Here is a 57671-nt window from a genome sequence, read left to right as displayed (position 1 = left end):
AACGGCGATCGGAAACCGCTCGCCATAGCCGGTCTCCGATTGCCGTTATTCATATCCTTCCACTACGCCCGGACGTGCACGATTCCATTCGAGTTATCGCTTGACCGCCACGACCGTTTCGAGCTTCCGAGGCGCGAACCGCATCCGGTACACCAACAAGATGAGGATATGCAGTCCCGCCAAGACGAGATACAGATTGCTGAACGTGGCGCTGGACGGGAACGCGTTAAGCGGATTCCACGTAATGGACGTGCCCGATATGGCAAGTACGCCATAGACGCCCGCCGCTATGCCTTGCGAGATGAAGTTGATCATGGAGAACAAACCCATGCCCACCCCCGCCTGATCCTTCGGCAGCGTACGCGAGACGGCGTTCGACATCGCGATTTGGACGAAGGACTGCCCCACGTTCCCGAAGATAAGGAAAACCGAGATCCATGGCGCCGCGACGCCGGCGAAGATCGACAGCAGCAGGAAACATACGATTAATAGGCAGGAAGCGATCGATAGCAAATATGCGTTGCCGCGGCGATCCGATAGCTTCCCTCCTTTCCGTCCGAGAATCGAAGATGCGATCGCGGCCGGTACCATCGCGAGTCCGATCCATCCCGCTTCGAGATGGTAGACGTTCGACAGCAGGATCGGCGTAAGGAAGTACAACGAGATCCCGAAGCAGCTGATCAGAAATGAGAGCACTAGCATGACGGTGTACTCCCTGTTACGGAACAATCGGGGCTGGACGAACGGGTCACCGGATTTGATAGTGCGAATCCGCCAGACGAACAGGATCAGAGCCGCCACCCCGGCCGCTCCGTAAACCCACGACCGCTGCGTGACTCCCAGCAAGATCGCGGCGGACGATGCTGCCAGCAGCAGCCCGCCCAGCCAGTCGAATTTCCGTATTTCCCCAAGCGGCTCATCTTTCAAATGTTTGCGGAAGAGCGGAATAAGCGCGATCATGAGCAGCGACGGAACAAACAGCCATCGCCAGCCCGCAACGCTCGCCAGCAACGCCGCGACGACCGGCCCGAGTGCACCTCCGAGCGCGATCCCGACGGCCGTCATGCTGATGGCGGAACCTCGTTTCTCCGCGGGGAAATACCGGATCGGAATCATCAAGGCCATCGCCGGAACCGCCGCGGCACCCGCGGATTGCAGGCATCGCCCGACGAGCGCCATCGCGAACGATTGAGACAAAAATCCGAGCAGAGAGCCCGCGGCGAAGAGCGTCAGGCCGAACGTCAGCAAGCTTTTTAACTGGAATCGGTCGGCCAGCTTGCCGTACGTCACGGTTCCGAAAGCGTAGATTAATGTATACGCGGTAGACAGCCAACTGACTTCGGGCAACGACAGCCGGAATTCCTCGCCGATTTGCGGCAGCACGATATTAAACATTAAGGCGCTCATCGACGAAATCATGACGGTGAACAGCATGAAGCGCATGAGGATGTTGCCTTGGCGTTCCGTGGTTTCGGAAGATGGGTTACTCATGGTCTCATTTCTCCTCGCATTTAAATTTGTTTGCAAGTACTTACTTGCATATTACTTTCAAAAAAACTAGGGCGTTAAAGCCCTAGCAAACATCCGCACGCTTTCCTCGATAAAAACGTCCAACTCCACGGTCAACAAGTTCGAGTTAAACGCTCCATGATTCATCCACATAAAAGACAGCGCCTGCACCTCCGGATTGGCTGAAGGCAGCACCTTCCCTTGACTCGCCATCCCGGCCAAATAATCCGTTAACAGCTTCTTCAGCTGCTGGGGGTGACGGGCCGCTTCCTGGTATACTTCCTCCGGCAGCTGGCTCTTCCCTCGCTGGATGATCATGAACAGCTTCCGGTTCCGGTTCATGAGCTTATGATAGGTTCGGCTGATCAGAAGCAGATCGCCATGCAGCTCGCCTTGAAGCGATTCCCGGAACAGCTTCGTCATCTCGTCGGCATAATGGAATCGGCTGAAGGCCGCCTCCACCAGCTTCTCCTTCGTGCCGAAATGGCGGAACAACGTCACTTCGTTCACGCCTGCCCCGAGCGCGATCTCTTTGGTCGTCGTTGCGGCATATCCCTTCTCCGACATCAAGTCGATCGCCGCCAGCAGCAATTTATCTTTGGTGCCGAGAGTATTCGTTTCGCTCATTTGCTCACCTTCTTTGCATGCAAGTACTCACTTACATTTGTAAGCATATGTCATTCGCCGGCTTTTGTCAACGATATCTGGTTAGAATGTGCCATTGCCCGCAACTTATTCCAATAGCCGCTCGTCAAATGAGTACACGACACGCATCATTATCGCGATGAAATGAAGGGGTTCAGAACAAACAATCGAATAAAGGAGGCAAAAGTCATGAAGAGGAAGGCTACGATTGCGGCAGTTTTGGCTCTGCTGCTATGCCTGGCGCCCTTCGCGGGCGGGGCGTTCAAGCAAGAAGTGATCGCCCAAGGCGAGATCGGAGTCACGGTGCAAGGCAAACCTCTGAAGCTGGCGACGCCGGCTTACATCAAAAGCGGATCGACGTTGATCCCGCTTAGGGAAATTGCCGAAGCGCTTGGAGCAACCGTCACCTATAACGAAACGGACGGCGGATTGAAGACGGTAACATTAGAGAGAAACGGCCGTACGGCGCTGCTAACGATCGGTTCGGCGACGATGACGGCGAACGGCAAGACGGTTAAGCTTCCGCTTGCCCCCCGCGTCGAGAACAGCATTACGATGGTTCCGCTTCGCGCGTTGTCCGAAGCGCTCGGCACGGTCGTTGCATGGGACGGAGCGGAGAGGATCGTCACGATCGACGAACCGAAGCAGCTGCCTAAGGTCGGCACGGCCAAGAAGCTGATGGAGCTTATCCAAGCAGCGGTTAAGTATCAGAATAAAGGCATCATTCACTTGACGGGCCAGGCGGAAACCGCGACGGCGGCTTCGGACGGAGGTTCGGCGCCGAGCTTGAACGAGGGCGGCGCGGTTGTGGTCGACCAGAGCGGCGGCAGGGGCGAGAGCGAAGCCGACGCCGGCGACGATCATTCCGCGACGAACGTGCAGGTCGAAGGCGTCGATGAAGCCGACTGGGCGAAGACGGACGGCGACTTCGTCTATCAGATCAGCGGCAATCGGGTCATCATTACCGACATCTCAAATCCGGCACAGCCGAAGCTTGCGGCCGTGATGGAATATACCGAGAAAGACGGCTTTTACCCGCAAGAGCTTTACGTGGATGACCGTCAGCTGCTTGTCATCGGCCAGCAAAATCTATACGAACCGGCACCGCCCGTTACGCATAATCCCGGCGCCGAAGGCGCGCCGGTCGATTCGGGCGGCGTCGCCGAGAGACCGACCGTCGACGGAGCATCCGGTTCGGGGGACGACGGTATCGCCAGCTCCGGAAGCGCAGGCGCAACCAGCCCTGGCAGCTCGGGTGCGGGCGCGACATCGGCAAGTCCCGGCTCGGCTCCATCCTCGGGAAGCGGCGGCGGCTCGCAGCCGAACCCGGGCGTCGAGACGGCTCCGGATCCCGGGATCGATCCCGACATTCTGATCGATCCGATTCCGGATGACAAGTTCATCTCCATCTACCCGCCCATGTATTCGCGGAGCACGGTGAAGACGTTCGTCTATCAGCTAAGCGAGTCCGGCAAACCCGAGCTTACCCGCGAATTGTCGCAGGAGGGCAGCTACGTGTCCTCGCGGAAGATCGGGGACGCGCTGTACGTGGTCACGAACAAGTACAACAATATTTATCCGATGTACGATACGTTGACGTCCAAGAAAAGCTCGGCGAAGGACGAAGCCATGGCGAGGGAAGAGATCGCCGCAGCGGTCGAACCCGTCTACGGCGACTCAGCGGTATCGGATAAACTTCAGACGCTCTCGCTTGACGAAGTCCGCTACTTCCCGAATCCGACCGACAACAGCATGATGCTGGTCGGCGCGGTCGATTTGAGCCAGCCGAACCAAGCGTTGCAAATGTCCGCGTACCTTGGTTCAGGCAGCACCGTCTACGCGTCCGAAAAACATCTGTATGTCGCGATCGGCAAGTACGAAATGAACGGCGATGAATACAAACAACAAACCGTGTTCCATAAGTTCCGGCTGGATCAAGGCCAAGTCGTCTATATCGGTGAAGGTTCCGTTCCTGGAAATCTGCTGAACCAGTTTTCGATGGATGAGCACGAGGGTTACTTCCGGGTCGCGCTTACGAACGGTGACATGTGGGCAAGCGGCGCGCAAGGCTCCACGAACAACGTTTATGTGCTCGACGAGAAGCTGTCGGTCGCCGGCAAGCTGGAGGGCCTCGCGCCCGGCGAGCGGATTTACTCCGTACGCTTCATGGGAGACCGCGCCTACATGGTCACCTTCCGCAACGTCGATCCGCTGTTCGTTATCGATCTGAGCCATCCGGCGAATCCTTCGGTTCTTGGCCAGCTCAAGATTCCGGGCTACAGCGACTACCTGCATCCGTACGACGAGAACCATATTATCGGCTTCGGCAAGGAGACCGTCGAGGTTCCGTCGAAGGGCATGGGTCCGGACGAGACGATGGCGTTCTATCAAGGCATGAAAATCGCGATGTTCGACGTGACCGACGTGACCCAGCCGAAGGAATTGTTCAAGGAAGTGATCGGCGACCGCGGCACCGGCTCCGAGCTGCTCTATAATCACAAGGCTCTGCTCTTCTCCAAAGCCAAAGGCCTAATGGCGTTTCCGGTCGAGCTGTACGAAATCAAAAACAAAGATTCGCTTAAGCCCGGGGAGTTCCCGGCCTACGGCGAATTCGTCTACCAAGGCGCGTACGTGTACGGCATCGATCTGCAGAACGGCTTCCAACTGAAGGGCCGCATCAGCCACCTGTCCGAGGACGATCTGAAGAAAAGCGGGCAATACGGCTACGATTACAACAAAACGGTTCGCCGCATTCTCTACTCCGGAGACACTCTCTACACGCTGTCGGATTCGATGCTCAAAGCAAACGGCCTAACCGACCTGAACGAACGCGGCACGCTCGTTTACCCTCCGCTTCCTCAGCCGCAATGGGGCGGCAAAGGCGAGATCGACATGATGCCGTTGCCGGCCGTCATCGAATAACGTAAAGGGATTGCTCCTCCAAGATAATCAATCTTGGAGGGAGCAGCCCCTTTTTTTGGAGATAAACTTACGATTCCTTCGTTCTTCTCAAGCATCCCCTCGCTACATCGTCATCTTCCGTTTCACCGCCGCCTTGCGCAGGAAGGAGTGGTTAAGCCAAATGAGCGCCGCGCATAATACGAGCAGCAGGATCAGGTTAATCGCCGTATTGGCTGCTCCGCTCGCCAACAGCTCCAAGCCCGTGATATAGTCCAACGCGAGCATGAAAGCAACGGACAGCCAGCAGACGAGCAGCCCCTTCACCCAGTGGAACCGGTAAAACCCGGATCCGATCAACCAACCCCCGCAGAAGTAACCGAAGAAAACGAGCAGGGTCGTCAATCCCTCTACCGCCAGGTCGGGGTGATCCAGCGTTCTCGCGGCGCCGCTCATGTCGACGATATATCGTTCGACGGGAAACCCGATCAGGTTGATCGCCGCGCAAATAAGCGACATTACCGCCATAAATAGTAGGCTTCCCTTGACGAAGCTTCTCCGCGTCAATCCGTTCGATACGAAGCTGCTGAACGAGCCTACCGTCAGCAAGATGCCGAGCACGAGCAGGAAGATTCTCGGCGAGATCGAAGCCCCTGCCCAAATGCTGCCCGATTCCCTGACTTCGTCGTTCGGAATTACGCACCTCATGAACAGTTCGTTGATCGTCACGTAGATTCCCGTAAAGATGATCCAATACCAAAGCAGCACATGCTTGTAAGCTGACCATAAGTGAAGGGCCACGTTCATGGCGGGGCTCCTCTTTCCTTTATTCGCGTTCATCGCTAGCCATCCCCTTCCTAGTCAAGTGGACGAACAAATCCTGCAGCGACACGGGACCGATCTCGAGGCCGTCCGCCGCCGCCCGCTTCAGCCGTTCCGCGCCCAGCTCGCCGAATACGGTAATCGATTTGGTGCCGCCCAGCTTCTGCTCGCTGAGCACCGTTAACCCTTCCGCGAATTCACTTACGAGCGCCGCGGGTCCGGTTATCGCGGCGCCGCGCGTTCGCAGCGACTCCGCCTCCTCGCGGAGCACAAGCTTCCCTTTGTCCAGGATGAGTACTTCCTCGAACAAATTGCCGACTTCCTCGATCAGATGGGTGGACAAAATAAATGTTCTCGGATGCTCCATATAATCTTTGAGCAGCTCGTGATAGAAGAAATAACGCGAAGGAGCGTCCATGCCGAGATACGCTTCGTCGAAGATCGTCACCGGGGCGCGGGAAGCGAGCCCGATCGTGACGCCGAGCGCCGACTTCATGCCGCGCGAAAGTGCCATGACCCGCTTCTTCTCCGGCAATTCGAACTGCTTGATCAGCCGGTCCGCGTACTTCGTGTCCCAATTCGGCCAGCAGCTTGCCGCAAGCTTAAGCGCGTCGCGGACGCGGAAGCCGTCTGACATGTGGCCGTTCTCTTGAATGAAACAAACTTGGTTCACGATGCGCTCGTTCTCGTAAGGAGCCTCGCCGTCAATGCGAACCTCTCCCTCGGTCTGCAGTTGGAACGACGCCAGAATCGAGAGCAAGCTGGTTTTCCCGGAGCCGTTGCGGCCCAGCAGCCCGAAAATTTTGCCGCCTTCCAGCCGGAAGGAAACGTCTTCGAGCGCCGTCGATGTTTTATCGTACTTCAGCCCAAGCCGGTTTACCTCAATGGTTAACGTCATGCCTCATCCCCTCCGTTCAGCTTCTCCAGCCTGCTCACGATATCCGCCACCGGAATGCCGATCTGCTTCGCCTCCGCCGCCATCTTATCCACCACTTCCTCGAAAAACCGTTCCCTGCGCTGCTCCAGCAGCTGCTGCCGGGCGTTCGGGCTCACGAACATGCCAATCCCTCTCTTCTTGTACAAAATGCCTTCGTCCGTCAGCAGCTGGAACCCTTTGGCCGCCGTTGCCGGATTGATGCGGTAGAATGCCGCGTATTGATTGGTCGACATCACTTGCTCTTCTTCCTTCAGCGCGCCGCTTACGATATCGTTTTTTATGCCGTCTGCTATCTGTTGGTAAATCGGACTGCGGTCATCGAACACGCCATCACCTCATTACTTATATGGTTCATTACTTATGTAACTAACCATATAACGTTGCGAAACAGAAGTCAATAGGCGGTTCTCGCCCGACGAACGAAAAAAGGCCGCCTCCGTTCCGGCAGACGCGAATGTGCTCGCTCGCTTCTGCCGGTTACGGAAACCGCCTACTTCGATTATTCTCATGCCAAGAGGTTTGCTCGCCGCAAGTGCGATGCCGCGGATTTCCCCGGCGGCGCCGGCTTATTCGTTCCCCTCGCCTAACGCGATCCAGAATCGTTTGACCTCGTGGCCGTCCGACGTCATTCGCTCGTCCTCGAGCACGCCTCCGTGCTTGCGGATCGTGCGCTCCGACGCTTCGTTCTCGCGGTCGCACACGAGCAGCACCCGCGTAAGTCCATGCTCGCGGGCAATGCGGAGCATCTCCGCTAATTGGATGGACGCATATCCCTTCCGCCGCTCGGATGGCCGGACGCCGTATCCGATATGGCCGCCGCTATCCAGCAGCTTGTCGTTCAAGCGATGCCTGAAGTTGGCCGCGCCCACGATGCCGGCTTCCTCGTCCTTCAGCCAATAGGTCGAATGCGGCACCCATTCGTCGTTGTCCAGCTTCTCTTCGCTGTCCGCCGCGTAGAGGAAATCGACGTACGCCGCGAAATCCGACGGATCGCGTTCGACCACCCAAGGCACGATCGTTTCACCGCTTTGAATCCAATCTTCAAAAAAGGCCATATAGGCTTCCCGATCGTCGACCGACGGCTTCACCAGTTTAATCCTGCCCATCCGAACGCCTCCGCTTCTTCTTCGATAATGGGCACTATTATACTTGCGGCTTTGGCCGTTTGGCAAGCCCGTATCGGCCGATCCCAGGAAACGAACCCCTTGCAGCTTTCCCTGCCTTCTAGCCGTAAACGCCGATACTCGACAGTTCCGCGTGACGAGAACCGTTTGTCGCTTCGACCGTCACGCGCAGCGCGCGCGCCTTTACCGGACGTTCCAGCGCGATCTTGTTCCTGCGCTTCCGATTGCCCCGAACGGCCGCGACTTGCCGCCACTCCTCTTCCACGAGCGCCTCGATCCGGTAATCCCGCGCCAGCTCCGGGATGACCTCGAATGCCGTGCGATGATGGTGCAAGTTAATCAGGTCCTCGTTCACGTCGTCGTTCCAAATCAGCTGAACGGATCCGATCGTCACATCCTCCTGCCAATCGAGCTGCACGTATTCGGCCTCCCCGTCGCGCATCGGCTCGGATACCCATAGATGCGGACCACCGTATGGACGGAGATAACCGTCCAGCGCCTTATGAGCTTCGTAAACGCCGTCCGCCGCGTCGCTTCGGAAGCAGAAGGGATGGCGCACGAGCCGCTTCATGCTCCAGTCCAGCACGGGCTGCCGCTCGAGTTTCTCCTCCATCTCCTGGGAGGCGTTCGGCGCCTTGCGCTTCTCAAACGCGATGACGCCCGTCATCGGTACGGCCGATTGGTGAAGGCTGATGGCGTCATTCCGCTCCACGATCATAAAAGCATTCTGCGCGCGATCCGGCACCCAGCTGAGATCCAGCGCGACCCATTGGCGCTCGCCTTTGGCCACCTTCACGGATGCGGCCGCAATCTGGCTGCCGGGCACGTAGTTCTCGGGTCGACCGGTATCCCACAGCTGGACGCGCAGCTCGGTATCCGCCGAAGCGTCCAGCAGTAGTTCAAGACGTGTCAGCTTCCGCTCGACAGGCAACAACAGCGCGGTTTCGTTCGCCAGCGGGTACGTTTCTCCGTCACTCTCGGCAAGGTCAAAGCTTCGCTGCGCCGAAGAAGCCGTCGCGACCGCCATTCCCGCGAGGTCGCCCTCGTCCGGGACGGCCAAGCCGATCACGGACGAATCCTGCCTCTGCATCGCCAGCTGGAGGTCATGCAGATGGGAGCGGTACAGCTCCCGCGGCGTGACGCCCATACGGCTGCAGAGCGAGGCCGCCGTCCCTGCCGCTTCGCCCATGACGGCGCAGGTGGCCATGACGCGGGTCGTGCCGAACGCGACATGCGTCGCGCTGATGTTGCGCCCCGCGAACAGCATATTGTTCACGTTGATCGAATAGAGCGACCGATAAGGAATATGGTAGATCCCGTCCGGATGCATATGTTTGGAGCCGCTTTCGGTGGCGTACATCCCTTGCGGCGGATGAAGATCGATGGACCATCCGCCGAACGCGACGCGATCCTCGAACTCGCGCTGGGCGATGATGTCGTTCTGCGTGAGCACGTAATCGCCGACGAAACGTCTATATTCGCGTTTCCCGGGAATGGAGCCGACCCACTCCAGCGTCATGTTATCCGCTTCGAATTGGCCGGAATTTTTGATATAATCCCATATCCCGTAGATGACCGCCCACAGCTCGTCGCGAATGCGTTCGTTCTCGTGGACCGTGTCGAGCTCGCCTCCCCATTCGATCCACCAATAATGGCAGCCGGAATCGCCGCTCCGGATCACTCGCTTCATCGGAATGGACGTCCCCGTAATATCCTTCGCGAAGCTTGGCGGGACGAATCGCACGGGATGTCCGACGTCCTTGGTATAGAACAGAATCGTGCTGCCGAGCGTAATATCGTCTGCCTGCTCCGGCGCCCACTCTTCGTTGTATTCGTGTCTCGCTTCGCGTCCGATCCGGTGCTTCGCGCCCGCCAGGAATCCTACGAGTCCGTCTCCCGTGCAGTCCAGGAACAGATCCGCCGCGAACCGGATCCGGCGCTCCGAGCCCATCATCCAGCCGGTCACCGACCGAATCGTCCGGTCGTCCTCGCCGCCGTCCGCTTCGACTTCGTGCACGTCCGTGTTCAGGAAGAGCTCCAGATTGGGCTCCGCCTTTACCGCTTCCAGCACGACGGCATCCCAGAGGTACGGGTTCCCGTCGGGATTCCGGTACTGGTTCTCCACGAACAGCTCGCCCATTATGCCCGTTTCGCGGGCGAACCGGTTCACGCCGTGGCTCGTCGCTCCGCATACCCACACGCGCACTTCGCTGCTGGAGTTGCCTCCCAGCACAGGACGGTTATTGATCAGCGCTACCTTGCTGCCGTTCCGAGCGGCCGCGATCGCGGCGCTTACGCCCGCCAGCCCTCCGCCGACGACGACGACGTCCTTCCGAATTTCTTCCGCTCTCATCACGTGATCATCCCTTCACCGCTGTATTGGAAATGCCTTGTACGATATACCGCTGTCCCAGCAAAAAAATAACGATCATCGGAATAATGCCCGCCGTCGCAGCCGCCATCATGCCGTTATAATCCACGGTGTTCTCCAGTATGAAATTTTGTAAGCCTAGCGGCACGGTGTACAAGCTGTCGTCGATTAGGAATACGAGCGCGTTCTCGTAATCATTCCAATGCCACGAGAAATCGATGATCGCCAGCGTGGCGAGCGCGGGCTTGGCCAACGGCAGCACCAGCTGGAAGAAGATCCGGAAGTGGCCCGCTCCGTCGATAAACGCCGATTCGGAAATTTCGTAGGGCACGGAAAGGAAAAACTGCCGCATCATAAACACGCCGAAGATCGTGAACAGCCCGGGCAGAATAAGCGCCAAGTGCGTATTGTAAATGCCCGCCCAATCGAACATAAGAAACTTCGGCACGAACAGAACTTGCGGCGGCACCATCATCATGGAGAGATACACCATGAACAGCGCGTTTCGCCCTTTGAACTGAATGCGGGCGAAGCCGTATGCCGCGAACGCGGACAGGAACGTGGCGCCGACCGTGCTAATGATCGAAATTTTAAGCGAGTTGATATAATAGTGGGCAAAGCTGTTCTCGCCCGTCCATACCTTCACGTGATGATCCCACTTGATGATGTCCGGAATCCACTTGATCGGATATTCGAACACCTCCGCCGGCGTCTTGAAGGAAGTGCTGATCATCCAGAGGAACGGCACGACCGTCATGATCCCGAGGAACAGCATCACCAGCGTGGCAGCGGTTTTACCTGCTTGTGCTTTCATCGTCAGTCATCCTCCTTCTAGTAATGAACCCAGCGCTTCTGTCCCCGCCACTGAATCAGCGTAATGATCAGGATCAGCGCGAACAGCGCCCACGAGATCGTAGCGGCGTAACCCATATCGTAGTATCTGAAGGCATTCTGATAGACGAATAGCGACAGAATCGTCGTGCTGTTGCCGGGACCGCCTTGCGTGATCGCCTGAATGACGCCGAACGTCTTGATCGTCATGATGAGCCCCGTTATGAGCAGCATGAACGTCGTCGGGCTGACGAGCGGCCAGATGATGTTTCGGATCGTCTGCCACCGCTTCGCGCCGTCGATCTTCGCGGCTTCCAGCAGCTCGCCCGAAATTTCCTGAAGCGCCGCCAAGTAGATAATCATGTTGTAGCCGAGCATGAACCAGATCCAAATGATGTCGATGGCGTACATGGCCGATTCCGTCGCGGACAGCCAACCCGGCGGATTATCGATGCCGATCGCCCTGAGCACGCCGTTGATCGGCCCTTGCTGCGGCTGGAACAGCAGCATCCAGACGAACGCGATCGCGACGCCGCTCGTAATGTACGGCATGAAGAACAGCGCGCGAAGCATTTTTTTGAAATAAACCGAGCCGTTCAGCACGATGGCCACCAGGAACGCGAGTCCGATGGACACCGGCACGGAAAGCAGGAACAGCACCGTGTTTCGGAGCGCCGTGTAGAACAGCTCGTCCTCGAACAACCGCTTCATATTGTCGAAGCCGACGAAATTCACCTCCGGGTTCATGAATTTGTAGTCGGTGAACATGAGATAAAACGAATAAATGGCGGGTACGATAAAAAATAAAATGACGCCCAGCATATTCGGTCCCACGAATACGTAACCAAGCAAGCTTTGGCGCCGCATCCAATTGTTGTTTTTCATCCTGTCTCCCCCTCTTGGCAGTACGCGATGCGCTTCCTGTGATACTCCCATCTTACCAGCGGGCAGGACGGCGATTAAGGAACATTTCCACCGCATTCATATCACAAAATCACGTATTTCAAAACGCGGCTATAAGGGCAGTCCGCGTAGTTTTGTTCTATTCGCGCTACCGGGCGATTCGCTTTATCGTAGCGAGAACGTTCAAGTCACGTAAAAATCTACAAATACAAAACCCCTTCCTCAATTAATAGAGGAAGGGGTTTTGCATTGCGCTTAGAGAAATAATCTCATTAGGCCCTTGGAAGTATTAGATTTCTCTACACCCATATAAATATTGCTTTCTCTTTCAGATAGTTCATAATATTCTCTCTGCTGCTCATTCATTTGATTATCGAATATGGGAGAGATGATCTTATCTCTGATCCACGGCAACCAGCGATCGACATGAAGCCCAACTATGCTAAATTCGTTTTTTATAACGATAATCATTTCATTATGATCCTCTGAACTATCAACAATTATCATATTGTCCGATAATTCAAACAGATCTGTCATAAGCCCCATGCTCCTATGATATCTTCTAATGACCGCATCGTCCTCAACATGATGGCCACCTTCTTGCACTCGTCGAGCAACCCGTCTTATATTAATTTCCGGATCGCTTGTTGTAATAAATATACTTTCAATTAGATAACCCTCTGATTTAGCCATTCGAAGAAAGTCTAATTTTCCAGGTGTGGACAAAACCGTCTCAAAACAAAATGATTTTCCTTCACTGATCAATTCATGTCGAATCGTCTCACAAAAATCCATTGCTGCTCCGTAACGTTCTCTTATATCTTCTATCTCTGCAAATGGACTCATTTTGACGGCTTCGTCAGGACTTATGTAGATCCCCGGGTAGAACGGGGATGTTATAATCTTGTTTAACGTTGAAGATTTTCCCGACCCGTTTGGCCCAGCCAAAAGCAACAATCTCTTTTCTGCCACGTCATTTTCCTCGCTTGGCTAAATGTTTGTACCGTTCAAACACGGAAGCCGATTGCTCGGACAAATTTTTGGACACGACATTAAACGGATCTATTTTCTTCTTCTCGATGATGTTTAATACGTGATTACTCCGCAATATACCTCTTTTATTTAATCTCACGGCAGGTATCATTTTTGATATCATCGTTCGTCCATGTATCGTTTTTCTGCTATCGTGAAAAACTCGCCGAATGACATCATTGCGGCTCTCTTCGATCTCAGAATTTCTTATATCACCCCTTTTTAGTACTATAGGAGTATGAATAATCGTCTTATCTTCATCTGGTCCAGATAAACAATCAGTAGGGGGTTTCGTCGTAAATTTACGCTTCATCTATTTAGCCTCCCTTTAAAACTTAACTTATTCACATTATAACATAACTTTAAATTCTTCATCCCCAGAATAAACAGAAGAGGCGCTTCAATGTTTCACATCCCCCACGCTCCGATAATATGTCCGAAGCCGCCCCAAGGAATCCCAGAGCGGCTACCGATTTTTAGGTATAAAAGATCTTCTATTTCTGCTGCTTCAAGAAATCGTTATGACGGCTTTCCATCGCGGCCAAGGTGTCATCCGCATTCTGATTGCCGAGGAAATACTTCTCGTACTCCTGCATGATGATGTCGATTACTTCCTGCGGAGAATTGCGCACGAAGGTTGGCGTCTCGTTCTCGAACAGGACGTAACGCAGCGATTCGATGTCGTAGGTGTCCGCTTTGTCCCCGAGCAGGCTGTTCAGCGCCGTCTCCTGATCGACGTCCTTCGAAGCCGGCAGACGCCCGCCCGCGGCCATCGGCGCCATGCCGCCGTCCGCGTACCACTTCAGAAATTTCCAAGCCGCTTCCTTGTTTTTGGACTTGGCGTTGATGGAGATGAAATCGCCGAGTCCGCCCGGCATCACGAATCCTTCCGCGCTGTCCGTCACGCGCGGCACCGGCGCGAACGCGATTTTGAAATCGCGGGGGAAGTCCGTCATGTTATTGGAGCTTCGGATGAGCCATTCGCCGATATTCAGCATCGCCGCTTCTCCGCCAAGGAACACGTTCTCTACCGGCATCTTGGACGTCAGCTGCTCGCCGAGCGGAGGCGTCGTCTTGTCCTCGTGCATCATGGCGTTCAGCGCTTCCAGCCATTTTTTCACTTCCGGATGATTCATGTTGGACGTTCCGTCCCCTTTGGCGTAGCCGTCTTTCATCAGGATGGAGTCCACGGAATCGGAATACGAAGCAGTATGCTGCACCAAGCCGTAGTTAAAGCCGGCCGCCTTCAGCTTCTGCGCGTATTCGCGCATTTGATCCCAGGTCCAATCCTTCGGCACCTCGAGACCCGCCTTGTCGAGCGCATCCTTGTTCAGCGCGATAAAAAACGCGTTGCGTTTCGTCGGGATGCCGTAATACTTGCCGTCGATCTTCCAAGCAGCCGCATCGACGCCCATTTTCTCGTCGATGTTGTAGTCGCCGAATTCGCCCAAATCAAGCGCTACGCCGGATGTTATCCGCTTCTGTACATTCGTGACGTTGTAGTTGACGTACAGATCGACGTCCTGGCCGGTTAGCAGCGCCGTATCCAGCTTTAGGTTGCCGTCATCGTCGTTGACGAAACGAACGTATTCGACCTGAATGTCCGGATTTTCTTTGTTCCACGCGTCGACGACCGCTTGCGGACCGGATTCCGGCGGTACCCCGCCCCACATCTTCAGCTTGATCGACTCTCCGCCGCTGCCGCCGCTATTCCCGCCATTGCCATCGTTGCCGCCGCTATTGCCGCCCGCGCAGCCCGCCAGCATGCTTACGACGATCGCCAATACGAAGGACAGTGTAAGCCATTTCATTTTCTTCGTCTTCAATGAACGAACCCCCTTGCGAGTAATGGTTGTTTGCTGCACGTTCAGAATAACAAGCCAAGGGGCCTTTCATTAAGTAACAATTCTATCTTCATGATGGAACGTTTCGACGCATTTGCGCCCGGGACGCCTTCACCCTGAATGGGGGTTTTGTTCTACGCCGGTCTTGGCATGGCGGTATTGGCTCGGGGTGACGCCCGCGTGGCGCTTGAATATTTTGATAAAATAATTGTCGTTCGCGAAGCCGACCCTGGCGCCGATTTCGTGGATGGGCAAGTCCGATTGCTTCAGCAGCCGCTTCGCTTGGCCAACCCGGACCCCGTGAAGATAATGGATGATATTATGGCCCGTCTTCTTCTTGAACAGGGAGCTGACGTAGTTCTCGCCCATCATGACGTATTGGGACAGCGACTTCACCGTGATGTCCTTCTCGTAGTTTTGTTCGATGTAGGCGATGATTTTGTTCACCTCGGGATGCGAGATCGATTGAACCTCCGGGGCAAACGCCGCGTGGGCATGTCCGTTGATCGGGGTTTGATCCCGCGATTGCGCGTCCTCACTTGCCGCCTGCAGCTCCTTGTTCACCTTCGACAGCGTGTCGCGCAAATCCTTGACGCTCATGGACAGCTTCAGAATATAGTTCGAGGCGCCGTACTCCATCGCTTGACGGACGTATTCGAATTCGCCCATGCATGTAAGCATGATGAACTTGCTGCGGATGCCGGCTTCCCGGGCTTCCTTCAAGAGCTGGATTCCGTTCATGCGCGGCATGACGATATCCGTCAGCACAAGATCGGGCGGATCGTGTTTCATGAGCTCCAGCGCTTCCGCCCCGTCGCCCGCCTCGCCGATGACCGCAAAGCCGAGCTCCTCCCAGCGGATGAGCTCCTTCACCGACTCCCGCACAAAAAATTCGTCTTCCACCAGCAGCACCTTCCACATGTCCGTCTCCCCCCTACTCTAGCGATGTTCTTTCTTGCTCGAACGGCGTCGACAGCAGGAACGGGAACGTAAGCCGGATAAGCGTTCCCTGCCGCAGCGCGACTACCTCGACGCTCGCTTCGTCCTTGAACAGCAGGCGCAGCCGCTCCCTCACGTTCGTCAATCCGATGCCGGGTCGCTTGCGAAGAGGCCGGTTCGCCGCGGACGCCTCAAGTCCGATGCCGTTATCCTCCACTTCCAGCAGCAACGCGCTCGGCTGGTCCAAACGCCGGACGCGGATTTGGATCAAGCCTCTCTCCGAAAGCCCGCTGATTCCGTGTCCGATCGCATTCTCGACGAGCGGCTGCAGGCTTAGCTTGGGCACGAGCGCGAATTGCAGGCTTTCGTCATATTCGAGCCGGATATCGAAGCTGTCGCGATGCCGCACCTTCTGAATGTAAAGGAATGCTTCGATCAGCTCCATCTCGTCCTTCAGATGAATCAAGTCGACATCCGAATTGAGGCTCGTCTCGAGCAGCTTCCCGAGCGACACGCACATTTCCGAAATATCCGTCTGGCCATTTCGCAGGGCGATCCATTTCATCGTGTTAAGCGTATTAAGCAGGAAATGCGGATTCATCTGGGCGAGCAGCATCTGGAAGTGAACCGCGTCCTTCTGGCGCTGTTCCGTCTTCAGCTTCACGATCAGCTCATCCATATCCTTCAGCATCGCGTTGAAGTTGCGCGTCAAGTCCAGCACTTCGCCGGCGTATTTCCGTTCCGGCAGCCGGATTTTGAAATTTTTTGCGATCGCGTCCTTCATCTTCAGCTGCAAGTGCGCGAGCGGTCTCGTGAATGTATGCGCAATGATGAACGCGATGCCGATGAACGCTGCCGTGAGCAGGAAGAAGGTCAAGAAAAATTGCCGCTTAAGCGCGTTCATCTCGCCGAACAGCACGTCAAGCGGGATGCGGTTCATGATGTACCAGTCCACGGACTCCATATAGCTGTAGTTGATGAGGCTGTCGGACTGCTCGTCGATGAAATAACCGTTGCCGCTCTTCGACGTGATCTGGTCCGCGATGGAATCCGTGAGCTCGGCGTCCCTCACCGAACGAGCGACGGTTTCCCCTTCTTTGGTCACGATAAAATAAGCCTGATCCATCTCCGAGCCCGATACCGCGGATTGGAACCAATACGAATAGTCGATGCTCACTCTCGCCATCCCGTAGACGCTGTTGCTCCGGTCGCGCAGCACCGCGTACAGCGACAGCAGGTAGGGACTGGTGGATAGATCTCGGAATACGTAATTTCGTTCTCCAGGCACCCAGCGGTAAGGCACCTCTTCCTTCTCCGCATCGCGAAACGACGGATTTTGCATCAGCTTCTCGTAGTTCAGCGGCTCATTCGGCTGATAGGAGGTGTAGACATGGCCCTGCAAATCCAGGAGCGTGAAATACACGGACGGATTATAAAGGAAAAAGCTGTTGTTCAAGTTTTTGAATTTTTCCTCCATCATATCCTTGTTTTCCAGCACGTTCTGATCGTCCGGCTTGCTTAATATTTTTCTGACCGCGGAGTCCTGCTCCAGAAAAATCAACGTTTTGAACGCGATGCTCATCTGGTCGAGCAGCAGCCCTTTCAAATTTTCGAGCTGATCGTGGCTTTGTTTGTTGATCTTCTCCTGCACAAGCGATTCGATCCGCTCGTAATTATAGAGATTAAGCAAGCCGAACGGCAGCAGAATAAGCAGCACGAACGCAGCGAAGATGCGGTATTTCAGCTTTCTGGGCAGTAACCATCCAATGACGTTGCTCATGGCGCGGTCTCCTTCGGCGGCGGTAGTCTGTAGTCCCACCATTATAGCACTGCGAGTTGGATCTTCGGCGGAGCACGGGCAAAATGCATCGAAATGTTAAACCAAAGGCCAGCATCGACCCGCAAAATCGTAGATTTGTTCTATTCCGTGCGCCACCCGCTGTTTACCGTGCTAGTTCACTCGTCAGTCGCAGCAAAAAAAGGCGTTCCACCCGTGCGCAGCCTCAGGCCTGCCCGTTGAAACGCCTTGACTTATTACATTTTCATCTCGCATTGCCTAATTGCCTAGCCTGATCGTGCCGTCCTCTTATTCCGCTACCGTCTCAGACACGGCTTCGCCCGCTGCTTCCTGCATTTTGGCTTGCTCTTCCGCCATTCGTTTCTCCATCTCTTTGTTCACTTCTTCTTCGGTCATCGGCTCCTGGCTAAGCAGCTCCTCGCCCTTGACCTGCAGCAGTTCAAGCGCCTCGTCGATCGTCTTCGTCCCGTCTTGAACGGCTTTGAACTCCTCGTTCATATGGTTGTAGAACATCATGTTGAACTGAGGATTCAGCTTCTCGTACTCGCGGTAATCCTGCTGGGCCCGCGTCGGCTTCAGCTTATAGAATGCCGCGAAGTTACGGCCTTCCTCGTCCTTGATATAGGCCGTGCGGATCGGGAACCCGCCCATGTTGGTCACCTTGGATTTCACGCGCGAGTAATCATCGCTGGAAATATAAGAGATGAAGTCCCAAGCCGCATCCGCGCTAGGGGAGTCCTTGGCGATCGCGAAGATGTCGCTGTACCACGTACTCGAGCTTTGATCCGGATATTGCGCGCTGACGGGCATCGTGACCATATCCCAATCGCTGATAATGGCGCCCTCTTCTTTGATGTAATTGCCGGCCTCCTCAATCTGCTGCATCAAATACGTGCTGTCGACCGTCATCGCGAGGCGTCCGGACAGGAACGGGTTGCGCATCAAATAATCTTCGTAGCTCCCGGAGCCGCCGTTCATCCCTTGGTCCATGCTTTCGAAATACAGCGCCTTCGAATTGAGGGCATCGAGGGAAGTTTGCAGAACGTTTTTCCAGCCGTCCGAATTGATGGTCATCGTTTTGCTGGCCGTGTCCACGTATTTCAGATTGTCCGCCGAAGCGAGCATGTTCGCCATCTCGTTCAAGTCGCCGCTGTAGCCGACTTTAAGGCCGTATACCCGCTCCTCCGGCTCGCCTTCGATCGGGAATTGTCTCGCGAGCTGAATGACTTCATGCCAAGACATTTGGTCGGTCGGATAAGCGATATTGTATTTATCGAATAAGGCCTTGTTATAGTAGAGCACTTGGCTGCTGAAGCTGGATGGGAAACCGTAGAGCTGACCTCCGCCGAGCTCCTTCATATAGTCGGCCATGCCGGGAACGAGTCCTTCCGTGTCGAACTTGTCCTTCGCCATATAGGCTTCGATATCGAGCAGCTTGCCGTCCTGGGCCAGCTTCTCGTACTGGTTCTGATCCAGCATCAGAATATCGGGTTTCTCTTCGTCCAGCAGCTTCTGCAGCGCTTTGTCGTAATCGAATTCCTCTCCGTCTTCCGACGGCCCCGAGTTGTTGTAAAGGCTTTGCGTCGATACGATTTCGAAGTTCACGTTCGGGTTCAGCGCGCTGTACAACATGCCGTAATTTTGGTAAAAGCCGCTTTCGTCGTAATACATGACCTTCACCGTCGTCTCCACGTCCGACGCCTTGTCGTCGCCGCTTCCGAAGCTGCAGCCCGCCAGCAACGTCGAAGCAAGTGCGACCGGCGCGGCTTTCTTCAACCAATTGTTCATCTTTCTCTTCATCTCCCCTGCATAATCTCTATCATTAGTACCAATATGTACCATATCTATTACGACTCCAACGAAAGATTAGTTGCAGTGAAAATGAGAAAAATAAAACTTTATTGTAAACGCACATGACGAGCGTCGCGTTCGTTTTGCCCGGTTTCAAGGAAACCCAATAAAAAAAGAGCCGGTCACTTGAACCAGCCCTTCTCTTTGAATCGCGTGATCGCTTCTATTCGGTTGCTGACGCCGAGCTTATCGAGAATGACGGAGATATAATTCCGCACGGTGCCCGTCGTCAGGAACAGCTCGGTGGCGATTTCCTTCGTATTTTTGCCGTCGGCGACAAGGCCAAGCACTTCCTTTTCCCGCTCCGTCAGCGGGTTATCGAGGCCTCCGCCATATGCTTCGTCCATCAGCTCCGAGGCGTAAATGCGTTTGCCCGCCATCACGTTGCGAATGGAGCTGGCGAGCTCCTCGCTCGGGCTATCCTTGAGCAGATAAGCGCTGACGCCCGCTTTCAGGGCCCGTTCGAAATAGCCGGCTCGCGCGAAGGTCGTCAGGATGATCACCTTGCAGCAGCCCTTCAATTCCTCGGCCGCTTCCAGCCCGCTCTTCGAAGGCATCTCGATATCCATGATGCAAATATCCGGCTGATGCAGCTCCACGAGCCGAATCGCTTCTTCTCCGTTACCGGCGCGGCCGACGACGGTCATGTCTTCTTCCAAATCCAGCAGGGAAGCCAAAGCCCCGAGAAGCAGCCTTTGATCTTCCGCTATGACGATTTTGATCATGGACTCAGCTCCTTCATGGGTTGCTTCACGGCGTGAGGTACGCGGAACGTTACTTGCGTTCCCGTCTCAGACGTGATATCCAGGCTGCCGTTCACGAATTCCAGTCTCTCCTTCATCCCCCGCAGGCCGTTCCCCCGGTAATACCCGGGCTTCACCGCCATGCCTACGCCGTCATCCCGAACCGATACGGCAAGCTCGGTATCCGTCGACGCGATCGTGATGCCGCAATGCGCGGCACGGCTGTGCTTCACCACGTTCGTCACCGCTTCCTTCAGGCACATGCTGAGCACGTTCTCCGCAAGCAGCGTCGTGTTCGTCAGCTTAGGGTCGCCTTGCAAGCTAAGCTCGATGCCGGCCGCGGACAGAATCTGGCCGACGCGATGCACCTCTTCGTCGAGGCGCGTGCCCCGCATCTGCGTCACCATCTCGCGCACTTCCTTGAGCGCGGTGCGCGCCGTCTGCTGTACGTCCAACATCTCCGCATGCGCTCGGTCCGGATCCTGGTGAACGAGCTTGCCGGCAAGATCGCTTTTGAGACCGATGAGCGACAGCTTCTGGCCAAGCGTATCATGCAGATCCCGCGAAATCCGCTGCCGCTCCTCCAGCTTCACGAGCTCCCCGATCCGTTTGTTGGCGTCCTCCAGCTGGCCTTCCAGCTGGCCTTGCTTTTTCTGGTTGTACGTGTTGAAGGGAAGCAGAATAACGACGATCAGACTAATGAGAATAAAAGGAAACTGGGTGAAAAAGAGCTTGTTTTGCGTGACGAGCCCGTAATTGACCGTGATGAACGTACTGATCAGATGGATAGCGTACAGGGTGAAGAAACCTGCCCTGTTCTGGATATTCCCGATAAAAAAAGCCAGGAAGATCGAAAAGTAGACGTAACTGAACAGCACCGTCATCGCGATCGAGATCAGAATTTGAACGCTCGTCCAGAAATAAACGAGCCATCCTTTGGACACAAAGGACAGCCGGTAACAGACAAAAAACAAAATGATCATGACGATGCCGGACACGACCTCCGGCGTCGACGACGAGCGGAATATAAAGTAGAACGGCAGGATGCAGAAGACGACCCAAACGTACGGGCTAAGCCCGGTGCTGCGACTGAAAATTTGATGCCATTTGTTCATTCGGCCGTCCGTCCTTTTGCTTGTAATACCTATATTCTAGTCATTGCGTCCCGCTCGTGCAATCTCTCCCGCTAACCGGCCCGCTTCGTGCTCCGAGCCGACGAAGTCCGCGCACGGCGATTGCCGATCCGATCCTTCACGTCCCTGAAGCTGACGAACCGTTTGTCTCTCTCGTCCCACAGGCGGAACCGGAGCGACTCCAAGCTTTGAAGAATCGTGATCGTCGTTGCCTTCTGCAGCGGAGGCGTCGCTTCATGCGCGTCTTCCAAGTAATAATTCGGCACCTTCGGGCTGAGGTGATGCACATGGTGGAAGCCGATATTGCCGGTCAGCCATTGCAAGAGCTTCGGCAGCTTGTAGTAGGAGCTTCCTTCGACGGCCGCTTTCACGTAGCTCCATTCATCGTCCTTCTCGAAGTAGGACTCCTCGAACTGATGCTGCACGTAGAATAGCCAGATGCCTAGCACGCCGGACAGGTAGAAGATCGGGCCCTGCACCATCAGGAATGCCTGCCAGCCGAGCGCCCAGCCCATCAGGGCGTATACGCCGACGATAAGCGCGTTCATCAGATAGGTATTCAGTTTTTCCTTGCGGCGGGCGCTCTTGCGGTTGAAGCGGTATTGCAGGACGAACACGAAGATCGGACCTAACCCGAACATGACGAGCGGGTTGCGATAGGCGCGATACGCCAGTTTGTTCAGCGGCGTCAATGCCGCATATTCGTCGACCGTCAGGATCCACAGATCGCCGACGCCGCGTTTGTCCAGGTTGCTGCTGGTCGCGTGGTGAATCGCGTGCGCGTTTTTCCATTGCTGGTACGGCACGAGCGTAATGACTCCCGTAATGATGCCAAGGATATCATTCGCCCGTTTGCTGCCGAAGAACGAACCGTGACAGCAATCGTGGAAAATAATGAACGTCCGCACGACGAACGCCGAAGCGATGACGCCGATGCCAAGCGTAAGCCAGTAGGATATGTTTAAGCTGTAATAGGCTGCGGCCCATAACACGATCAGAGGGAGCAACGTATTGGCGAGCTGCCGCACGCTGACTTTCAAGTCGTTTTTTTCGAAAGGGGCAACGCTTTTCTTCAATTGTGCTTGCTTCGGTTCCGTCATGCTGGCTTCCTCCTCGGGTGACGCTGCTTGCGCCCAGAGAAGGCCGCAATTCGCGTCAATAACAGTTATAACTCTATTGTAGGTAATTAAGCGTCATGACAGACAGTCATAAACGTCAAGAAACCTATATGACAAATGTCATATAGGCATTTGGGGGAACCGCTAGAAAATGGATGCGGAGGCCAACCTTAGCGAATACTACATGGCATAAAGAACGGGGGTGAAGGAATGGCAAATTTGACGGCATCCGAAAATTTGACTCGGAACGTCGCGCGGATCGAGGCGCATTTCTCCCATACGGGCGACCTTAAGGTTCTGCCTATACACTGGAATCAATCGCAAGGCATGCTGGTTTATCTGGAATCGCTTGTCAAAGACGAGCTGATCCAGTTCCAAATCTTCGATCGCGTTCACGAGGCGGATGCCGAATTCGTCGATACGACCGTGTCGCCCATCGAAGTGGTCCAGTCCTCGGACATCGTCGAGATCGGAAAGGCGCTTCTTGAAGGGTACTGCGCGCTGCTGACGGAGCAGGATGATTCCGTTCAATTGATCAATGCCGCACAAACGCAATGGCGTAACATTATTGAGCCCAAAGGGGAGCAGGTGACGCTAGGTCCGCATGACGGCTTCGTGGAACAACTGAACGTGAATATCTTCCAGCTTCGAAACCGCATACGCCACCCGAAGCTGAAAGTAACGTTCCTGAGCTTGGGCAAGTTGACGAAGACGAAGATTGCGCTTGTCTACATGGAGAATCTCGCCGACCTTGAGGTTGTCGCCGAATGCGAGCGAAGACTTGCCGAATTCCCTGGGGAGCATCTGTATTCCACGGGCAACATCGCCGAATTTCTCGAGGAGCATCCCTTCTCCCCCTTCCCCCAGACGATGCAAACGGAAAGACCGGATCGATGCGAATCCTACATCATGGATGGCAAAATCGCGGTTCTAGTCGAAGGCAACCCGACCGCGCTGCTGCTGCCCATCACGTTTTTCGCGTTTTACCAGTCACCGGACGATTATAATAACCGATGGATTATCGGAACCTTTAACCGGATCATTCGAATGATCAGCTTCGTGTTCGCCATCAGCTTGCCGGCGATTTATATCGCGATCGTGTCGTTCCACTCCGAGGTGCTCCCGATCGGCATTCTGTATTCCGTCAAGGTAGCCATCACGTACGTGCCGTTCCCGCCGATCATGGAAGCCATCACGATGCAGGTCATCCTCGAATTGCTGAAGGAAGCCGCCATTCGGCTTCATTCGTCCATCGCGCAGACGATCGGGGTCGTCGGAGGCCTCGTGATCGGGACGGCTATCGTGGAGACGCATCTCATCTCCCATACCATGATCGTCGTCATCGGTCTCACGGCAATCTCCTCGTTCGTCACGCCGATCAACGAATTTGGGACAAGCCTAAGGGTGTTGGGATTCACGACGATTCTAGCGGCAACCCTGTTCGGATTTTTTGGCATATCCATTATGCTCATGTTCATTTTCATTCATCTGTGCAAGCTGGAAATGTTCGGCATGCCCTACTTCTCGCCGTTCGGGCCTTTCCGGTCTAAAGAAGGACTCGGGGATACCTTTGTCCGGTATCGAAAGGTAAAGCTTCCGACATGTTGACCGTTGGGAAGACGCCGTCGGGGAGCCCGATTGCCTTCGATATTATGCAAATGATTCAAGGGGCTCAATTCGCGACGATTACCCCCGAGCAGACCCTCTATACGTTGTGGACGGAATTATTGGACCCCGGATCGGACGTCGTTATTCCGATCATAAATAAGAAGTCGAACGGTCGCATCCTCATCGACAGCGTTGCGCTGATGGACGGCGTCAAGTTCTCCGGGGTTGAATTGCAGCAAGTCGACAGCAAGCTTCTCTTGCTTATGATGGGCAAGATGAACAAAACGACCGTACTTGACATCCCGCTCCAGCACACGACACATTCCTTGGCCTTCGAGGTGATAAAGGCGGCCAACAAAATGGAGATTCGCATAGATGAGGCAACCGGCGAGATCGACTGCAACATTCAGATCAAACTGAAAGGGGATATATCGAGAGTTACCCGCTCACTGGCGACGTGGAAGCCAGCATGGAGCAGCTTCGCGCCGAACTATCGAACGCCTTGCAGAAGCAAGCAGCGCAGGTCGCGGGCAAAATAAAAGCGGCCCGCTGCGACGCCCTCGGTATCGGAAGGCGAGTCAGGGTGTCCCATCCGAAACTATGGAAGGATTCGGACTGGAGGGACTCGGAATGGAAATCCGTATACCCGAAAATCCGAATCACAACCGAGTTCCAGATCGATTTTGTAAGCTCGGGGATCTTGAATTGATCGAAAATAAGGCCTATCCGACATGGCGTCGCATAGGCCTTTGTTTGGTTATCATATAGGGATAGAGCAGAATCAACCCCGCGATGAACAGCAGGACGGCGAAGATGGCGGGCGACAAGTGAAGCAGGCTCGTGTAGCCGATCCGGTAATGCACGCTGAATCCCGCATAGAAGCCGGGAATGCCGCCGAGCAGCAGCGTCCACCACAGCCATCGCCGGCCTTGCCCGATTCCCCAAAGCGCGGCGATGAGGATCGCAAGCGCGTCGCATAACAGCGCGCCTCCGAAGCCCGCCCTGTCGTGCGCGATCAAGGAGATCAGCTTCGGGTTGGCTTGATTGATCGTTTCGGGCGTCGTGCGAAGGAAAAGCAGATCCGTCTTCACGAAGACGTCCGTGATGCCGACTCCCGCGATGGTCAAGCCGCCGACGGCCAGCGCGAAGCCCAGCACAACCAGACACAGCTGCCCCCACATGGCCCGTCGCCATACGGCATCATTGCGGAGGTTGACCGGCTTCCGGTCCGGCCTGTCCGCATGCCCCCTCATCGACAGGATGAACATCGGGAGCAGAACGGCTGCGGCCGTCGCATGGAGCGGATCGAAGTAGCCGTAGCCTAGATAAAGAAAAAAGCTGGAGAAGCCGACGATGCCGGACGTCGCGAGCGCCGTTCGCGCCCAATGCTGCCCGTCGCGGAGTCCGTACCGGGCCAGTGAGTAATAGAGAATGCCGATGGAAATCATCGTACCCGCAAGCGTAATCCGGTCATGCGCCATAAAATGAAGCAAATGCGGATTCACGCGGAAGATCTCGCTTTTCGTCATGCCGAGGAAATCGAGATCGTATGAGAGCAGCACTTTGGTCGCGCCGATCCACCAGGCCAACGCGCCCCCGATGATCATGCCGATCCCCAGCAGGCACATCCAGCCCCAATTGCGCCAGAACGACGGCGGTTTCGGCTCCGCTTCGCCGCGAACCGTCTCGTAGATGACGGCTTCGTTCATCCGCTTCGGCAAGCCGGGTCCCGAATAAACGAGTCCGCTATGCAGCTGGATGAAGTCCGCGCCCGCTTGTCGCAGCAGCAAAGCGTGATAAGGCTCATGCGCCCCCGCTCCCGCGATGATCGGCATCGAAGCTCCGTACGTCTCTCGGATGAGCGAAACCAACCGAAGAGCGGGGGCGAATCCGGCTGCGCCTACCGTTATGGGAAAATCGCGGCAATCGTTCTCCGATTGCCCTTCCTGTTGAGCAGACGCAGCCGATAGTTCGCCCCTAGCCGGACGACCGGACTCCTTCCCATGTTCCGAGGACTCCTCCCGCCAAGCTTCCCCAACGACCACGCCGCTCCACCATCGGTCTTCCGCGCCACTCAGAAACGCCCTTGCCCGATCCTCGGATAACCAAAGCGGCATGTAAAGAAGCATCGGCAACGGGGCGACATCCTTGCTGGTGTCCGCGCGTTGACAAGACAGCCGGGTTAATATGGCAAGCACTTCGTCCCATGGTCTTCCCCCGGACGCAACGTCGACGAAAAAACCGGCCGCTCCGGCATCGCCAAGCCGACGCATCAGAAGCCGAAGCTCCTCCAACGATTCGTCCGGCGACGAGCCGGGCATCGGCGCGATACGCGCGAACTGCGGAAGCTTATGCCCCGGTTTACGCATCCGTTCGGCGATCGCGTCCGCACCCGCATTCTCGTAATAGGAGGGATACCGGATCGTCTCGGCTGCCGGATCGTTGCCGATCGGTTCGTCGCAGACGAGCGGCCGAACCGTGACGGGCCCGACCTCGACGAACCCGAAGCCGAATTGCGACAATGCCCGCTGCGCGGTTCCGCTCGGATCGACGCCTCCAGAAAGTCCGATCGGCGTCCCAAGCTCCATGCCGTAGAAGCTTCTGTTCAGCAGCGGCGAAGGTTCCATGTGCCCCAGCGTTCGGATGACGAAGGAACCGGCCGGCATGCGGCTAATGGCACCCATCGCGCCAAGCGTGAACGCTCGGCTCATCCGTGACGGGAGACGGAAGAGCAGAGGGCGAAACAAAGTCTGATACGACCAATCCGGCATGGCTTAAGCCCCTCCCGTCCAGCGGATTTCGATCAGATCGCCCAGTTGCCGCCGCGGAATACAGGCACGACCGTTCCGTCATCCTTAATCCCGTCGATATCCATCTCGGCGGAGCCGATCATAAAGTCGTTATGCGTAATGCTTGAGTTAACGCCATGCGCTTCGAGCTCCTCCGAAGACATCGTTTTGCCGCCTTCCACGTTGAAGGCGTAACCGCTGCCGATCGCCAAGTGGTTCGAGGCGTTCTCGTCGAACAACGTATTGTAGAACAGAACGCCCGATTCTGAGATCGGAGATTGATGCGGCACCAATGCGACTTCGCCGAGGTAATGGCTGCCTTCGTCGATCTCGACCAGCTTCTGAAGAATTTCCTCGCCCTCTTCGGCCTCCGCATTCACGATCCGTCCGTTCTCGAACGTCAGCTTGAAACGGTCGATGATGTTGCCTCCGTAGCTGAGCGGCTTCGTGCTGGACACATAGCCGTTCGTACCGGACTTTAGCGGCACCGTGAACACTTCCTCCGTCGGCATGTTCGCCATGAAGGAGAAGCCGTTCTGGTTCGTGCTGCCCGCCGCGACCCAAATATGTTTCTCGTGAAGCTCCACCGTCAGGTCCGTGCCCGGAGCGGTGTAGCGAAGCTTGCGGAACCGGTTCGCGTTCAGCACTTCCGCCTTCTCATGCAGCGTTTCGTTATGCTTGACCCATGCCGCGACCGGATCGGCATCATGCAGGCGCACGGAATCGAAGATCGCGTTCCATAGCTTGTCGACCGCTTCCGCTTCGGATACGTCCGGGAATACCTTCTTCGCCCATTTCTTGCCCGCGCCCGCTACGACCGTCCAGCTCACCTTGTCGGACTGAATCGCTTTGCGGAATTCCTTCAGCCCTTCGCCGGATGCCTTCTGGAACGCCGAGATGCGACTCGACGGGATGCCCTTCAGCAGATCCGGGCTGGAAGCCACCAAGGAAATAAACACGGCGTTGCGTTCGACGAAGTGGTTCCGTTTCATCGTCTCGAATACCGGGAAGCTGGCGAAAATCGCCTCGTCGGCTTTCTCGTATTTGAGCCTGGATAGCGAGTCGTCCACCCAGTCCACGTGGACGTTGGAAGCACCGGCTTCGTACGCTTTGGCCGCGATGGCGCGGACGAGCTCCGCCATCTCAATCGATGCGCCCGCCATGAATACTTCTTGCCCCTTCTGAACGTTGACGCCCGTGCGAACGATCAGCTCGGCATATTTTTCGAAATTCGCTTGCAATGTCGTTGTCATATGTAGTTACATCTCCTCAAGAATTAATGGCATTTCGAATGGCGTCCTTTAAGAGGGAAACCGGACTTTTTGAACACGCACTATAAGGACGCCGGACACTTACAAGTATAACATTCTCGCGGTTTCGATTTCATCCTTCACGCGCCGCCTAAGGTCCGGCGGCTCCAGTGCTTCCGCGCGCGCCCCGAGACCAAGAATAATCTCGCAGGCCGATTCGAGCGTTTCGAACGCCACGTCCGCATGCAGCCATCCCTCTCCGCCCTCTTCCTTGGTGCTTCCCAGCACCGTCGCGAAACGCTCCGATGCCAGCCGTGCCAGCGTGTCCGAACGAAGCCTGAGCTTGGCGGGATACTTAGGCAGCCTGTCGCGGAATTGCTCGAGCGAGGAATCCCAATAAGCGGCCAAATCGAAATCGCGCGGAGGAATAAACGTCTCCGGGAGCGGCTCGGCACGCAGCAGCCGCGATACCCGAAACGTGCGCAGCCCATCGTCCTCCGTCTTCGCGACGAGATACCAGACGCTGCGTTTCGCCACGAGACCGAGTGGGTGAACGACGCGGGTTTTCTCCGCGCCATCCCTCTCGTAGGTAATACGCAGCGCCTTCTCTTCCCATACCGTTTCCTGTACGGCTGCCAAACAAGGCGTCCGTTCTTTCGGCTGTCGGTTCGCATGCCAACCCGCGCCGTCGATATGCAGCTTCCGCCTGACGGCATCGGCGCTGTTCCTTGCGGAATCGGTGGTCGCCGCGAGCAGCTTCTGAAGCGCGGCCTCCAGTTGCTTCTCCTGGCCGAGGTCGCTCAGCAGTTCCGGCCGGCTGGAGACGAGCAGCGCGGCAAGCTCATCCGAATGCATGCCCGTCAAGCTGGTGCGGTACCCTTCCGACAGCTGCCAGCCGCCTTCCTTCCCACGCTCCGCGTAGACCGGCACGCCCGAAGCGCTGAGCTCCTCCATGTCCCGGAGAATCGTCCGCTCCGACACCTCCAGCTGCTCGGCTAGCTGGCGTGCCGACATTTTCCCTTGATTTTGAAGCCATAATACGATAGACACCAACCGGCTTGCCCGCATGCTCCGCCTCCTTTGCCAGTTATATGTTCGGCTACGGACTATTATATCCTTTTAATTATGACAGAGGTTGTCATATATGGTCGATTACAATTGGGGTATTCAATAAAACAAATACCGGAAGGAAGAGATCACATGAAACCATTGCAAGGGAAAGTAGCGGTTGTCGCAGGAGCGACGCGGGGAGCAGGCAGAGGAATCGCGGTAGGCTTGGGTGCGGCCGGAGCGACGGTTTATTGCACGGGCAGAAGCGTGACGGGAGGACCTTCGGATTTGAACCGCAGCGAGACGATCCAGGAAACGGCGGCGATGGTCGACTCGGCGGGAGGCATCGGCATTCCCGTCCGCACGGATCATACCGTTCCGGCAGAGGTGGAAGCGTTATTCGCGAGAATTCGCGAGGAACAGGACGGGCAGCTTGACGTGCTGGCCAACAACATTTGGGGTGGCGAAAAGCTGGTGGAATGGGGGACGCCGTTCTGGGAGCATTCGCTGCCGAACGGCCTGCTCGTGCAAGAACGTGCGGTGAAAGCCCATATGATCACGAGTTACTACGGCGCGCCGCTCATGGTCGCGAGACGAGGCGGTTTGATCATCGAGGTCACCGACGGCATCGACTACCGCTATCGGGGCAACCTCTTCTACAGCCTGGCCAAAATATCGCCGATCCACCTGGCGGAGTCGATGGCAGAAGAGCTTCGTCCGCATGGCGTGACGGCGGTTGCGGCGACGCCCGGCTTCCTCCGCTCCGAAGAGATGCTGGAGCATTTCCGCGTAGCGGAAAGCAACTGGCAGGACGCCGTCTCGAGCGGAATTAAGGACGCGGAACATTTCGCCCAGTCGGAAACACCGTTTTTCATCGGCCGCGGACTCGCCGCTCTTGCGGCGGATCCGGCCTACGCTGCCTACGCCGGCAAAGTAATGCCAAGCTGGACGTTGTCGGATATGTACGGTCACGAGGATGTCGACGGCCGACGCCCTCACTGGGGCAACTACGCCAAGAAGCATGGCTTCTTGTAAGCGTTGGGACATGTGCATCTACTTGTTCTCGTAGATGAGCCTCTCCGGAGCAAATTAGATTCGCCTCGCGTACCTATTTCCGCCGAACCGGCTCTCCGGAGTCATTTAGATTCGCCTCGCGGACCACATTCTCGTTACCTGCTACAGATACGTGAGACGAACCTGCAGCGCGGTTCACTCCCCTGTTACCTGCTGCAGGTACGCGAAACAGACCTGCAGCATGGCTCACACGCTCGTTACCTGCTGCAGGTACGCGAAACGGACCAGCACCGTTCACGCGTTCGTTACCTGCTGCAGGTACGCGAAACGGACCTGCAGCACGGCTCACACGCTCGTTACCTGCTGCAGGTACGCGAAACGGAACTATAGCGCGGTTCACGCGTGCACGAAAAAGCTGCAAGTACGCATCTCTTACTTGCAGCTTCAACACGCTTGAAGTTTGTTAGCCGTTCACGATTTCGCCGCCGTTAATGTGCAGCATCTGGCCCGTCATGTAGCTGGAGTCGTCGCATGCCAAGTAAACGTAAGCCGCCGCCAGCTCATGCGGCTGGCCGGCGCGTCCCATCGGCGTGTCGGAGCCGAATGTGGACACCGCTTGCGGATCGAACGATGCCGGGATCAGCGGCGTCCAGATCGGCCCCGGCGCAACGCCGTTCACGCGGATGCCCTGGGCAGCGACGTTCGCCGCTAGCGCGCGGGTGAACGATACAATCGCGCCCTTCGTCGACGAATAGTCGATGAGCGTCGGGTTTCCTTTGTACGCCGTGATCGACGCGGTGTTAATGATGGAGCTTGACACTTTCAAATGCGGCATCGCCGCGATCGTCAAATAAAACATCGCGAACACGTTCGTCCGGAATGTCGCGTGCAGCTGCTCCGCCGTAATGTCCTCCAGCTTCTGCCGCACATGCTGCTCGGCCGCGTTATTGACCACGATGTCCAGCTTGCCGAATTCCTTGATCGTCGCCTTCACGACCTCCTTGGCGAACGATTCGTCGCCGATATCGCCGGGCAGCAGGATACAGCGGGCGCCAAGTCCAGTCACGATCTCCTCCGTCAGCTTGGCGTCCCCGTGCTCGTCCTTGTACACGATGCAGAGCGACGCCCCTTCCTTCGCGTAAGCGACGGATACGGCGCGTCCGATGCCGCTGTCGCCGCCGGTAATGATCGCGACTTTGCCCGCTAGCTTGCCTGCGGCCTTGTAATCCGGACTATCGAATACCGGCAGAGGATTCATCTCCGATTCGATGCCTGGCTGCCGCGACTGGTTCTGCGGCGGGAATACCTGCTTTTTGTTTGAAGAGTTGGACATGGAAATTGCTCCTTTCTGATGTTCGAAGCCATTCGACGATGAGCGACCGCGCTTAAAGGTAGGGATTATCGCCAATCGAAAGTTTGTGGTGAGAATCCCTTTATCGAAGAAACTCGACGATGAGCGACCGCGCTTAAAGGTAGGGATTATCGCCAATCGAAAGTCTGTGGTGACAAATCCCCTATCGAAGAAACTCGACGATGAGCGACCGCGCTTAAAGGTAGGGATTATCGCCAATCGAAAGCATGTGGTGACAAATCCCTTATCGAAGCCATTCGACGATGAGCGACCGCGCTTCAGCGGTAGGATTTGTCGCCAATCGAAAGTCTCGGTTACTTGGTGTTCAAGTAACCTCAACTTTCGATGTGGTAGAAAATCTCGTCCATTTCCGTTTTCAGGCGGAACGTGATTTGCTCCTGCTCTTCTTTGGACAACGTGTCTTTCGTGTAGCCGAACAAATAGTTGTTCAAGTCGAACTGCTTAAGCCGGCACTTCGTGTGGAACAAATTCTCCTGGTAAATATTCACGTCGATCATGTCGAACAGCTTGCTCTGCTCGTCGGGTATGTAGTTCTGGATCGAGTTGATGTCATGGTCGATAAACAGCTTGTTCCCGTTAATGTCGCGCGTGAAACCCCGGACCTTGTAATCAATCATCATGATGTCCGTGTCGAAGGAATGGATCAAATAATTAAGCGCCTTCAGCGGCGAAATCTCTCCGCAGGTCGATACGTCGATGTCCGCGCGGAACGTGCTGATGCCTTCGTCCGGATGGTACTCGGGATAGGTGTGAACAGTAATGTGGCTTTTGTCCAACGCCATGACGACCGTCGACGGCAGCGGACCCGGCGACTCTTCGAATGATTCCTGCGGCACCTCCACGATCGGCCCCTCGGAAACCAGAATCGTCACGCTGGCGCCTTGCGGCACGTAATCCTGTTTCGCGATATTGAGCACATGCGCGCCGATGATGTCCGACACATGCTTCAGGATCGAGGTCAGCCTGTCCGAATTGTATTGCTCGTCAATATAAGCGATGTACGCTTCCCGCTCTTCCCGGGTTTTCGTAAAACAGATGTCGTACATGTTGAAACTAAGCGATTTGGTCAAGTTATTGAAGCCATGCAGCTGAATGCGCTGCTCCGGCGTTAGCGTCATCGTACTCCCTCCTTGTCCATACCTACTATTTCCTGATCGGCCGCGCATGATTCGCATCCGTTCTCTCGCCCCCTCGCCGCAAAAAAAGAAGAGCATGCCCACGCCTCCAAAAGACGCAAGCTTGCTCTTCTTATTACCCTCTTTAATGGGCAGCCAAACGTTCATAAGTCGCCTTGTCGCAAATCATAAACAGCCGCGCGTCCCCCGGGATCGGCGAGGACAGCTTCCGATTGATGCCCATGTCGCTCCGGTCTGCGATCAAGGTCGCGCCTTGCTCGAGCAGCGCCTTGAACGCGTCCCCGTACGTCTTCCAAGAAGGATGCCGCGGAACCTCGTAAATATCGTCGTTGTCCTGCCTGCTCATGAGCTGACGCAGCAGATCCGTGTTCCCCTCTTGCATGGCCGATCGGACGGCCAAATGCGATATCGCGTCGTGGGTGAGCACGAATTCGTTCACTTCCGCATGCTTGAAGTTGCGAATATGTTTCTCGTGAACGATCTCGACCGTCGTATGGACGTGGTGGGCCATTCGTTCGATGCTGGACGTGATGAGCAGCGACTTGCCGTCGATGAGCGAACCTTCGTCGATGCGCATATCCGCGAAAATAATGGCGGAACGCGCTTTGCCGATCGCCGCCCGCTCCAAGATTTCGTCCTCGGACGGATCGCCTTTCACGAAGTGAACTTGATGCAGATGCTCCATCGGATGTTTCCCGATGCCGTCGTCGATGATCACGATGTCCGTTTTCGGTGAATGAGACAAAATTTCCTCCACCGCGGTTTGCGCTTTTTTGCTCCAGTTAATAATGACGATGTGGCCATAACCTTGATAGGACAACTCCCCAGCTCCTCTCTTCTGCTTGAGTATGGCGAACGAATCGATGATTTTGCCGATGACAAGGCTGAGCAGGCCGATGCCGAAGATGTATAGGAAAATCGTGAACGCCTTGCCCAGCTGGGTGACCGCGAAATAATCGCCGTAGCCCACCGTCGCCATCGTCGTGAGCACCCAATAAAACGCGTTGAACCATGTGCCGAACGTTTCCGGCTCGATCAGGAGCGCGAACGTGGCCCCGAACACGGCGAACAGAATGACGGTCGCGGCGATCGCAGCATGGCTGATCCGCAGCAGTCTGGCGGACAATAGACGAAGAAATAACATATTTGACTCCTCCCGTCGATGGATTGAAACGTATTATACTGAATTTACGTATTAGAACTCATCTTTGCAACAAACAAATGGAGGTAATCACATGTCCTTGTTCAAAAGATTGCGCGACCTGACCCTCTCCAACGTATACGCCCTGATCGAGAAAGCCGAAGATCCGATCAAGCTGACCGACCAATACATCCGTGACATGACCGAAGATCTGCAAGACGCCGAGAAGGCCGTCGCATCCCAGATTGCCCTGGAGAAGAAGTTCAAGAAACTATACGAAGATCAAGAAGAGCTGTTCCAGAAACGTTCCGAGCAGGCGCACATCGCCGTGCAAGAAGGCAACGTCGACCTTGCCCGCCGCGTGCTGGAAGACAAACAAGCCGTCGAGAAGAAGGTTGTCGAGTATAAGGAGGCGTTCGCCGAAAACCAATTGCTCGCGAACAATCTTCGCGGCAAGCTCGACGAGATGCGCAAGCAGCTCGAAGACATGAAGAACAAACGCGACACGCTTGTGGCTCGTTACCAAGCAGCGAAGACGCAGACGGAAATCAACAAAGTCATGTCGGGCTTCGGAACTAGCACCGCTGCCGCCGGCATGAAGCGAATGGAAGAGAAAATGCTGCAAGCCGAAGCGATGGCGGAAGCAAGCAACGATCTGGCCGCGTCCAAAGGCAAGTCCCTTGACGACGAGTTCGCGAACCTCGGCAAAAACAAAGCCGTCGAAGACGAGCTCGCCGCCCTACTGAAGCAATACGACAAAAACTAAGGATCCGATGACGATATGAGCCTATTCAAGCGCATTAAAGGCATTATGAAACGCCCCGAACCGCCAATTGTGCAGCGAAGCATTCTGGCTACCGGTCCTGGAGACGTGTGCGAGGTCTCTCTCGTCACGTACCAGGTCATCGGCCGCGTGATGAACAGCCGACGCCGCACGACGATGCTGACGCTGCAAGACGGAGCGGAGCTGCGCTACTTGCTTATCGAGGAGAGGGAGAATAACGAATACTCGTTGTTCTCCCCCATCGACGGCAGGCTGGACACGATTACGGAAGTGCCGATGAAGCTGGAGCTGGACGGCCGCATGTTCCATATGGAAGAGCATTATGCCGAATATGTGACGACCGCCGGCAAGTCGCCGTTCATGCAAGGCGGCGAACAATCCGTCTGGCGATACCAGTCGGATGACCGGAAGCTGCTGCGCGTCGAGTGGATGGAAGGTCGTTTTATGATTTACGAAGGCGAAGATGTGCTTCCGGCGGACGTCGAGGTGCTGCAAGGGAAACCAACCGCATGAAACAAAAAATAAGCGCAGTCCCTTCCCAAGAAGGAACCGCGCTTATTTTAGTTTCTCCGCATTGCGCGACCAACCGTTATTCGATCCGCATCTGTTCGTACGTACGAATCAGTTCTTCCGTAACCTCGTCAGGTGTCATGTCTTTCAACCAGGTTTGGCCGAACATTTGGAATATCTTGATGACGGGAAAGTCGCCCCAAAAGCCGATAAACTCGTCGTTCAGCTCCACCTTCTCCGTGACATGCTTATTCATCTCTTCCAGACTGCGCTCCAGCACGGTCCGGGCTGCGGGATCGCCGACCCAATCGTTCAACAAGCTGAATTTATGGAACGAAATATCCTCTTGGCCGAAATCGCAATAAAGCCGCTCGCGAAGACGAATATCCCGGGACGAGCTGCCGGCGACAAGCTGGAAGTAGCCTGTTTCCGCAGTCCATTTGCCCCGCTTCGTATTGTAATAAGCAAAGTCTCTCTCCTCGAGTTCAAAACGAACTTCTTTCGTCTCCCCCGGTGCCAAAGCGATTTTCGCGAATGCCTTCAGCTCCTGGTCGGGACGGATCCACTTGCATTCTTCGTCATGAACGTAAAGCTGGACGACTTCTTGTCCGAACATGGCTCCCGTGTTCTGGACGTTGAACGTAACGATGCCACCCCGTCCGCTCTGGACGGCCTTCATTCCGGAATAGGAGAACGTCGTGTAAGACAGCCCATGCCCGAACGGGAACTGCGGAGCCAGCTCCTTCTTGTCGTAATATCTGTAGCCGACGAACAGCCCTTCGCGATAATACAGCTTGCCGTTCTCGCCTCTGATGCGCATATACGAAGGGTTGTCCGATAGCTTCACAGGGAATGTCTCGGACAGCTTGCCCGACGGATTCGTTGCTCCGAACAAGATGTCAGCGATTGCCTTGCCGCTGCCTTGTCCGGTTAACCAAGAATGGATGACACCCGGCACATGCTGAACCCATGGACGCATCACCATCGCCGTGCCGCTGCTCGTTACGACGATGCATCTCGGCTGAACGGCCGCGACGGCTTGAATCAGCTTTACTTGATGAAGTGGCAAGTCGATACCAGCGAGGTCATGCATCTCGGACTCCGCATATTCAGGTTGTCCGACGAACAGAATGGCCAAATCCGCATCCGCCGCGAGCTTAGCGCTCTCCTCGATCAGCAAGTCATCAATTTTGTCATCCGTAGGATAACCTTCACCATACGAGACTGTAATTTCTCTTCCGGCGAGCGAGAGGATTTCGTCGAACGGAATGTCGATGTGAGTCGGCGTAACTTTGGCGCTGCCTGCCCCTTGTATGCGGGGCTGCTTCGCGAATCGGCCAATAACCGCAATGGAAGAGACGATTTCCCTGTCGATAGGAAGAATCCGGTTATCGTTCTTTAGCAGAACGATGCTTTCCGCAGCCGCCTTTCTTGCCAGCTCGTGATAATCCCGGTCGGCCGTCGGTCGATCGCCGACTTCCTCCGTCGTCTTGCGAACCAATTCCAGAATGCGCCGCACCGATGCGTCAAGCTTCGACTCTTGGAGCGTACCGCTCTTCACCGCATTGACGATTGCCTTGGCGTTATATTCGGCCGGGCCTGGCATCTCGAGATCCAAGCCCGCGTTCAGACCGCGAATCCGGTCGTTGACGGCGGTCCAATCCGACAGAACGACGCCGTCGTATCCCCACTCTTCGCGCAAGATGTCATTCAGCAAATGCTCATTCTCACTGGCATAGCTTCCGTTCAATAGATTATAAGAGCACATAATGGTCCACGGGTTGGCCTTCTTGACGATTCGCTCGAAGGCACTCAGGTAAATTTCGCGAAGCGTCCTCTCGTCGACTTCGGAGCTTGTTACCATTTTTTCGTACTCCTGATTATTGCAAGCGAAATGCTTCACCGAAGCGCCGACGCCTTGCGCTTGCAGCCCGTTCACGAAAGCGGCGCCGAGTTCGCCGGACAGGCACGGATCTTCTGAATAATATTCGAAGTTACGGCCCCCAAGCGGCGTTCGCTTCATGTTGATCCCGGGTCCGAGAAGAAGCTCCACGCCCATCGCCCTGCCCTCTTCCCCGAGCGCGACGCCGATTTCCTGCAGCAGCTCCGTGTTCCACGACGAACCGATGGCGGATCCGGTCGGGTAGCAGGTCGCCGGCATATTTTCGCCCGTGATGCCCATCTCCTCGTCGCTGTTCGTTTTGCGGATACCGTTGGTTCCGTCGTACATATGGATCGCCGGCACGCCCAGCCTATCGATCCCTTTGGTCATCCACATATTCAAGCCTGCGCATAACCCCGCTTTTTCTTCCAGCGTCATGTCTTTCAAGATGTTATCCGATATGCGTTTCATCTCTCCCACTCCTCTTCTGGTTGTGCCAGTTTGTTACGCGTTAGCGACCGGCTTGTTCTTTCTTGTACTCTTGCATGTCGTAGACCTTATAAAACGGGAACCAAACGATGAACATCAAGATCAGGACAAACGCGAGCAAAAGCACTCCGTTTAATCCGGACACGATATACGTCGAAATGCCTACCGGCGTGTACCACAGCTGGAACAATTGGCTTGGGATATCGGCAAGTCCCCAGTCCAGCGCCAAATATACGATAATAGGCGTTACGATTCCGTTGATCCACATCGGCACCATCAAAATCGGGTTAAACGCAATCGGCGCCCCGTAGACGATCGGTTCGTTAATGTTGAACAGCGAAGGCACAATCGTCGTTTTGCCAATAGAACTGAGCTTCCTGGACTTGGCGAACAGAAACAAGATGACAAGCGGCAGCGTCGCGCCCAAACCGCCTACGCCCACCCAACCGGAAAAAAAGGTTTCGAACGTGTTGATGTTGATCGGATCAAGACCTTTGGCCACAAGGGCCGCGTTCTCTTCGATAGCGGGAAACCAGATCGCATAGAAGATCGGAGCCGTGACCCATGGGCTGACGCCAAATGAAAACAGCAGAACTCCGACGAAGTTGAACAGCACAAAACCCGCGAGCGTTTGGCTGATGGTGTTCAGCGGTTCGAAAATGTTAATGATCAGCGCAAAAATATCAAAATGCAACTGATAGATCAGCACCCAGCCCGCCAGCAGGATTAAAGCGATCGGCACCAGGAAATCGAACCAGTCCACGATAAATTCAGGCAGCTTCGTATCTTTTTTGAAGAAGGAGAACTTGTTGAATAAATTCATGACGACAGCTACAACAATACCCACAAGAAGGGCGGTAATCATTCCAGCCGGGCCAAAACGCTCCAGCACGAATTGAATCGTGCCGTCTTCGCCGAAGCTTGGATTCAGCAGCATCAGAAACAGCGACAAGCCCGTAAAACCGGCGATTAGCTTGATCTTGTGGCGTTCCTTCTTTTGCATGACCATATACGGCGTTAGAAACGAAATAAATATGCCGAGCAGGCCAAAGCTGAACGTTGTGATTGGGGTCAAGTCGGGCATTCCCGGCACAAAATCTTTTAATATAGACACCAGTGTTATTAGCGAACCGATAAAGATCATCGGCAGCGTAACCATGATGGCTTCCTGAATGGAGTCAACCCACACATTCTTGGTGAAGGTCTCTAGTCTCGGTGCGAATTTCTCCGTCATCCAATTCATCAGACGTTCCATCTTTATTCCTCCTATGTTTTGATGTGGGGTAAAGGATCGTACTCTCAGTATAGCTGCGGATGATAACGCTTTCTTGTTCTTATTTGCCCTAAGCGGGATTGTATTTTGCGGTCTTGCCTCAATCGAATTTAGTATGACAGCCGACCGTTTTCCCCATACAGCAAAAAACACCCCTATAGGTTAGGGGTGTTGGCTTAGCCATAATATGGATCGAAAGTGAACAAGGCAATCCCATGGGGTTGCAGGATGCACGACAGCTCGTAGGTTCCTTGCGCATCGACCCGTTCAACGCGGATTTCAGGGCCGCTCCTGCCGCGCAAATAGTCCAGCTCCGCCTCAGACGGATGCTCCGGGGCGCCCATGCGCACCCACTCGTCGAACACGGAGCCGTGATCCCGGTCCAAGCGGTAGCTGGTCATCCGATAGCTTCTATCCATGCCGCCCAGCGAGATCCGGAATGCCCTAGGGCCCTTCTCCTCGAAGACGGAGTACCTGCTTAGCTCCGACAGGCCCGTCCAATCCCCGCTCGCGAACAGCTTGTCGACATGCACATAGTGGTATAACAGCAGTTGTATGCCGCCGTCCTCGCTCCGGGTCGCGATGTAACCTTCCCCTTGCGCCAAAATGCGGTTGCCTAACTTGCCGAGCAGCTCAAACGCATAATAGCCGGGTTTCTTGAGCCCGTTGCGATTGATCAGACCAAAGCCCCCGTAGAACGGTGAAGACGGGACGAAGCTCTCTTCGAACACATCGGTAAACGACCAGAAGGCGATGGCATCCACCATGCCCGATGTCTCGAGCGCGTGAAAAATGACGAACGGAGCCATAAACATGGTGTCATGCAGCAGGTTTCGATCATACAGCGAAAAGTTCCACTCCGTCATATTCAACTCAAGTCCTGGGTTCTCATCCTTGCCGATGATCGAGCGAAGGCGAAGCACGCTGTCTCTGAAGAAGGAAGGCGGCATGATCGTGCTGAGCTTATCGGTTTCCTCCTTTGAATGCGGGTATTCCGAGTAGACATGGAAGGAAAAGAAATCGAGCGGCACGGCACGATGCCTGCAATAGGACATGAACTGCTCCGCCCAATCGTCGTTCCACAACGAACCGTAGCCAAGCGCCGGGCCGCCTACCTTGAGGCGTTCATCCACCGACTTGATCGCCCTTGCCGTCTCCTCGTAAAAAGTAAAATATTCTTCTTTGGTTCCCGCCCAGCAAACCCCCGCCAGATCGGGCTCGTTCCACACCTCGAACCGCCAACCGCGTACTTCCTCCATGCCGTACCGGTTCGCGCAATGAGCGACGAACGCACGGACCAGCGCGTTCCACTTGGCCTGATCCGACGGTGGAGAGATGTTGGCCTTCCACCAAAAGATCGTTTCGTTGGAGCGCCTTAGTGCCGTCGGCATAAAGCCAAGCTCCACGAATGGGCGAATGCCTTCTCCCAACAAAAAATCATAGAGATTGTCCACATAAGTCCAGTTATAGAGCGGATTTCCTTGATCGTCTTCCCTGTAAACCATCATTTCGTCATTGAAGATGCCGTGGAACCGAATAAAACGAAAACCAAGCTTCCGTTGCAGTTCCGTCAGCTGCTCCCTCCAATCCGAGCGAAGGCCTTCCGCCGCCCTCCCTGCTGTCGTCACGCGATTCCAGTGCGGCGTAAACGCCGTTCCCGGGTTGGATGCGTCCATGGAGAGGATGACAGTATGGTGCATATCCCCCGGAATTTCATCACCGCGGACGTCGCCGGAGCTCTCATCAGGGCGAAGATAACGATACAGCGACTCCATTGCTTGGATCGTATCCATCACGTAATAGTTGCCGCTTGACGATTCATCGTAGGTGAACGGCAATCGGCGCGGATCGGCTTCTTTCGGCTTTGTCGAGGCTTCCCGGTAAGCGCTTGGCGTGCACCCGAACTTCTCCTTAAAATATTTATTGAACAGCTTTACGTTTGCGAAGCCGCAGTCGAGCGCGATTTGCGTCATGTTTTTACCTGAGTCCGCAAGCGCGGAAGCAGCCTTCTCCAATCGGATGGAGGTCAGATACTTCTGGAACGGTATGCCGATTTTGTCGCTGAAAAAATGGGAGAAATAATGCAGGCTCAAATGCTCCTGATCGGCTATCGTTTGAAGAGTGATTTTCTGGCTATAGTTCATGTCCACGTACCGAAGCACACGATTAAGCCGTTTATAATCGTAAGTCATAGCGTCCGAATGGGCCTGATCGTTATAGCCGCCTGGAAAATAGCGCAGAAGTTGCCCCGCCAGCGTCTGGAGACTCCCCATCGAAAAGCTCCGGTAGCCGGGCGCTTTCTTGCTTGCTTCCCAAGCCATCCGTGCCAGCTCACGCCTCACGAGGTCGAAGGCCTCTCGGTTGTGATCCGATTGGCCGATGGAAATGCAATCGATGACAACGTTATCGCCGAGCAGCTCCGAGCCGAACTGCAGCGTAAGCAGTACATTGTCTTGATGCGTCCGCTCGATTTGGTGGACGGACATGCTGTTCAGGACGATAATGCCGTCTTGTCCGAGTTCGTATTGCCGTTGGTCGACGTGGACGGAAACGGAGCCTTGCAATACGTAAATGATCTCGATTTCCTTATGCCAGTGGAACGGGATATGCGCGACGCTGTTAACGAACAGGCGGATCGGCAGATCATCCTGGTGTTCAATAAATTCATAGTAATAACGCATAAGCCCCTCCCTTTCCGTTATCTTATTATGTAACCATTGACGAGCGGAATTCAACGGACGGAACAATTTATGCTGAAAATAAAAAAGCCCGGAGCATTCCGGGCTTTTTCCTGTTGCCATCCTTTAGATGATCAAGCTGCTGATCGCGAAAGCGAAGCCGAGGTAGACCGAGAAAAGCAAGACGCCTACCGCGACGTTTCCTTTGACAAGCTGCTCGGACGTTTTGAATCCCGGCGTCAGCCAATCGAAGATGAGGTAGGCGGCGATCAGGCACACATACCCGATCGCGAACCATAACATCATGAACCAAATCGAAGAGTTCGTGTACGCCGCGACGCCGAGAATGATCGCCGTCGAGATGAATTTGCCGCCAAGCGCGAGGCCAACGGCGACATTCCCTTTCTTGAGCTCTTCCATGTCCTTGAACGGCGTAATGAAGTTAAATACGATCATGCCGATGTATTGAAGAGCAATCATTACGATGACGCTTACGATAATATTAATGACGACCGTCAATTCGCCCACCCCCGAAATTTTGCATATGCCAAATCGTAATCCGCGAAGTCATGCACTTCTTCCAGATATACGTTCACCGTTTTCTGTTTGGCGAGCGCGTCGTACCGTTTGTCGTCGATCGGCTGCTTCATCCGGTTGCCGGACGGCAGCTCGACGACGGCGAAGTTGCGCGTCTCCCCGTTGTATTCCGTTTTGTAAACGCCGACGAGATCGACTTCCGTCGTCAGCAGCAGTTTCAAGTTGTCCATATCGCCTTGGGCCGACTTCTCGTCCTTGTACGTCTTGATCGTTCGCCAAGCCGACAACCGGATCTCGTTGCGCTTCTGCGCGTCGGTAACCATCTCGGCGTCCATGAACTGCAAGCTCCAGACCTTGTCTCCGGTCGCGTAATTGCCGTCGTTAGGCATCAGCGTATTGTCGGGCAGCACCGTCATGTCGCTTCCGATCAAGTCGCCTACCGTTCCTTCGACGATTTTGTAATCCCACGGCACTCTGGACGTGTCGCTAACGTTCGCCGTTTCGGTCGATGAATCGGTATGGAAAACGGATTGCGTATTCGAAGAGCAGCCCGCGAGGACAAGCGCGATCGCAAGCGCGGGAACGATCATCAGCCGTTTGAACCGCTTCAGTCTCGAAGTCCGCCGCTTCTCCTGTGTGCGTAACTTTTTCATTTATTTTTCACTCCTATCGCGATAAAATGGCTGGCGTTCCCCGTAATCGGCCCGCCTGCCCGCCCCAGTAGCCCGCAGGGCTGCCCGTTAATGACGAACATGCCGGTTAGCAGATGCTGCTCTCCCCGCGACGTATTCACGCGGGCCAGCTTCGCCCGCTTCTGGTAGACCGTCGGGAACAATAAGCTCGTATCGTAGCCATCCCGATCCTCCAGTTCGAGTCCTCCCGCGTCGTCGAACATGCGCACGGAACCGCCCTCGCGCCCGAACATCGACTTGGAGACGTAGCTGCCGTCGAAAACGGGTTTGTTGTAGGTCGGAAGGAGATATTGGCCGATCGCCTTGCGTTCTTCTTCGTCGAATACTTGACCAAGCTCATAAAGTCCCCATACGACGGCCATCAAACCTTTCGTCTGGAGCAAGATGCTCGGCGGCGAATTAAACAGCGTCAGATTGCCGGATTCCACCGAGTAGGCAAGCGCGTCGCCACCCTCGTCCACGGCCATCCATTCCTTGGGGTACAAAGCGAACATCCGCTTAATGACGCGGCCGTCGCCGTCCTTAAGCTCTCCGTCATCCACGTACAGCTCCAGGCAATCCCTGCACTTTACGTCCAGTCCGCTGTGCCGGACCAACGCTTCGATCGTTCCGGAATCTTCCATATGTTCGCCATAGGCGACGCAAACCGCCGTATCCGGCCGTTCGATGTCCCAAGCCGCCGCGACCAGCTCCTTCATGCTGGTATTCGGCGAGAACAACCCCGCTTCCTCGCATAACCACGGCGTCACGATCGAAGCTTCGACGTAGCCGGTCGGCGTATCCGCGTTCAGCTCGAGCAGCTTGATGGTGCTGTCTTGGTCGATCGCGAAGTCGAATCTTGCGTAGCGGCTAATCAGACCGGGCTCCGGCAAGGGCGTACCGTCCACCATCTCCCATAAAATAGGCGGAATGCCGATCAATTCGTATAGGCCGTGATTGCCGTGAATGTATCGGACCGCCTTGTCGAAGACCCGCCACAGCGTGACCGAAGCGTGCTGAAGCTCTTCGTACACGTCCCTGTCGAGCGCGGCGACCTGATCGATCCAATATTGTTCGTCTTCGATATCCGCCCACCCGAAACCAAGCTTCTTCAAAGTTTCGATGCGGCTGCCCCGGTCCGGATGCGGCTGCATGACGATCTCGAACGAAGGTTTTGTCATCCGCCGAACCCGCTGCTCTTGCTGCCGGAGCTACTATTTGAACCGGATGAGCTAACGCTGCTCTTGGAACCGGATGAGCTAAGCCCGCTGGAATTGCCGCCGATCCCGCCGGGAGACGAAGAGGTCGATCTCCGAGTGACTGAGCCGGTCGAGCTGGATGTCTTCGGTTTGACCGACGTGCCTGCCACCTGCTTGTTCTGGAACATGTCGCTCGTATAGGTTTTCGGCGTATACCTGGTTTTGGAAGTCGAATAATAGGCCGGACGATTCTTATAATAGCCGGACGACGAGTAGCTGCCGCCGTTATTGAATAACAAATGGTATAGAAGCAGATCGTCCCAGCCGAAGCCGGATCCGTAATGGTGGATGACCGTCGGGGAGCTGCTTCCGCCGCTCGACGCGACGGGCTCATCCTCCTCCTCATCTTCCAGCGGAGGCATCGGGAGACTCCAGTCTACCGTGGCGTCGAAGTAGGCTTTCACCTCTTCCGTCGACCAAGAGACCAGCTTCGGCTGCCCGCTTCCCGTCGTTGCGCTTGTGGCGGATACGCCCGTGCTGAGCACGGCATTGGCAAGCAACGCGATGCCAAGCGAGGTCGACAATACCTTAAGCGGTTTGCCGTCGGGCGTGAACAAACGCGGCGAACCCGCGGCTTGCGGTTGTTTTTTATCATCGTGAGTCAAGATTCACTCATCCTCCTTCTGACGTTCTCTATCGTTATCTTCAAGACTGCATCGGAACAAGCAGAAGCTCTAGGCTGCCAAGATCCACGTTAAGCCGTCCTTCGATCGTTTCGTATTCGCGGCCGCCGACGACGATATAATTGACGTGCTCAAGAGCAGCCACCATATTCATCGTCCATACGCGCTCTTCGATTTTGCGCAGCTCGCCTGTGGAGGTTTTCTCCATTAACACCACGTTCATGCCTTGTTCCACGTTATTTCCTCCTCTAATTGTAGCTCATGCGAAATGATTATACCTTATTACGAGACCTTGTAGCAGATGTTTCATAAAGAAGGAAGTAATTGTGTGGATCGGAATCAGCAAACGTTAAATTCCTGCTGGTCATCGGTGATTACGATGGAAAGATTTGTTTGCAATGTGTCGTAACAACAGAAACAAGGGGCGTCCCAGAAGATCTTAGATCTTCCGGGACATCCCCTCAGCATTCTGATCTATTATATTATCCGCAGTACACTTCAAAGGCTGAAATCGTCGGACACCATCTGGATTCTGTAATCTTAAGCCGAATATACCGTGAAGACACATTGTCGAAACGGCATATGCGCTTGTAGCCAACAACAGTTCCACTCCAAAGCGGCTTCCATTCACCATTCTGCTGAACTTCCAGCTCGAAATTCTCGATCCGTTGACTATATCGATACTCCTGCAGAACAACATGGTTGAATTCTGTCTCATCCTTCAGGTCAACTTCAATTGTTACCTGCTCCGTCCCCTCTTCAGGACACCAGTAGGTATCAGGATTCCCGTCAAAGATATAGTTAACATGATGACCGCTCAGGGTCTCCGATGCCCGAGCCGAAGCTCCTTCGACCAGATTCGTTCTGAACGTGTTCCGTATCGCTTCACCCAACTCGTGCAGACGAGCCCGGTCATTCTCATGAATAAGGCCGCGCTTATCCGGCGGTAAGTTCAGCAGAAAGGTCGCATTTCCGCCAACAGAGCCGTAATACACTTGAAGGAGCTCTTCCAGCGATTTAACCTTATCATCTTCCGAAGCGTGATAGAACCAGCCTGGGCGGATCGATGTATTCACTTCCGCTGGGTACCAGACTAGCTCAGGCTCCTTACGAATGATCTCTCTGCTTCCAAGATCACGATCCGTTGAATCGTATCGCTTAGCGAATTCGCCATCATCCACCCGCTGCGATTTCTCTTGAATTTGCTCATTCGAGCGAAGGGAAGCCGGTACAACACTCCATTCAGACTCCCGGCAATAGCCCGCCTCATTCCCACACCACCGAATATCCGGTCCACACACATTGATAACCGCATTCGGCTGCAGCTCATGAATTAGAGCATAGTAAGCATCCCAATCGTACTCTTGCCGCTTACCATTCGGACCCTCTCCGCAAGCACCGTCGAACCATACACAGAAAATATCTCCGTAATTCGTTAGCAGCTCTCTTAACTGATTCAGAAAGTACTCATTGTACTTAGGGGAGTCTCCGTAAGACTGCTCATGACGATCCCATGGAGACAAATAGACTCCGAATTTCATTCCACCGATGCGGCAGGCATCAGCGACTTCCTTCACAATATCCCCTTGACCGTTTTTCCAAGGGCTGCTCTTAACTGAATGATCCGTATACTGGCTCGGCCATAAGCAGAATCCATCGTGATGTTTACAAGTAAGGATAAGTCCCTTCATCCCGGAGTCACGGCACGCATCTACCCACTGATTAGCATCAAATTCTACAGGGTTAAAGATAGCTGGGTCTTCATCGCCATGTCCCCATTCTTTATCCGTGTACGTGTTGATCGTAAAGTGAATAAAAGAATAAAACTCCATTTCCTGCACAGCTACCTGTCGTTCTGAAGGCTTCACTTGAGCAGCGTATTTAATCAAACCATCCATCTCATTTTCCTCCGTAGCTCTGCGTTTGAAGAACATGGTCATTCCCTGTTACAAATTGGGCGAGATTCGATTAATGCATCCGCCGGATCGATAAACACATCGGTTGGATATACGATTTCCGGCTTGGTGAATGGCTCATACTCTTTCGCAGCCAGCCAGAGGCGATAGAAGCGGCTTACCGCGGCAATTGGAGCGGCATGATCGGCGCCGCGCTGCATACGTTAATCCTTATTTAGTCTGAAGACTCGTATATATAGCATCTAAAAGACGATGACTCGTGTCGCATTTATACTCCCAGAACATGATGCCTGCAAGATCTGCATTCTTAATATACTCACATTTGTGAGTCAACGATTCCTCGTCGTCATACGTAATAAACGTGCTGCCGTCGAATAGATAAGGCGCTTTGGCTTCGTCATCCCAATAACGGGTGAAGCCATTCAAATTGATATATTCAGCCAGCAGCGCGGAATAATCTGGACCGTAACCTCCCGCTAACTTAGTCATTTGATAAAGACCGCGGTTTCGGTCAGGGACGTCCTTCCACATCCGAGAATAAAAAGCGCCGCCGATAACTATTTTTCCCCGCGGGACTCCCGCCTTCTCGAACATCCGGACGGAAGCATCCGTACTGATGCGGAATAAATCGCCGCTAGGTGTAAATAAATTCGTATGATGGCCCGTCAAGGTCTGAAAGCCTCCGCGCATATCGTATGTCATCAACTGAATGAAATCCAGATATTTCTGCACCTCGCCCATTTCGGTTCCGTCAATATAATACTGATCGGCGCCGGCCGCAATCGTGAGCAAATAACGCTGTCCCGTTGAGCCCTCTATGAGATCCAATCCTTCTCTCATCTCCCGCAGAAGATGCGTAAAGTTGTATTTATCCTCCGGAGATGCTTGGATGCCGGCCTCTCCATAGCAAGGATATTCCCAATCCAGGTCAATTCCGTCAAATAATTGAGTTTCCAGCACGCGTTGCGCGCTGCTGACCATCTTTTGTCTACCTTCCCTGGTTGCTGCCGCCTCGGAAAACCCGCCGGCGCTCCATCCTCCTACCGACAGTAAGACCTTAAGCTCCGGATTATTGCTCTTCAATACTTTCAGCGCATTAAGGTTCTTCAGGTGATCGATGCGAATCTCATCATTAAGCACGTGCCCGAAAGCTACGTTTAAATGAGTCATTTTTAACCCGTCTTCAGACGTAAAGTGAGGCAAGGAAGCATCTGAGGCATACCCTGCTACAATGTAATTACGATTTGTCATCCTTCTATTCCTCCATCTCGCTTTTTTAACCTTTTTTATAAAGTATATTCTAAATTGAACACTTTTCTATTATGATATATCATATGAAGGTGATTTGCTATCTAATATTATGGAAAAGTTATATCAGTCTAAGGAGGTAAGACGATGACAAACGCAATGCCGGAGCCGAATGTTTCGACATACGCCCCGCTCCGGTACCTGTGCAGAAAATCTTTGCAAGCGTTGCCAACTCTTGATGGACGGCTCGATAAGCCATTTTGGGACGCTGCGGAGTGGAGCGAGGATTTTGTCGATATTGAAGGCGAAGCGAAGCCGCTCCCTGCCAAACGAACACGCTTCAAAATGCTTTGGGATGACGATTGCGTATACTTTGGCGCAGAACTGATCGAGGACGAAATTTGGGCGACACTTACCGAAAGAGACTCCGTCATCTTCCATGACAACGATTTTGAAATTTTTATCGATCCAGACGGCGATACCCATCAATACTACGAGTTTGAAATGAACGCGCTGAATACGGTCTGGGATTTATTGCTTGTTAAGCCGTATAGGGACGGCGGGCCGTGCGTGAACGGCTGGGATATACAAGAGATCCGTTCAGCGGTTCATATTGAGGGCAGGCTGAACGATCCTTCGGCTGACAACCGGTTTTGGAGCATTGAGGCGGCTATGCCTTGGAAAGCGCTTAAAGAGTGCGCTCCGAATGGGCGTCCGCCGCTGCCGGGTGAATTTTGGCGCGTCAATTTTTCCAGGGTGCAGTGGCAGGTGGAGGTGAAGGATAACAAGTATGTGAAAAAAATCGATCCCCGGACCGGACGTCCGTATCCGGAGGATAACTGGGTCTGGTCGCCGCAGGGCATCATTAACATGCATTATCCGGAGCTGTGGGGCTATGTTTTTTTTGCCGATGAAGCCGTTGGCGAAACTCCCTCTATTCCGGAGGATGAGAGAAGGAAATGGGAATTGAGACGGCTCTATTACCGCCAAAGACAATTTTATTCGGAGCATGAGCGCTACAGCAGCGAGCTTGCGGATCTTCAGTTGACGGAATGGACAGAAGAACCGCGCATTGAGGTCACGTCCCGGACATTCCTGGCGTCTGTTCCAGGATCGGATGGAAAATCCCGCATTTATATTCAAGAAGAAGGAAAAGTGTGGAAGGAGCTGGCCAAAGATGAATAAAACTCAACTGTCGTTAGACCCGTCAACGATGCGCCTCATCGAAGAGAAGTTCGCTCATAAACGGCAAATCGCCTTGGAAAAGGAAAACGAGCTGTTTGGTATATTCAATGAAAGCCTGACTGCGGACGAGGAGCTGGCGCTCAAATATTTATACGCCTATATGCCGTTAAATGATATGGCTGACTACGACGGATCGCTGTTTCTGGAGCATGTCAGGCAGGTGCTGCAAATCCGCAAGGCCGTCCCTTGGGGGGAGAAAATTCCCGATACGGCATTTTTCCATTTCGTCCTCCCTTACCGGGTAAACAATGAGAATATCGAAGTTGTCCGCCAGCAGCTGTTCGAGGAGCTGTATCCGCGTGTTCAGGGCTTGTCCATGTACGATGCGATACTGGAGACGAATCACTGGTGCCACGAGAAAGCGAACTATATCGGCAACGATAGACGAACTGTCTCCCCGCTTACATTGATCCGGACCGCGCTTGGCCGCTGCGGAGAGCAATCGACGCTAGGCGTTACCGCGCTTCGGAGCATCGGAATTCCGGCCAGACAATGCTATACGCCGCGCTGGGCTCATTGCGATTCCAACCACGCTTGGGTGGAAGCTTGGGCGGACGGCACCTGGCATTTCCTCGGCGCATGCGAGCCCGAGCCGCGCCTTAATCAAGGCTGGTTCCGCAGGCCGGCGCGGAGAGCGATGCTCGTCCATACCCGGTTGGCTTCCAATTACCCGGGGCCTGAGGAAGTGACGCTTGCTCGGCCGTGGTACTCGGAGTTAAACCTACTGCATTTATATGCCGATACGAAAAATCTCCTGATCCGGATTGTCGATGCGGAAGGCAATCCCGCCCAAGCGAAGGCAGACATTCAGCTTTACAATTATGCTGAACTGTCGACCATTGTCCCTTTGCGGACGGATGCAGCCGGAACGATAGCTGTTACGCTCGGTTTAGGCGATGTATACATTAACGCATATGGCAGCGCCGGCTGGGCATTTGCCAAATGCAGCGCGGAGCAGCAAGAGATTACGATCGTATTGTCGAACGATATTGCACGCAATGAGACAACCCTGCTCGAAATGGCGCCGCCACCCGATTTGCCGGATTTAGAAAGCGAGCGTGTGACCGAGGAAGAGAAAAACGAAAATAATCGAAGAATTAAGGAAGGCGCGCAAATCCGCGCCGATTACGAGGCCACCTTCTTGCGCGAGGAGGATGCCAAGGCGCTGGCCGCCGAGTGCTCCCTTAACGCGGAACAGGTATGGAACGTGCTGCGCAAGGCGCGCGGGAACAGCCATGAAATCGCAGCTTTTATACGCAAGCAATCGCCGGTTTACGGTGAATGGTGCTTAAGGCTGCTTGAGGTGATGAACGAGAAAGATCTAACCGATACTTTCATGGAAACGCTCGATGAGCATTTGACGTTCGCAATGAAGGTAAGAGGAGCAGCCGACGACGATACGTTTGCTTCGTATATTTTAAACCCTCGCGTGCACTTTGAAATGATTACGCCGTACAGAGCTTTCTTTCAGGAGCAATTCGGGGAATCGGATCGGCAAACATTTGTTGCCGACCCTTATTTGCTCGCTGGGGCTATCGATCAACAGTTCATCATCATGGACGATATGACCTACTATCAAGGCTCGGCAACGCCTGCGGGAAGCTATCGCCTGATGAGAGGCGACCGGCCGTCGCTTGATATTCTGTTCGTTGCCGTCGCGCGAAGTATCGGCATTCCGGCAAGGCTGGAGCCGAGCGACAAGAGACCGCAGTTTTTAGCTGGCGGAGAATGGAGGGATGTGCGGTTCAGCGGTGCGGGAGCGGAGCCCGGCGGCCGCGCAGCGGTTGAGACAGGAAGCGTTATTTGGTTAAAGGACGACAGCTCCGATGAGGAGGCGAAGTATTCCCTTAATTTCACCGTCGCCTACTTCGAGGACGGTAAATATGAAACCTTGCAATTCGGCTTCGGCAAAAGCGACGTCTATGATGCTCCGTTCGAAATGAAGGCCGGACACCACCGTTTGACGACGGGCACTCGCCTGGAGGACGGGACCGCGCTTGTGCGGCTGCATTACTTTGAAATCAAGCCGGGTCAGCAGGCCACTATTCCGCTCATCTTCCGTAAGCAGCAAATCGAAATTCCGGTCGTTGGCGTTGCGAACCTAAGCTGCGAAGCGGAATCGCATACAGGGCAGAAGCAAACGTTATCCGACCTTACCGGCGCTAACGGAGCTTTCTTCGTCTGGCTGGAACCGGATCGCGAGCCGTCAAAGCATTTGCTTCGCGAGCTTCGGGAGATGAAGAGCGAATGGGATTCTCTCGGCGTGAGCATCGTGTGCTTCATCGGAGAGGAGAAATGGTCCGTATCCGCCGGGCTCTTGGAAGACAAAGAGCTTCCTGCGAACATCTGGTTCGGCAAAGAAACGAATGGATTGGATACTCTTGCCCTATTCGATCCTAATAGATCCGACGATCAAGCCGCCGCGTTTCCGATTGTATATGCGGTCGATAAGGAAAACCGTATTCGATATCACGGAACCGGATATAAGCTCGGCATTTCAAAGGATGCGATTAACCTATTTAAAGAGCTTAATCGCTAAATATATAAATACCTCTAAATCGTAAACGGGGCTGACTCACAAGATTAACTTGTGGATCAGCCCCGTCTTTTGGACATTATTTTGCTTATTAACCCACCAATCCGGTCCGTTCCACGCTTTCGACGAAGTACCGCTGTACGAACAAATACATAATGATAAGCGGTGCCGTCGTAAGCAAAACACCCGTGTTGAGCAGCATAGACTGATAAACCGGATCGGGCTCGACGCCGGTCACCGCTATCCCCATATCCATCAAACTGGTCGACAACACTTTCACTTTGCTCAGGAACAAGGAAACGTAGTAGCTGTCGTTCCACTGCCAGACGAAGGAGAAAAGCAATACCGTAATGACAGCCGGGATCGCATTCGGAATCATAATACGATAGAACGTCTTGAATACTCCAGCCCCGTCTACGAGCGCCGCCTCTTCTATCTCCTTCGGAATGCCCCGGAAAAATTGCCGGAAAATAAAAATGTACAGACCATTTTTTAATCCCATCGCCGTTGCCGAAGAAATGAGAAACGGCCAAAAGGTGTCAATCAGATTGAAGCTGTCCTTTTTCGAGAACAAACCGACTAACCCGAACATATCAAAATACCGGTAAGTCAGATAAAGCGGGATCATATACGTCTGCGGAGGAACGACAATCGTAAAGATGACGAGTCCGAACAGCAGAACGCTGCCCCTGAACTTCAATCTGGCAAAAGCATAAGCCGCAAGAGCGCAAGAAATTAATTGGATCAGCGTCGTTCCGCCGGAAATAAGAAAGGTGTTCAGAAGGGCCGAGAAATAGTCCGTCGATTCGACTGCGAGCTTCAAATTATCGAGCGTGAAGTGCCGTGGAATCCACAGCACTGTCGGATCATAAATATCAGATTTGCTTCGGAATGCGACAGACAGCCGAAGAAAGAGCGGGAATAAAATAATAAAGCAAAATCCGATTACAAGCAGCGCTCGGAGAATGATCCAGCTTCCCTTCTTCGTTCTCTCTGCAGGATTGTATTTGACGATTATTTTGTCGGTGTACGCATTTATCGCTTTCAATCTCTTCCCTCCTAAAAGTTTTGCGGATGCAAAACTTGCTTCGTAAGCGTACGCTTAGTCGTAGTAGAACACTTTTCTCGACATGAGCCAGGTCGATAAGACCAAAACGAAGGCAACTACCAAGAAATAAACCCAAGACATCGCTGCGCTCAACCCGAATTCGAACCTCGAGAAGGCTGTCGCGGAAATTAACTTATTAATGGAGTTGCTGCTGAACGAATCAATAATCGAATACACGGTGTTCGTCAGAATCAGCGGCGTCAACATCGGAAACGTCACTTTCCAAAAAATTTCGTATCCCGTCGCTCCCTCAATTCGGGAAGCTTCATAAAGGGATGGCGAAATGGATTGCAGGCCAGCAAGGAATATAAGTATTTGCACGCCGGACGAGCTGATGATTTCATAAATCCGGTCAACCGCGCCTGTTAAGTAATTGACCAGGATCGGTGAAAAACCGGATTCAAGAAGCATTTTTTTGAGCTCGAAGCTTTGAAGAAGATTGCTGCTTTCCTCGGCGCCGGAGCTCGCATTCGCCGCCCCGACGAAGCTGCTGATATCCATATTAGCAATCGCGCTTGATGCGAGAATGACCGGCAGGAAAAAGATTGCCCGCGCAAAAGCCCTTCCTCTGAATTTCTGATTAAGCAGCACGGCAGCGAATAAGCTGAAAATGATAATGATCGGCACGTTGACGACCATATTGACGACCGATTCGGTCAATGCTCGCGGATAATCCGCATTGGTTGTAAACAGGCTGGTATAGTTTGCCATCCCTTCATTGACAATGTTGAAGCCGCCCTGTACGAGCTCGAGCGAACTAAAGCTGTATCGAAACGATTGAATAAGCGGCAGCAGAAACAACATAACTAAGCCTACGATAAGCGGGATACAGAAAATAAAGCCCCATAATTCCCTATTTTGTTCAAGCGTTAACCGTCTCTTGAACATTTCATTCACCACCCAGCAAGTAGCTGCGGGCTTCGATACGAATACCGTTCACCTGTACAGCGGTTTTATTGTAATTGATAATAATCGAAGCGCCGTTCTCAAAAGTCGTTTGAACGACATTCTCCTGCAACGTGCGATGATCTGTAATCGCCATGTTTCGTATGCTCTTCAAGAAACCGCCGGCTTCCCCGTAGAGCTGGGCAGCCTCGTCCAGCCAATTCTCATAATACAGCGCGTACATGTCGTTATACGGCGTATCCTTGACTACAGTTGATGGTTTATAGGTCCATTGATAATAAATAGTTGAACCCGTTTCCAGCGTTTTAAGCAGCTCGTAACGCGGATCCTGACGCTCGCCCATATTGAATGGCGTTCCTGCCAAGTCATAGTAGCCGTGCAGTGCGATCTGATAGAAAGGAATCTCTTCATCCGTCAGATTGATACCGCTGCTCGCCGTAGGCGCGTTTACGATGATGTCCGCAAACGGCAAGCTATAGGCATTGCCGCCGCTCACCATCAGCTGATTCACCTGTTCTTTCAGCTTCTTGGCCGCTTGCTCGCTTTCGCGCAATGCGTTCTGCCGGTTTATGGAATGTTTGGGATCGAAGTCCGAATTGACCTCGCTGCCCAAATCCCGCAGAGACAACCCCTGGGCCCCCAGCTTCGCATAGCTGGCGAGAAACTTATCCGTCAGCTTGCCAAGCTTGGCAGCCGACTGAATATAATGAGAGAAGGCCGTATCCTTCACGTTATGAACAGGCTCGTATTCATAGATTTTTGCCTTCTTCTGGTCGAGAAACGAAGCGGCTTGAAGCGGCTTTTTGTACGCCTGAAGAAACGCTGCATCCGGATAGAGCGCGACGCCGTTCTGATTCGCGTAATCGGTAAGCTTATCAAATCCGCGCTTGCCGCCTAGCGCGCCTACGAGTTCAATGTCCGATGGGCGGCCATGACGAATTCCGCCGTTGAACCATCCAACATAACGCAATGCGATGCTGTCAACGCCTTTCTCTTTCATCCGGCGCAGCAGCTCCTCGGCTTCTTCGTAACGAGTCAGCGATTCCGTCGATTCGTACGGAATGCCCAGGAACGATTTCTCCGTCGGGAATGCGCCCGCAAGCTCAAGCACGAACGGCGCATTCGCAGGCTCAAGCTTCTCCAGATTATGTTTCTGAACGAGATAGTTCCGGTAAAGTCCAGCCATGCCCGTATAGCTCGCTGCGGTTCCGTTCAAGAACGCGAATCGGATTTGCAGATCACCTTGGTATGGCTTCGTTTCGAACATCGGCACGGAACTCTTCTTCGTTCCTGCGGTCAGAGTGTAAAAATCCATCGAGACGACTCTGAACTTTGCGCCAACGGTGTTGTACGAATCGTTCCTTCCGCTTATATCCGCCAAAACCTCGGCCATTGCGTCCCCGTTCTCGATAATGCCGAGGAAAGCGCGATCCTCCTGCTTCATGCCAAAAACCGGAAGACGAACGGTTTCGTTCTTCTGCGATCTTTCTTTGACGTTGAAGGAACCGTCATTACCATATACAGGCATAATGAATGGCTCGACGTTCAGCCTCCCGTTATTGAGATCTATAAGCGCCCCGGAACCGTCCGGCACAAAAATATACCCGTCCTTCTTGTCGTCGGCCGCGCCAAAATGCTTCAATAATTGGATGGAGGCGATAGGATATCTTGTCGTATATTTCAATTCCGCACCCGGAATGCTCACGAGCAGCTGATCCCCTTCAATCGAATACACAAGCGGAACCGTAAATTCCGGCTTATCCGCGGACCCTTCCTCTCCGCCGACGTCCTCGCCGCGGTCCTTAGCCGCTTCCTCCGTTGTGTATCCGATCGATTCAAGCATCTGGGACAGCTCTTCCAAGGCGTAATCCTGAAGCTTTCGAATTTCATACTGCTGCTTCGCTTCATCGAAGCGGAAGCTGTAGCCGACATCATCCCGAACTTCCTGATCTTCGATCTTGCTTAAGATCGCCTCTTCGAACCTCTCCTTGCTGATCGTTTGCGGAATGTTATCGAACGATTTGGAAACATTGCCAAGCTGATAGACCACTTTAACGCCACGGTCGGTCGTCTCGATCGTAAACTGCTTTTTTTGAACACTATCCGAATAGCTGTTCAAGCTGTTCAATTGGCCTTTTTCATTATAATAGGATACCGTCAGCTGCGAATTGAGCTCCGCTTTATAGAGCGGCGATGCCTTTGGATCCTCATTCCGGCCGGCTGGATTCGAAAACCACGCATACCCGTTTTGCTTCTCTTTAACCGCGATTTCGGCGGTTTCCCTGTTCACATACAGCATCAGCGACTCATTTTCGGCGGCAAGCTCCATTCGACCGAGCGCCTCCAGCTCCGCAGCCGTGTTGGCGGATGTCGCCTCGTTTATGCTTGAAGCGGCCAATGTCTGTACAGCGTTTTTCACATTCCTATTGCCAGCGGCATTCAAGGAGGCGGCAGACACTTCCGCATTGGCTCCCGATTGCCCAGATTCCACACTCCCGATGTTATAAAAGCCAGCTAATCCGCCGACGATAAAAAAAACGCTAAGCATGACCAACGCTATTTTTTTCCGTCCGTTCACGTTTGATCCCTCCTTCTCCTTTGCTTGTTCTTCTAGCTGTTTAGACACGGAACGCCAGCTCTTTGTAGATGGAGACGACGAAACTGATCATTTGCTGCATCATGCTGAAGAACAGCACGCCCAGGAATACGAGAATTCCGATCACAACTAGCGTCAGAGCCATCGTGACGACCGTTTTGCCGGCAGAATATTGATGTACGGTCATCGTGCCGACAAATAGCAATCCTATCGACCAGAAGAGGGCAATCGCGTCAAGCAAGTAATAGAACGAGCTTTCCTCTCCTGTAATAATCCGGCTGTAAAGCACTTGAGGGATGTTAATGACGACCATCGGCATTAAAGCGTAACCGGTCGCCATAACAATGTCCTTAAACTTGCCTTCTCCATCCATCAAGGTGGTGAGCGACCAGTTCGCCACACACCAGAGCACGAACGGAAGCACAATATACTTCAATTCATCGATGCTGTTTAGTGCGGCCAAATTATTGAAGTTGACGACAAAGCCGCTGTACTGCCTTTTAATAATGGTAACGATTACGAGCGACAATAAGATGAAAAATGCCACCTTCAGCCGGCCTTTGTTCTCGTATTTCATCTCCCAGAAGCCGTTAAAAGGATGCATCATCGTATAGAAAGGATTTTTCAGCACGCCGACTTCCTCATAATGCTGTCCTGCCATTTTGCGGCGACCTAATTTGATCGCTAGGAATATGAATCCGACGGCGGCAGCGATGCTTGTTACAATATAGCCGAACCGTTCGAGCACAAGCTCCTTCCGGTACCTTTTGAACGCTTCTGAATATAAGGCGCGCTCGTTGCCAAGCTTAAAGTAAGTCATTGCTTCGCGGTTCTCGCCTTTTTTCAGCAATGATTTGCCGATTCCGATATAGCCTACTTCGAAATTCGCATTTAATTGAAGCACTTGGCTCCAGGCTGCGCTCGCTTCTTCCGATTTTCCGTTATAGAGGGAGATGACCGCCTCGCGGATCATACTGCCGTAACGCGTCGGTTCAAACAACGAGATTCGAGCTCTATCCTTATCCAAAATGACGACCCGGTCTCCCAGCATGTCTATCGCCGAAGGCGTGCGGAAATTATCGTGCTGGCTTCCGAGTCCACCGAACATATATAGCAGGTTGCCGTCTTTGTCATACGTGAAGATGCGGCCGCGTTTCGAATCTAGCGCGTTGTACATGCCGCCTTCATCGGATGCGATATCTATAAAGATCGAGCTGCCCGGCGTACTGCCTACTTTGCGCGTATTGATATCCCCCATTGGAGGAAAATAGCCCTCGCTTCGCAATATATCGGCGCCTGACGGATTAAGCTTTTTGATCGGCTGAAATGAATTTTCTTCCGAAGTCGTCGTATAAATAAACCCGTCTCTATCCACATCAAGATTGTTGAACTCAAGCGGAACGAACAGCTCCATCTGATCCCGCTGCGCCTTAGTCGACATACGCTTCCACAACAGATCAAGCGGGTCGAATCGGACCCGGTTCGTTCCAATGAAACCATTGAATGAGCCTTCCGAATCGAACTCGATGATGCCTTCATAAGAGCCGCGGCT

General features: G+C 54.0%; 48 protein-coding genes (1 of these 48 only partly in view). 9 read left to right on the top strand and 39 right to left on the bottom strand.

The annotated features are described in order from the left end of the window. Window positions 1–93 precede the first annotated feature (93 nt). Both RB620_RS11490 and RB620_RS11485 read right to left on the bottom strand, forming a co-directional pair. A complete protein-coding gene (locus RB620_RS11490; protein ID WP_308094428.1) occupies window positions 94–1491 on the bottom strand; it encodes an MFS transporter in 1398 nt (465 codons plus the stop codon). A 66-nt stretch (window positions 1492–1557) separates the two neighbouring features. Beyond that, a complete protein-coding gene (locus tag RB620_RS11485) occupies window positions 1558–2136 on the bottom strand; it encodes a TetR/AcrR family transcriptional regulator (protein ID WP_308094425.1) in 579 nt (192 codons plus the stop codon). Between the two features lie 207 nt (window positions 2137–2343). Between RB620_RS11485 and RB620_RS11480 the strand changes: the two genes are divergently transcribed. Then, window positions 2344–5076 (top strand): beta-propeller domain-containing protein, encoded by a 2733-nt coding sequence (locus RB620_RS11480; RefSeq protein ID WP_308094423.1) that lies wholly within the window; start codon window positions 2344–2346, stop codon window positions 5074–5076. 102 nt (window positions 5077–5178) lie between these two features. Here the strand turns inward: RB620_RS11480 and RB620_RS11475 are convergent, their stop codons facing one another. The 16 genes from RB620_RS11475 to desA form a co-directional block, all read right to left on the bottom strand. Then, window positions 5179–5892, bottom strand: a complete 714-nt coding sequence (locus RB620_RS11475) for a hypothetical protein (protein ID WP_308094421.1) — start codon at window positions 5890–5892, stop codon at window positions 5179–5181. Continuing rightward, window positions 5879–6772, bottom strand: coding sequence for an ATP-binding cassette domain-containing protein (locus RB620_RS11470; RefSeq protein WP_308094418.1), 894 nt, complete (start codon window positions 6770–6772; stop codon window positions 5879–5881). Before RB620_RS11470 ends, RB620_RS11475 begins: the two co-directional genes overlap by 14 nt. Next, the gene (locus RB620_RS11465; RefSeq protein WP_308094416.1) at window positions 6769–7137 is read right to left on the bottom strand and encodes a GntR family transcriptional regulator; all 369 of its coding nucleotides are present in this window, start codon (window positions 7135–7137) and stop codon (window positions 6769–6771) included. The genes RB620_RS11470 and RB620_RS11465 overlap by 4 nt, the downstream gene beginning before the upstream one ends. Before the next feature lie 240 nt (window positions 7138–7377). Further along, the gene (locus tag RB620_RS11460; RefSeq protein WP_308094414.1) at window positions 7378–7917 is read right to left on the bottom strand and encodes a GNAT family N-acetyltransferase; all 540 of its coding nucleotides are present in this window, start codon (window positions 7915–7917) and stop codon (window positions 7378–7380) included. Window positions 7918–8035: 118 nt separating this feature from the next. Next, on the bottom strand, window positions 8036–10288 hold the full coding sequence (locus RB620_RS11455) for an FAD-dependent oxidoreductase (RefSeq protein ID WP_308094412.1): 2253 nt from the start codon (window positions 10286–10288) through the stop codon (window positions 8036–8038). Window positions 10289–10295: 7 nt separating this feature from the next. Next, entirely contained in the window at window positions 10296–11120 is an 825-nt protein-coding gene (locus tag RB620_RS11450) for a carbohydrate ABC transporter permease (protein WP_308094411.1), read from the bottom strand. 17 nt (window positions 11121–11137) lie between these two features. Then, complete coding sequence (locus tag RB620_RS11445; protein ID WP_308094408.1) at window positions 11138–12022, bottom strand: carbohydrate ABC transporter permease; 885 nt, start codon at window positions 12020–12022, stop codon at window positions 11138–11140. A gap of 273 nt (window positions 12023–12295) precedes the next feature. Next, window positions 12296–13012, bottom strand: a complete 717-nt coding sequence (locus RB620_RS11440) for an ATPase (protein WP_308094405.1) — start codon at window positions 13010–13012, stop codon at window positions 12296–12298. A gap of 1 nt (window position 13013) precedes the next feature. After that, complete coding sequence (locus tag RB620_RS11435) at window positions 13014–13385, bottom strand: hypothetical protein (RefSeq protein WP_308094403.1); 372 nt, start codon at window positions 13383–13385, stop codon at window positions 13014–13016. Between the two features lie 181 nt (window positions 13386–13566). Beyond that, window positions 13567–14898, bottom strand: a complete 1332-nt coding sequence (locus tag RB620_RS11430; protein WP_308094401.1) for an ABC transporter substrate-binding protein — start codon at window positions 14896–14898, stop codon at window positions 13567–13569. Between the two features lie 129 nt (window positions 14899–15027). Continuing rightward, complete coding sequence (locus RB620_RS11425; RefSeq protein ID WP_308094400.1) at window positions 15028–15837, bottom strand: response regulator; 810 nt, start codon at window positions 15835–15837, stop codon at window positions 15028–15030. Window positions 15838–15850: 13 nt separating this feature from the next. Continuing rightward, on the bottom strand, window positions 15851–17635 hold the full coding sequence (locus RB620_RS11420) for a sensor histidine kinase (RefSeq protein WP_308094398.1): 1785 nt from the start codon (window positions 17633–17635) through the stop codon (window positions 15851–15853). Between the two features lie 306 nt (window positions 17636–17941). Beyond that, complete coding sequence (locus RB620_RS11415; RefSeq protein ID WP_308094396.1) at window positions 17942–19441, bottom strand: ABC transporter substrate-binding protein; 1500 nt, start codon at window positions 19439–19441, stop codon at window positions 17942–17944. 185 nt (window positions 19442–19626) lie between these two features. Further along, a complete protein-coding gene (locus RB620_RS11410) occupies window positions 19627–20229 on the bottom strand; it encodes a response regulator (RefSeq protein ID WP_308094394.1) in 603 nt (200 codons plus the stop codon). Further along, entirely contained in the window at window positions 20226–21362 is a 1137-nt protein-coding gene (locus RB620_RS11405; protein WP_308094392.1) for a histidine kinase, read from the bottom strand. Before RB620_RS11405 ends, RB620_RS11410 begins: the two co-directional genes overlap by 4 nt. A gap of 71 nt (window positions 21363–21433) precedes the next feature. Next, window positions 21434–22480 carry a Delta(5) desaturase DesA gene (desA, locus tag RB620_RS11400; protein ID WP_308094390.1) on the bottom strand — a complete coding sequence of 349 codons (1047 nt, stop codon included), beginning with the start codon at window positions 22478–22480 and terminating at the stop codon, window positions 21434–21436. A gap of 228 nt (window positions 22481–22708) precedes the next feature. Here desA and RB620_RS11395 point away from each other — a divergent pair, with 228 nt between their 5' ends. From RB620_RS11395 to RB620_RS30330, 3 genes are read left to right on the top strand one after another with little or no spacing between them, the layout of a single operon-like run. Next, window positions 22709–24106, top strand: a complete 1398-nt coding sequence (locus RB620_RS11395) for a spore germination protein (protein WP_308094389.1) — start codon at window positions 22709–22711, stop codon at window positions 24104–24106. Then, a complete protein-coding gene (locus RB620_RS11390) occupies window positions 24100–24645 on the top strand; it encodes a Ger(x)C family spore germination C-terminal domain-containing protein (RefSeq protein ID WP_308094387.1) in 546 nt (181 codons plus the stop codon). Before RB620_RS11395 ends, RB620_RS11390 begins: the two co-directional genes overlap by 7 nt. After that, window positions 24576–24815: a Ger(x)C family spore germination C-terminal domain-containing protein gene (locus RB620_RS30330; protein WP_374121397.1), complete on the top strand. Its 240-nt coding sequence runs from the start codon at window positions 24576–24578 to the stop codon at window positions 24813–24815. The genes RB620_RS11390 and RB620_RS30330 overlap by 70 nt, the downstream gene beginning before the upstream one ends. Window positions 24816–24828: 13 nt before the next feature. On the opposite strand, the gene RB620_RS11385 is transcribed toward RB620_RS30330, so the two are convergent. From RB620_RS11385 to RB620_RS11375, 3 genes are all read right to left on the bottom strand, one after another. Then, window positions 24829–26877, bottom strand: a complete 2049-nt coding sequence (locus RB620_RS11385; protein ID WP_308094385.1) for a dihydroorotate dehydrogenase — start codon at window positions 26875–26877, stop codon at window positions 24829–24831. A gap of 32 nt (window positions 26878–26909) precedes the next feature. Further along, complete coding sequence (locus RB620_RS11380; protein WP_308094383.1) at window positions 26910–28148, bottom strand: aminopeptidase; 1239 nt, start codon at window positions 28146–28148, stop codon at window positions 26910–26912. Between the two features lie 99 nt (window positions 28149–28247). After that, window positions 28248–29213: a helix-turn-helix transcriptional regulator gene (locus RB620_RS11375; protein ID WP_308094381.1), complete on the bottom strand. Its 966-nt coding sequence runs from the start codon at window positions 29211–29213 to the stop codon at window positions 28248–28250. A gap of 132 nt (window positions 29214–29345) precedes the next feature. On the opposite strand from RB620_RS11375, the gene RB620_RS11370 reads away from it, so the two are divergent. Next, on the top strand, window positions 29346–30230 hold the full coding sequence (locus RB620_RS11370; RefSeq protein ID WP_308094380.1) for an SDR family oxidoreductase: 885 nt from the start codon (window positions 29346–29348) through the stop codon (window positions 30228–30230). 442 nt (window positions 30231–30672) lie between these two features. On the opposite strand, the gene RB620_RS11365 is transcribed toward RB620_RS11370, so the two are convergent. The 3 genes from RB620_RS11365 to RB620_RS11355 all read right to left on the bottom strand — a co-directional run bounded on the left by RB620_RS11365 (window position 30673) and on the right by RB620_RS11355 (window position 33861). Continuing rightward, window positions 30673–31542 carry an SDR family oxidoreductase gene (locus RB620_RS11365; protein WP_308094378.1) on the bottom strand — a complete coding sequence of 290 codons (870 nt, stop codon included), beginning with the start codon at window positions 31540–31542 and terminating at the stop codon, window positions 30673–30675. 353 nt (window positions 31543–31895) lie between these two features. Further along, window positions 31896–32699 (bottom strand): adenosylmethionine decarboxylase, encoded by an 804-nt coding sequence (speD, locus tag RB620_RS11360; RefSeq protein WP_308094377.1) that lies wholly within the window; start codon window positions 32697–32699, stop codon window positions 31896–31898. 142 nt (window positions 32700–32841) lie between these two features. Beyond that, window positions 32842–33861, bottom strand: coding sequence for a potassium channel family protein (locus RB620_RS11355; protein ID WP_308094375.1), 1020 nt, complete (start codon window positions 33859–33861; stop codon window positions 32842–32844). A 91-nt stretch (window positions 33862–33952) separates the two neighbouring features. Here RB620_RS11355 and RB620_RS11350 point away from each other — a divergent pair, with 91 nt between their 5' ends. Both RB620_RS11350 and RB620_RS11345 read left to right on the top strand, forming a co-directional pair. Further along, on the top strand, window positions 33953–34624 hold the full coding sequence (locus tag RB620_RS11350; protein ID WP_308094373.1) for a PspA/IM30 family protein: 672 nt from the start codon (window positions 33953–33955) through the stop codon (window positions 34622–34624). Between the two features lie 15 nt (window positions 34625–34639). After that, on the top strand, window positions 34640–35155 hold the full coding sequence (locus RB620_RS11345) for a DUF4178 domain-containing protein (RefSeq protein WP_308094371.1): 516 nt from the start codon (window positions 34640–34642) through the stop codon (window positions 35153–35155). Window positions 35156–35231: 76 nt separating this feature from the next. Here RB620_RS11345 and RB620_RS11340 read toward each other — a convergent pair whose 3' ends face one another. The 11 genes from RB620_RS11340 to RB620_RS11290 all read right to left on the bottom strand — a co-directional run bounded on the left by RB620_RS11340 (window position 35232) and on the right by RB620_RS11290 (window position 47731). Continuing rightward, window positions 35232–37505 (bottom strand): beta-glucosidase, encoded by a 2274-nt coding sequence (locus RB620_RS11340; protein ID WP_308094369.1) that lies wholly within the window; start codon window positions 37503–37505, stop codon window positions 35232–35234. Between the two features lie 40 nt (window positions 37506–37545). Continuing rightward, window positions 37546–38778 carry a PTS sugar transporter subunit IIC gene (locus tag RB620_RS11335; protein ID WP_308094367.1) on the bottom strand — a complete coding sequence of 411 codons (1233 nt, stop codon included), beginning with the start codon at window positions 38776–38778 and terminating at the stop codon, window positions 37546–37548. A 194-nt stretch (window positions 38779–38972) separates the two neighbouring features. Beyond that, a complete protein-coding gene (locus RB620_RS11330) occupies window positions 38973–41477 on the bottom strand; it encodes a GH39 family glycosyl hydrolase (RefSeq protein WP_308094366.1) in 2505 nt (834 codons plus the stop codon). Between the two features lie 123 nt (window positions 41478–41600). Then, window positions 41601–41993, bottom strand: coding sequence for a DUF350 domain-containing protein (locus tag RB620_RS11325; RefSeq protein WP_308094364.1), 393 nt, complete (start codon window positions 41991–41993; stop codon window positions 41601–41603). After that, the gene (locus tag RB620_RS11320) at window positions 41990–42664 is read right to left on the bottom strand and encodes a signal peptide protein (protein ID WP_374121396.1); all 675 of its coding nucleotides are present in this window, start codon (window positions 42662–42664) and stop codon (window positions 41990–41992) included. The genes RB620_RS11325 and RB620_RS11320 overlap by 4 nt, the downstream gene beginning before the upstream one ends. Beyond that, complete coding sequence (locus RB620_RS11315) at window positions 42661–43863, bottom strand: glutathionylspermidine synthase family protein (RefSeq protein ID WP_308094363.1); 1203 nt, start codon at window positions 43861–43863, stop codon at window positions 42661–42663. Before RB620_RS11315 ends, RB620_RS11320 begins: the two co-directional genes overlap by 4 nt. Beyond that, window positions 43860–44546 (bottom strand): hypothetical protein, encoded by a 687-nt coding sequence (locus RB620_RS11310; RefSeq protein WP_308094361.1) that lies wholly within the window; start codon window positions 44544–44546, stop codon window positions 43860–43862. Before RB620_RS11310 ends, RB620_RS11315 begins: the two co-directional genes overlap by 4 nt. A 40-nt stretch (window positions 44547–44586) precedes the next feature. Continuing rightward, window positions 44587–44799 (bottom strand): hypothetical protein, encoded by a 213-nt coding sequence (locus RB620_RS11305; RefSeq protein ID WP_308094359.1) that lies wholly within the window; start codon window positions 44797–44799, stop codon window positions 44587–44589. Between the two features lie 247 nt (window positions 44800–45046). Further along, window positions 45047–46462: an alpha-L-fucosidase gene (locus RB620_RS11300; RefSeq protein ID WP_308094357.1), complete on the bottom strand. Its 1416-nt coding sequence runs from the start codon at window positions 46460–46462 to the stop codon at window positions 45047–45049. A gap of 38 nt (window positions 46463–46500) precedes the next feature. Beyond that, window positions 46501–46680 (bottom strand): hypothetical protein, encoded by a 180-nt coding sequence (locus RB620_RS11295; RefSeq protein ID WP_308094355.1) that lies wholly within the window; start codon window positions 46678–46680, stop codon window positions 46501–46503. Window positions 46681–46690: 10 nt separating this feature from the next. Continuing rightward, window positions 46691–47731: a glycoside hydrolase family 18 protein gene (locus RB620_RS11290; RefSeq protein ID WP_308094354.1), complete on the bottom strand. Its 1041-nt coding sequence runs from the start codon at window positions 47729–47731 to the stop codon at window positions 46691–46693. Between the two features lie 144 nt (window positions 47732–47875). Between RB620_RS11290 and RB620_RS11285 the strand changes: the two genes are divergently transcribed. Then, entirely contained in the window at window positions 47876–48913 is a 1038-nt protein-coding gene (locus tag RB620_RS11285; RefSeq protein ID WP_308094352.1) for a carbohydrate-binding family 9-like protein, read from the top strand. After that, window positions 48906–51512, top strand: coding sequence for a transglutaminase-like domain-containing protein (locus RB620_RS11280; RefSeq protein WP_308094351.1), 2607 nt, complete (start codon window positions 48906–48908; stop codon window positions 51510–51512). Before RB620_RS11285 ends, RB620_RS11280 begins: the two co-directional genes overlap by 8 nt. 88 nt (window positions 51513–51600) lie before the next feature. On the opposite strand, the gene RB620_RS11275 is transcribed toward RB620_RS11280, so the two are convergent. The 4 genes in view from RB620_RS11275 to RB620_RS11260 are tightly spaced (at most 54 nt apart) and all read right to left on the bottom strand, a layout consistent with a single transcriptional unit that may run on beyond the window. Further along, window positions 51601–52557: a carbohydrate ABC transporter permease gene (locus RB620_RS11275; protein WP_308094349.1), complete on the bottom strand. Its 957-nt coding sequence runs from the start codon at window positions 52555–52557 to the stop codon at window positions 51601–51603. A gap of 54 nt (window positions 52558–52611) precedes the next feature. Further along, window positions 52612–53505, bottom strand: a complete 894-nt coding sequence (locus RB620_RS11270; RefSeq protein ID WP_308094346.1) for a carbohydrate ABC transporter permease — start codon at window positions 53503–53505, stop codon at window positions 52612–52614. 1 nt (window position 53506) lies between these two features. Next, complete coding sequence (locus tag RB620_RS11265) at window positions 53507–56101, bottom strand: DUF5696 domain-containing protein (RefSeq protein ID WP_308094345.1); 2595 nt, start codon at window positions 56099–56101, stop codon at window positions 53507–53509. A 40-nt stretch (window positions 56102–56141) separates the two neighbouring features. Further along, window positions 56142–57671: the 3' portion of a YIP1 family protein gene (locus RB620_RS11260; protein ID WP_308094343.1), read on the bottom strand. It continues 534 nt past the right edge of the window; 1530 of the gene's 2064 nt are visible here — the last part of the coding sequence; its start codon lies off the right edge, out of view; the stop codon is at window positions 56142–56144.

This window comes from Paenibacillus sp. LHD-117 (assembly GCF_030929555.1).
Taxonomy (GTDB): Bacteria; Bacillota; Bacilli; order Paenibacillales; family Paenibacillaceae; genus Pristimantibacillus.
Note: the sequence above shows the minus strand (reverse complement) of the source record. Positions and strands in the feature narration are given on the sequence as shown.

Bases quoted from the DNA above. Each gene is read 5' to 3' on its own strand.
- RB620_RS11490 (WP_308094428.1), bottom strand. From the start codon at position 1,491: ATGAGTAACCCATCTTCCGAAACCACGGAACGCCAAGGCAACATCCTC.
- RB620_RS11485 (WP_308094425.1), bottom strand. From the start codon at position 2,136: ATGAGCGAAACGAATACTCTCGGCACCAAAGATAAATTGCTGCTGGCG.
- RB620_RS11480 (WP_308094423.1), top strand. From the start codon at position 2,344: ATGAAGAGGAAGGCTACGATTGCGGCAGTTTTGGCTCTGCTGCTATGC.
- RB620_RS11475 (WP_308094421.1), bottom strand. From the start codon at position 5,892: ATGAACGCGAATAAAGGAAAGAGGAGCCCCGCCATGAACGTGGCCCTT.
- RB620_RS11470 (WP_308094418.1), bottom strand. From the start codon at position 6,772: ATGACGTTAACCATTGAGGTAAACCGGCTTGGGCTGAAGTACGATAAA.
- RB620_RS11460 (WP_308094414.1), bottom strand. From the start codon at position 7,917: ATGGGCAGGATTAAACTGGTGAAGCCGTCGGTCGACGATCGGGAAGCC.
- RB620_RS11455 (WP_308094412.1), bottom strand. From the start codon at position 10,288: ATGAGAGCGGAAGAAATTCGGAAGGACGTCGTCGTCGTCGGCGGAGGG.
- RB620_RS11450 (WP_308094411.1), bottom strand. From the start codon at position 11,120: ATGAAAGCACAAGCAGGTAAAACCGCTGCCACGCTGGTGATGCTGTTC.
- RB620_RS11445 (WP_308094408.1), bottom strand. From the start codon at position 12,022: ATGAAAAACAACAATTGGATGCGGCGCCAAAGCTTGCTTGGTTACGTA.
- RB620_RS11435 (WP_308094403.1), bottom strand. From the start codon at position 13,385: ATGAAGCGTAAATTTACGACGAAACCCCCTACTGATTGTTTATCTGGA.
- RB620_RS11425 (WP_308094400.1), bottom strand. From the start codon at position 15,837: ATGTGGAAGGTGCTGCTGGTGGAAGACGAATTTTTTGTGCGGGAGTCG.
- RB620_RS11420 (WP_308094398.1), bottom strand. From the start codon at position 17,635: ATGAGCAACGTCATTGGATGGTTACTGCCCAGAAAGCTGAAATACCGC.
- RB620_RS11415 (WP_308094396.1), bottom strand. From the start codon at position 19,441: ATGAACAATTGGTTGAAGAAAGCCGCGCCGGTCGCACTTGCTTCGACG.
- RB620_RS11410 (WP_308094394.1), bottom strand. From the start codon at position 20,229: ATGATCAAAATCGTCATAGCGGAAGATCAAAGGCTGCTTCTCGGGGCT.
- RB620_RS11405 (WP_308094392.1), bottom strand. From the start codon at position 21,362: ATGAACAAATGGCATCAAATTTTCAGTCGCAGCACCGGGCTTAGCCCG.
- desA (WP_308094390.1), bottom strand. From the start codon at position 22,480: ATGACGGAACCGAAGCAAGCACAATTGAAGAAAAGCGTTGCCCCTTTC.
- RB620_RS11395 (WP_308094389.1), top strand. From the start codon at position 22,709: ATGGCAAATTTGACGGCATCCGAAAATTTGACTCGGAACGTCGCGCGG.
- RB620_RS11390 (WP_308094387.1), top strand. From the start codon at position 24,100: ATGTTGACCGTTGGGAAGACGCCGTCGGGGAGCCCGATTGCCTTCGAT.
- RB620_RS30330 (WP_374121397.1), top strand. From the start codon at position 24,576: ATGGAGCAGCTTCGCGCCGAACTATCGAACGCCTTGCAGAAGCAAGCA.
- RB620_RS11385 (WP_308094385.1), bottom strand. From the start codon at position 26,877: ATGCCGGATTGGTCGTATCAGACTTTGTTTCGCCCTCTGCTCTTCCGT.
- RB620_RS11380 (WP_308094383.1), bottom strand. From the start codon at position 28,148: ATGACAACGACATTGCAAGCGAATTTCGAAAAATATGCCGAGCTGATC.
- RB620_RS11375 (WP_308094381.1), bottom strand. From the start codon at position 29,213: ATGCGGGCAAGCCGGTTGGTGTCTATCGTATTATGGCTTCAAAATCAA.
- RB620_RS11370 (WP_308094380.1), top strand. From the start codon at position 29,346: ATGAAACCATTGCAAGGGAAAGTAGCGGTTGTCGCAGGAGCGACGCGG.
- RB620_RS11365 (WP_308094378.1), bottom strand. From the start codon at position 31,542: ATGTCCAACTCTTCAAACAAAAAGCAGGTATTCCCGCCGCAGAACCAG.
- speD (WP_308094377.1), bottom strand. From the start codon at position 32,699: ATGACGCTAACGCCGGAGCAGCGCATTCAGCTGCATGGCTTCAATAAC.
- RB620_RS11355 (WP_308094375.1), bottom strand. From the start codon at position 33,861: ATGTTATTTCTTCGTCTATTGTCCGCCAGACTGCTGCGGATCAGCCAT.
- RB620_RS11350 (WP_308094373.1), top strand. From the start codon at position 33,953: ATGTCCTTGTTCAAAAGATTGCGCGACCTGACCCTCTCCAACGTATAC.
- RB620_RS11345 (WP_308094371.1), top strand. From the start codon at position 34,640: ATGAGCCTATTCAAGCGCATTAAAGGCATTATGAAACGCCCCGAACCG.
- RB620_RS11340 (WP_308094369.1), bottom strand. From the start codon at position 37,505: ATGAAACGCATATCGGATAACATCTTGAAAGACATGACGCTGGAAGAA.
- RB620_RS11335 (WP_308094367.1), bottom strand. From the start codon at position 38,778: ATGGAACGTCTGATGAATTGGATGACGGAGAAATTCGCACCGAGACTA.
- RB620_RS11330 (WP_308094366.1), bottom strand. From the start codon at position 41,477: ATGCGTTATTACTATGAATTTATTGAACACCAGGATGATCTGCCGATC.
- RB620_RS11320 (WP_374121396.1), bottom strand. From the start codon at position 42,664: ATGAAAAAGTTACGCACACAGGAGAAGCGGCGGACTTCGAGACTGAAG.
- RB620_RS11315 (WP_308094363.1), bottom strand. From the start codon at position 43,863: ATGACAAAACCTTCGTTCGAGATCGTCATGCAGCCGCATCCGGACCGG.
- RB620_RS11300 (WP_308094357.1), bottom strand. From the start codon at position 46,462: ATGGATGGTTTGATTAAATACGCTGCTCAAGTGAAGCCTTCAGAACGA.
- RB620_RS11295 (WP_308094355.1), bottom strand. From the start codon at position 46,680: ATGCAGCGCGGCGCCGATCATGCCGCTCCAATTGCCGCGGTAAGCCGC.
- RB620_RS11290 (WP_308094354.1), bottom strand. From the start codon at position 47,731: ATGACAAATCGTAATTACATTGTAGCAGGGTATGCCTCAGATGCTTCC.
- RB620_RS11285 (WP_308094352.1), top strand. From the start codon at position 47,876: ATGACAAACGCAATGCCGGAGCCGAATGTTTCGACATACGCCCCGCTC.
- RB620_RS11280 (WP_308094351.1), top strand. From the start codon at position 48,906: ATGAATAAAACTCAACTGTCGTTAGACCCGTCAACGATGCGCCTCATC.
- RB620_RS11270 (WP_308094346.1), bottom strand. From the start codon at position 53,505: ATGTTCAAGAGACGGTTAACGCTTGAACAAAATAGGGAATTATGGGGC.